The sequence below is a fragment of the Streptomyces sp. NPDC050145 genome, from assembly GCF_044460245.1.
Taxonomy (GTDB): Bacteria; Actinomycetota; Actinomycetes; order Streptomycetales; family Streptomycetaceae; genus Streptomyces.
Genome location: NZ_JBITJS010000015.1, coordinates 1 through 55519, shown reverse-complemented (window position 1 = coordinate 55519; position 55519 = coordinate 1). Strand labels below are relative to the sequence as shown.

Annotated in this window: 53 protein-coding genes (1 of these 53 cut by a window edge); 27 read left to right on the top strand and 26 right to left on the bottom strand. The window is 73.2% G+C overall.

The genetic code is table 11. The features are described from left to right. From ACIBTU_RS27975 to ACIBTU_RS27950, 6 genes are all read right to left on the bottom strand, one after another. Positions 1-602 carry the 5' portion of a glycosyltransferase gene (locus tag ACIBTU_RS27975; RefSeq protein ID WP_399129266.1) on the bottom strand. It extends 547 nt beyond the left edge of the window, so only the first 602 of its 1149 coding nucleotides appear in the window; its start codon is at positions 600-602; its stop codon lies beyond the left edge, outside the window. Then, positions 599-1396, bottom strand: a complete 798-nt coding sequence (locus ACIBTU_RS27970; RefSeq protein ID WP_399129265.1) for a polysaccharide deacetylase family protein — start codon at positions 1394-1396, stop codon at positions 599-601. The genes ACIBTU_RS27975 and ACIBTU_RS27970 overlap by 4 nt, the downstream gene beginning before the upstream one ends. After that, positions 1386-3032 (bottom strand): murein biosynthesis integral membrane protein MurJ, encoded by a 1647-nt coding sequence (gene murJ, locus ACIBTU_RS27965; RefSeq protein ID WP_399129264.1) that lies wholly within the window; start codon positions 3030-3032, stop codon positions 1386-1388. The genes ACIBTU_RS27970 and murJ overlap by 11 nt, the downstream gene beginning before the upstream one ends. Then, positions 3029-4378, bottom strand: a complete 1350-nt coding sequence (locus tag ACIBTU_RS27960) for an O-antigen ligase family protein (RefSeq protein WP_399129263.1) — start codon at positions 4376-4378, stop codon at positions 3029-3031. The genes murJ and ACIBTU_RS27960 overlap by 4 nt, the downstream gene beginning before the upstream one ends. A 4-nt stretch (positions 4379-4382) precedes the next feature. Further along, a complete protein-coding gene (locus ACIBTU_RS27955) occupies positions 4383-5846 on the bottom strand; it encodes an exopolysaccharide biosynthesis polyprenyl glycosylphosphotransferase (protein WP_399129261.1) in 1464 nt (487 codons plus the stop codon). A gap of 124 nt (positions 5847-5970) precedes the next feature. Continuing rightward, positions 5971-7173: a glycosyltransferase family 4 protein gene (locus ACIBTU_RS27950; protein WP_399129260.1), complete on the bottom strand. Its 1203-nt coding sequence runs from the start codon at positions 7171-7173 to the stop codon at positions 5971-5973. A gap of 338 nt (positions 7174-7511) precedes the next feature. Between ACIBTU_RS27950 and ACIBTU_RS27945 the strand changes: the two genes are divergently transcribed. From ACIBTU_RS27945 to ACIBTU_RS27905, 9 genes are all read left to right on the top strand, one after another. After that, positions 7512-7751, top strand: a complete 240-nt coding sequence (locus ACIBTU_RS27945; protein ID WP_188337585.1) for a chaplin — start codon at positions 7512-7514, stop codon at positions 7749-7751. A 202-nt stretch (positions 7752-7953) separates the two neighbouring features. Continuing rightward, the gene (locus ACIBTU_RS27940; RefSeq protein WP_399129258.1) at positions 7954-8655 is read left to right on the top strand and encodes a hypothetical protein; all 702 of its coding nucleotides are present in this window, start codon (positions 7954-7956) and stop codon (positions 8653-8655) included. Positions 8656-8786: 131 nt separating this feature from the next. Further along, complete coding sequence (locus tag ACIBTU_RS27935; protein ID WP_399129427.1) at positions 8787-9068, top strand: hypothetical protein; 282 nt, start codon at positions 8787-8789, stop codon at positions 9066-9068. Between the two features lie 102 nt (positions 9069-9170). After that, a complete protein-coding gene (locus ACIBTU_RS27930) occupies positions 9171-9410 on the top strand; it encodes a chaplin (RefSeq protein ID WP_399129257.1) in 240 nt (79 codons plus the stop codon). A 202-nt stretch (positions 9411-9612) separates the two neighbouring features. Beyond that, entirely contained in the window at positions 9613-10110 is a 498-nt protein-coding gene (locus tag ACIBTU_RS27925; protein ID WP_399129256.1) for a DUF5949 family protein, read from the top strand. Positions 10111-10139: 29 nt separating this feature from the next. Further along, on the top strand, positions 10140-10766 hold the full coding sequence (locus tag ACIBTU_RS27920; protein ID WP_399129425.1) for a vitamin K epoxide reductase family protein: 627 nt from the start codon (positions 10140-10142) through the stop codon (positions 10764-10766). A gap of 61 nt (positions 10767-10827) precedes the next feature. Beyond that, entirely contained in the window at positions 10828-11349 is a 522-nt protein-coding gene (locus ACIBTU_RS27915) for a hypothetical protein (protein WP_399129255.1), read from the top strand. 99 nt (positions 11350-11448) lie between these two features. Next, entirely contained in the window at positions 11449-11898 is a 450-nt protein-coding gene (locus ACIBTU_RS27910; protein ID WP_399129254.1) for a tyrosinase family oxidase copper chaperone, read from the top strand. A gap of 6 nt (positions 11899-11904) precedes the next feature. Beyond that, entirely contained in the window at positions 11905-12774 is an 870-nt protein-coding gene (locus ACIBTU_RS27905) for a tyrosinase family protein (RefSeq protein ID WP_399129253.1), read from the top strand. An 81-nt stretch (positions 12775-12855) separates the two neighbouring features. Here the strand turns inward: ACIBTU_RS27905 and ACIBTU_RS27900 are convergent, their stop codons facing one another. Beyond that, a complete protein-coding gene (locus ACIBTU_RS27900; RefSeq protein ID WP_399129252.1) occupies positions 12856-13173 on the bottom strand; it encodes a chaplin in 318 nt (105 codons plus the stop codon). A 245-nt stretch (positions 13174-13418) separates the two neighbouring features. On the opposite strand from ACIBTU_RS27900, the gene ACIBTU_RS27895 reads away from it, so the two are divergent. The 3 genes from ACIBTU_RS27895 to ACIBTU_RS27885 all read left to right on the top strand — a co-directional run bounded on the left by ACIBTU_RS27895 (position 13419) and on the right by ACIBTU_RS27885 (position 15213). After that, a complete protein-coding gene (locus ACIBTU_RS27895; RefSeq protein ID WP_399129251.1) occupies positions 13419-14618 on the top strand; it encodes an FAD-dependent monooxygenase in 1200 nt (399 codons plus the stop codon). Positions 14619-14677: 59 nt separating this feature from the next. Further along, positions 14678-14866, top strand: coding sequence for a hypothetical protein (locus tag ACIBTU_RS27890; protein ID WP_399129249.1), 189 nt, complete (start codon positions 14678-14680; stop codon positions 14864-14866). A gap of 95 nt (positions 14867-14961) precedes the next feature. Then, positions 14962-15213 carry a chaplin gene (locus ACIBTU_RS27885; protein WP_399129247.1) on the top strand — a complete coding sequence of 84 codons (252 nt, stop codon included), beginning with the start codon at positions 14962-14964 and terminating at the stop codon, positions 15211-15213. 75 nt (positions 15214-15288) lie between these two features. Here ACIBTU_RS27885 and ACIBTU_RS27880 read toward each other — a convergent pair whose 3' ends face one another. Genes ACIBTU_RS27880 through ACIBTU_RS27845 form a run of 8 tightly spaced genes read right to left on the bottom strand, consistent with a single transcriptional unit; the run spans position 15289 to position 25373 of the window. After that, positions 15289-15897 carry a TetR/AcrR family transcriptional regulator gene (locus tag ACIBTU_RS27880; protein WP_399129246.1) on the bottom strand — a complete coding sequence of 203 codons (609 nt, stop codon included), beginning with the start codon at positions 15895-15897 and terminating at the stop codon, positions 15289-15291. Further along, entirely contained in the window at positions 15885-16628 is a 744-nt protein-coding gene (locus tag ACIBTU_RS27875) for an enoyl-CoA hydratase family protein (protein WP_399129244.1), read from the bottom strand. Before ACIBTU_RS27875 ends, ACIBTU_RS27880 begins: the two co-directional genes overlap by 13 nt. 8 nt (positions 16629-16636) lie before the next feature. Then, on the bottom strand, positions 16637-18199 hold the full coding sequence (locus ACIBTU_RS27870; protein WP_399129424.1) for a 4-coumarate--CoA ligase family protein: 1563 nt from the start codon (positions 18197-18199) through the stop codon (positions 16637-16639). Positions 18200-18234: 35 nt separating this feature from the next. Continuing rightward, positions 18235-19398 (bottom strand): acyl-CoA dehydrogenase family protein, encoded by a 1164-nt coding sequence (locus tag ACIBTU_RS27865; protein ID WP_399129243.1) that lies wholly within the window; start codon positions 19396-19398, stop codon positions 18235-18237. Next, a complete protein-coding gene (locus tag ACIBTU_RS27860; RefSeq protein WP_399129242.1) occupies positions 19398-21266 on the bottom strand; it encodes an acetyl/propionyl/methylcrotonyl-CoA carboxylase subunit alpha in 1869 nt (622 codons plus the stop codon). Before ACIBTU_RS27860 ends, ACIBTU_RS27865 begins: the two co-directional genes overlap by 1 nt. A 5-nt stretch (positions 21267-21271) precedes the next feature. Beyond that, entirely contained in the window at positions 21272-22876 is a 1605-nt protein-coding gene (locus ACIBTU_RS27855) for an acyl-CoA carboxylase subunit beta (RefSeq protein WP_399129241.1), read from the bottom strand. Further along, positions 22873-24579, bottom strand: coding sequence for an acyclic terpene utilization AtuA family protein (locus tag ACIBTU_RS27850; protein WP_399129240.1), 1707 nt, complete (start codon positions 24577-24579; stop codon positions 22873-22875). Before ACIBTU_RS27850 ends, ACIBTU_RS27855 begins: the two co-directional genes overlap by 4 nt. After that, positions 24576-25373, bottom strand: coding sequence for a TIGR03084 family metal-binding protein (locus ACIBTU_RS27845; protein ID WP_399129238.1), 798 nt, complete (start codon positions 25371-25373; stop codon positions 24576-24578). Before ACIBTU_RS27845 ends, ACIBTU_RS27850 begins: the two co-directional genes overlap by 4 nt. A gap of 209 nt (positions 25374-25582) precedes the next feature. On the opposite strand from ACIBTU_RS27845, the gene ACIBTU_RS27840 reads away from it, so the two are divergent. Then, complete coding sequence (locus ACIBTU_RS27840; protein ID WP_399129237.1) at positions 25583-25840, top strand: hypothetical protein; 258 nt, start codon at positions 25583-25585, stop codon at positions 25838-25840. Beyond that, entirely contained in the window at positions 25837-26211 is a 375-nt protein-coding gene (locus ACIBTU_RS27835) for a hypothetical protein (protein WP_399129235.1), read from the top strand. Before ACIBTU_RS27840 ends, ACIBTU_RS27835 begins: the two co-directional genes overlap by 4 nt. A gap of 14 nt (positions 26212-26225) precedes the next feature. On the opposite strand, the gene ACIBTU_RS27830 is transcribed toward ACIBTU_RS27835, so the two are convergent. Beyond that, a complete protein-coding gene (locus ACIBTU_RS27830; RefSeq protein ID WP_399129234.1) occupies positions 26226-27185 on the bottom strand; it encodes an EamA family transporter in 960 nt (319 codons plus the stop codon). Between the two features lie 145 nt (positions 27186-27330). On the opposite strand from ACIBTU_RS27830, the gene ACIBTU_RS27825 reads away from it, so the two are divergent. Beyond that, positions 27331-28239, top strand: coding sequence for a LysR family transcriptional regulator (locus ACIBTU_RS27825; RefSeq protein WP_399129423.1), 909 nt, complete (start codon positions 27331-27333; stop codon positions 28237-28239). Between the two features lie 7 nt (positions 28240-28246). Here ACIBTU_RS27825 and ACIBTU_RS27820 read toward each other — a convergent pair whose 3' ends face one another. After that, positions 28247-31096, bottom strand: a complete 2850-nt coding sequence (locus ACIBTU_RS27820) for an FAD-binding and (Fe-S)-binding domain-containing protein (protein ID WP_399129233.1) — start codon at positions 31094-31096, stop codon at positions 28247-28249. Positions 31097-31241: 145 nt separating this feature from the next. Here ACIBTU_RS27820 and ACIBTU_RS27815 point away from each other — a divergent pair, with 145 nt between their 5' ends. From ACIBTU_RS27815 to serC, 7 genes are all read left to right on the top strand, one after another. After that, complete coding sequence (locus ACIBTU_RS27815) at positions 31242-32771, top strand: ATP-binding protein (protein ID WP_399129232.1); 1530 nt, start codon at positions 31242-31244, stop codon at positions 32769-32771. Further along, on the top strand, positions 32768-33199 hold the full coding sequence (locus ACIBTU_RS27810) for a roadblock/LC7 domain-containing protein (RefSeq protein ID WP_399129230.1): 432 nt from the start codon (positions 32768-32770) through the stop codon (positions 33197-33199). Before ACIBTU_RS27815 ends, ACIBTU_RS27810 begins: the two co-directional genes overlap by 4 nt. Continuing rightward, on the top strand, positions 33196-33555 hold the full coding sequence (locus tag ACIBTU_RS27805) for a DUF742 domain-containing protein (RefSeq protein WP_188337604.1): 360 nt from the start codon (positions 33196-33198) through the stop codon (positions 33553-33555). The genes ACIBTU_RS27810 and ACIBTU_RS27805 overlap by 4 nt, the downstream gene beginning before the upstream one ends. Continuing rightward, positions 33536-34189: a GTP-binding protein gene (locus ACIBTU_RS27800; protein WP_399129229.1), complete on the top strand. Its 654-nt coding sequence runs from the start codon at positions 33536-33538 to the stop codon at positions 34187-34189. Before ACIBTU_RS27805 ends, ACIBTU_RS27800 begins: the two co-directional genes overlap by 20 nt. Then, a complete protein-coding gene (locus ACIBTU_RS27795; RefSeq protein WP_399129228.1) occupies positions 34186-35424 on the top strand; it encodes a cytochrome P450 in 1239 nt (412 codons plus the stop codon). The genes ACIBTU_RS27800 and ACIBTU_RS27795 overlap by 4 nt, the downstream gene beginning before the upstream one ends. 33 nt (positions 35425-35457) lie before the next feature. Then, a complete protein-coding gene (locus ACIBTU_RS27790) occupies positions 35458-36699 on the top strand; it encodes a cytochrome P450 (protein ID WP_399129226.1) in 1242 nt (413 codons plus the stop codon). Between the two features lie 119 nt (positions 36700-36818). Continuing rightward, positions 36819-37937 carry a phosphoserine transaminase gene (gene serC, locus ACIBTU_RS27785; RefSeq protein ID WP_399129225.1) on the top strand — a complete coding sequence of 373 codons (1119 nt, stop codon included), beginning with the start codon at positions 36819-36821 and terminating at the stop codon, positions 37935-37937. A 97-nt stretch (positions 37938-38034) separates the two neighbouring features. Here the strand turns inward: serC and ACIBTU_RS27780 are convergent, their stop codons facing one another. After that, the gene (locus ACIBTU_RS27780; RefSeq protein ID WP_399129224.1) at positions 38035-39054 is read right to left on the bottom strand and encodes a WD40 repeat domain-containing protein; all 1020 of its coding nucleotides are present in this window, start codon (positions 39052-39054) and stop codon (positions 38035-38037) included. Between the two features lie 79 nt (positions 39055-39133). Between ACIBTU_RS27780 and ACIBTU_RS27775 the strand changes: the two genes are divergently transcribed. After that, positions 39134-39790 carry a GDSL-type esterase/lipase family protein gene (locus ACIBTU_RS27775; RefSeq protein ID WP_399129223.1) on the top strand — a complete coding sequence of 219 codons (657 nt, stop codon included), beginning with the start codon at positions 39134-39136 and terminating at the stop codon, positions 39788-39790. Between the two features lie 14 nt (positions 39791-39804). On the opposite strand, the gene ACIBTU_RS27770 is transcribed toward ACIBTU_RS27775, so the two are convergent. After that, positions 39805-41673 (bottom strand): protein kinase, encoded by a 1869-nt coding sequence (locus ACIBTU_RS27770; protein WP_399129222.1) that lies wholly within the window; start codon positions 41671-41673, stop codon positions 39805-39807. A 176-nt stretch (positions 41674-41849) separates the two neighbouring features. Between ACIBTU_RS27770 and ACIBTU_RS27765 the strand changes: the two genes are divergently transcribed. Continuing rightward, entirely contained in the window at positions 41850-42839 is a 990-nt protein-coding gene (locus ACIBTU_RS27765) for an aldo/keto reductase (protein WP_399129221.1), read from the top strand. 141 nt (positions 42840-42980) lie between these two features. Here ACIBTU_RS27765 and thpR read toward each other — a convergent pair whose 3' ends face one another. The 3 genes from thpR to ACIBTU_RS27750 form a co-directional block, all read right to left on the bottom strand. Then, positions 42981-43538 carry an RNA 2',3'-cyclic phosphodiesterase gene (thpR, locus tag ACIBTU_RS27760; RefSeq protein WP_399129219.1) on the bottom strand — a complete coding sequence of 186 codons (558 nt, stop codon included), beginning with the start codon at positions 43536-43538 and terminating at the stop codon, positions 42981-42983. Between the two features lie 201 nt (positions 43539-43739). Continuing rightward, complete coding sequence (locus ACIBTU_RS27755; RefSeq protein ID WP_399129217.1) at positions 43740-45131, bottom strand: MFS transporter; 1392 nt, start codon at positions 45129-45131, stop codon at positions 43740-43742. Positions 45132-45209: 78 nt separating this feature from the next. Continuing rightward, positions 45210-45647: a MarR family winged helix-turn-helix transcriptional regulator gene (locus ACIBTU_RS27750; RefSeq protein ID WP_399129216.1), complete on the bottom strand. Its 438-nt coding sequence runs from the start codon at positions 45645-45647 to the stop codon at positions 45210-45212. Positions 45648-45871: 224 nt separating this feature from the next. Between ACIBTU_RS27750 and ACIBTU_RS27745 the strand changes: the two genes are divergently transcribed. Continuing rightward, positions 45872-46054 (top strand): ribbon-helix-helix protein, CopG family, encoded by a 183-nt coding sequence (locus ACIBTU_RS27745; RefSeq protein WP_188337616.1) that lies wholly within the window; start codon positions 45872-45874, stop codon positions 46052-46054. On the opposite strand, the gene ACIBTU_RS27740 is transcribed toward ACIBTU_RS27745, so the two are convergent. Together ACIBTU_RS27740 and ACIBTU_RS27735 are read right to left on the bottom strand one after the other, a co-directional pair. Continuing rightward, entirely contained in the window at positions 46039-46650 is a 612-nt protein-coding gene (locus ACIBTU_RS27740; protein WP_399129214.1) for a hypothetical protein, read from the bottom strand. The genes ACIBTU_RS27745 and ACIBTU_RS27740 overlap by 16 nt on opposite strands. A gap of 101 nt (positions 46651-46751) precedes the next feature. Further along, the gene (locus ACIBTU_RS27735) at positions 46752-48197 is read right to left on the bottom strand and encodes an NCS2 family permease (protein WP_399129213.1); all 1446 of its coding nucleotides are present in this window, start codon (positions 48195-48197) and stop codon (positions 46752-46754) included. A gap of 238 nt (positions 48198-48435) precedes the next feature. On the opposite strand from ACIBTU_RS27735, the gene ACIBTU_RS27730 reads away from it, so the two are divergent. Both ACIBTU_RS27730 and ACIBTU_RS27725 read left to right on the top strand, forming a co-directional pair. Further along, entirely contained in the window at positions 48436-48711 is a 276-nt protein-coding gene (locus ACIBTU_RS27730) for a DUF2530 domain-containing protein (protein WP_188337619.1), read from the top strand. A 30-nt stretch (positions 48712-48741) separates the two neighbouring features. Beyond that, positions 48742-51141 carry an HAD-IC family P-type ATPase gene (locus ACIBTU_RS27725; RefSeq protein WP_399129212.1) on the top strand — a complete coding sequence of 800 codons (2400 nt, stop codon included), beginning with the start codon at positions 48742-48744 and terminating at the stop codon, positions 51139-51141. A 19-nt stretch (positions 51142-51160) separates the two neighbouring features. On the opposite strand, the gene ACIBTU_RS27720 is transcribed toward ACIBTU_RS27725, so the two are convergent. Both ACIBTU_RS27720 and ACIBTU_RS27715 read right to left on the bottom strand, forming a co-directional pair. Continuing rightward, a complete protein-coding gene (locus ACIBTU_RS27720) occupies positions 51161-52009 on the bottom strand; it encodes a DUF5707 domain-containing protein (RefSeq protein WP_399129211.1) in 849 nt (282 codons plus the stop codon). Between the two features lie 192 nt (positions 52010-52201). Continuing rightward, positions 52202-55336 (bottom strand): sacsin N-terminal ATP-binding-like domain-containing protein, encoded by a 3135-nt coding sequence (locus ACIBTU_RS27715; protein WP_399129209.1) that lies wholly within the window; start codon positions 55334-55336, stop codon positions 52202-52204. Positions 55337-55519 lie beyond the last annotated feature (183 nt).

Below are 55519 nucleotides of genomic sequence, written 5' to 3'. Positions count from 1 at the left end.
AGCCGGCCGACGCCGCCGATCACGAAGGCGTCCGGCGGGAGACCGTAGCGGGCGCGGGTCGTGGCGCGGGCCGCCGCGTCGAAGGCGAAGCGGTCCACGTCGACGCCGTTCGGGACGACGTGCACGCGGTGCGGGGCGACGCCCCAGCGGTGCAGCCGGCCGGCGACCGCCGGGGACACGGCGATGGTGGCGCGGCCGAGCCGCTCCCCCGCCAGGTAGAGGGCGCGCACCCCGGGCGTGAGGGGGCGGCCCTCGATCTGGGTGTCGCCGAGGGAGTGTTCGGTGGCGACGATGCCGGGGACTCCGGCGAGCCGGGCGGCGATGCGGCCGTAGAGGCAGGCCCGGTAGAGGTGGGTGTGGACGATGTCGTAGCGGCCGGTGCGCACGAGGCGGGTGAGGCGGGGCAGGGCGCCGAGGTCGCGGTTGCCGGCCATGCCGAGGTCGGCGACGCGGACGCCGTCGTGGCGCAGGCCTTCGGCGACCTGGCCGGGGTTGGTGAGCGTGACGACGTCGTGGGTGCCGGGCAGATGGCGCAGCAGGAGGCGCAGTTGCTGCTCGGCGCCGCCCGCGCCGAGCCCGGTGATGACGTGCAGGGCCCTCATCGGCCGGCCTCCCCGTGCAGGGCCTCGCCGGTGGGCCAGGGGCGGCGGCGGATGGGGTGGACGCAGCGCTTGAGTTCGAGCCGCCAGGGTGTGTCGCGTTCGCCGACGAAGACGCGGGGCAGGGCGAACTGGCCGGTGAGCGGGCCGGGCGAGATCGCGCAGGCGTAGCGGTAGCCGGCGGTGCGGACGGCGTCAGCGGTGGCCCGGTCGACGCTCCCGTACGGGTAGCAGAAGCCGTGCACGCGGCGGCCGGTGATCTCCTCGAGCCGCTCGCGGCTGCGCTCGATCTCGGCGCGGCGCTGCTCGGGGTCGACGCGGGTGAGGTCGACGTGGGTCAGGCCGTGCGAGCCGATCTCCATGCCGGCGGCGGCGACGGCCCGGATGCCCTGCGCGGAGAGCAGGGGTTTGCGGGGCCCGTCGGCGTCCCAGGCGTTGTCGCCGCCGAGCCGGCCGGGCAGGACGAAGACGGTGGCGGCGCAGTCGTAGTGGCGCAGCAGGGGCAGGGCGTTCTCGGCGAAGTCGCCGTAGCCGTCGTCGAAGGTGAGGCCGACGAGGCCGCGTCCGGTGCCGCGGCGGCGGGCGTCGAGGAGCTGGCCGACGGTGACGCCGCGCAGACCGCGCGAGCGCAGCCAGCGCAGTTGCTGCTTGAGGCGGGCGGGGGTGACGGTGACGTTGTAGGGGTCGTCGGCGCAGTCGTCCACCGAGTGGTACATCACCACCCAGGGCGAGCGTCCCGGCAGCAGGTCGCGCGGCCGGGACCGCGCCGATTGCCGGAGCACGGTGTCAGCGGGCATGGCGGAGCTTTCTGGTCGCGGTGCGGACGGCGGGCGCGAAGGCCCTCACGTGCAGGGCCCACAGGAGGAGGCAGAAGGCGGCGCAGCTCGCGAGGGAGCCGGCGGCGAGGGAGGCGACGGGGGCGGTGAAGCGGTCCGCGCTCAGCAGCCCGGCCCCGGTGGCGGCGACGGCGGCGAGCACCGTCTTGCCGAGCTCGCCCAGCACGAGGGGCAGGCGTACGGGGATGCTGCGGCGGTCCATCGCGGTGAGCAGCAGGGCGGCGGTGAAGGTGATGCCGAGGGCGTTGGCCGCGGCGATGCCGCCGATGCCCCAGGCGCCGACGGCCCAGGTGCCGGCGCCGGCGGTGAGGACCATGCCGGCGGCCATCGCGGCGACGGGGTACCAGGTGGCGCGGCCCGCGGAGAAGTAGGAGCGGACGAGCGCGCCGACCAGGCAGTGGCCGAGCAGGCCGAGCGAGTAGACGCGCATGACGGCGGCGGTCGTGGCGGTGTCCTGGGCGGTGAACGCGCCGCGCTGGAAGAGGACTTCGACGATCTGCGGGGCGCACGCGAAGACGACCGTGGTGCCGAGCAGCACGATGCAGGCGGCGAGCGCGAGGTCCCGCTCGACGCGGTCGCGGGCCCGTTCGGTGTCGCCGCGCGCGAGGGCCTTCGCGACGACGGGGAAGGTGACGGTGCACAGCATCAGCGACAGCACCATCGGCAACTGGGCGATCTTCTGGGCGTAGTTGAGGTGCGAGATGGCGCCCGAGGGCAGTTCGGAGGCGAGGAAGCGTTCGATGAAGACCTGCGCCTGGCGGCACAGCGCGAACAGGAGCACGGTCGCGACCAGCGAAAGGTCCATGGGCCGGGCCCCGGACTCCTTCGCGGGCCGTACGCCGGTGTCGGCCGCCACGGCGAGGCGGCGGCGCAGGGCGGGTGCCTGGACGAGGACCATCAGGCAGCCGCCGACCGCGACTCCGGCGGCGGCGGCCCGTACGCCCCAGCGGTCGGCGAGGACGAAGAGGGTGACGATGATGCCGGTGTTGTACGCGACGTAGATCGCGGCGGGCGCGAGATAGCTGCTGTGGGCGCGCAGCGCGGCGCTGCAGTAGCCGGTGAGCCCGAAGGTGAGGGCGCAGGTCGCGGTGAGGCGGGTGCAGTCGACGGCGAGCCGCGGGTAGGGCAGGCCGGGCGCGAGCAGCGCCACGATCTGCGGGGCGGCCGCGATCAGCAGCACGGACGCGGCGACGAAGGCGAGCGCGAGCCGGGGCAGCGAGCCCGCCACGAGGGCCCGTACGGGGTCGGGGGCGCCCGGCGCGGTGCGGGCACGGGCGGCGATCGCGGCACTGAAGGCGGGGACCAGCATGAAGGCGAGGCCGTCCTCGATGAGCAGGGTCGAGGCGACCTCGGGGACGGTCCAGGCGACGAGGAACGCGTCGGTCTCGCTGCCGGCGCCGAAGAGGTGGGCGAGGGCCTGGTCGCGGCCGAGCCCGAGGATCGACCCGGCGGCGGAGAGCACGGCGGTCAGGAGGGCGGCGCGGGCCAGGAACGAGTTCGAGGCCCGGTGCCCGTCGGGAGCGTCCCGGCCGGGCTGGGCCGGGACCTTCGCGAGGGTGTCGTCGCCGGCCGGGGTCATCGGCTCCACGGGATTCATGCGCGGGCCGCCGTCCCGCGGTCGGCGAGCGCCCACCAGGCGGACAGGCCGAACACGACCGCGGTCAGCACTGTGGAGGGGCCGCCGATGTCCGCGTACGCGAAGTCGATGAGCTGCCAGACGAGGAGCCCGCAGGCGACGAGGGCGCAGTCGAGGCCGCCCGGTCCGCGGCGGGCGGCGGGCAGGCGGTGCAGGCCGAGGGCGAGGAGGGCGGTCCAGCCGCCGACGATCGCGCACAGGCCGAGCAGGCCCTGCTCGCTGAGGACCAGCAGGTACATGTTGTGCGGGGAGAGCAGCGGCTGGCGGCGGTAGGACTGGCCGGCGCCCGCGACGTCGCTGCCGGAGGACAGGGCGAGGGAGGCGTGGCTGTCGCGGTACGCGGGGAAGTTCTTGAGCCCGACGCCGGTGACGGGGTGCTCCTGCCACATGTCGATCGCGGCGGCCCACATCGTGTACCGGTCGGTGACGGACTGGTCGGGGGCGGCGGAGACCTGGGTGATGCTGCTCAACCGTTCCTGGAGCATGTCCGTGCCGACGCCCAGGCCACCGACGAGGACGACGCCGAGGGCGAGGGCGGCGGTGAACAGGCGGGCGGCACGGCGCAGTCCGGTGAACGCGACCTGCACGGTGACGACGACGGCGGTGGCGATCCAGGCGCCGCGGCTGAAGGACAGGGCGAGCGGCACGACGAGCAGCCCCGCGCATCCGAGCGCCCCGAGCCGTTCGCGGGGGGCGCGGCCGCCGAGCGCGAGGGCGACCGAGCAGATGAGGCCGTAGGCGACGACGGTCGACATGCCCATCACGTCGGTGGCGCCGAAGGTGCCGACGGCCCGCACGTCCTCGCCCGCGTACGAGGCCCCGGTCCCGGTGAGGTACTGGTGCACGCCGATCCCGCCCTGCCACAGGGCGAGGGCGACCAGGCCCCACGCGACGCGCCGGAAGTCGTCGCGGTGGCGGATCGCGAGCAGCACGGCGGCGGGGACGAGGACGAGGATCTGGTAGTAACGCGCGGTCCCCAACAATGCGTTGTCCACCGAGCCCGCGCCGAGGGCGGCGATCGCGACGCCGACGACGGGCATGGCGAGCACGAGGAGGGCGGTACGGGTGAAGGGGCGCTGCCGGATGCGCACGGCCCGTACGGCGCAGAAAAGGACGAGGAGCCCGGAGACGGCGTCGGCGGGGGTGCCGCCGCTGCCCTCCTGGGCGCCGCCCGTGTCGAGCGGCAGGCCCAGCATGGCGATCAGGAGCAGCACCGGCAGGACGGGCCCGGCCCGGCGCACCGCCGCGAGGAGGGCGCGGACCGGGTCGGGCCGGGGCGCGGTGAGGGCGGCGGGCAGGACTGTCACCGGGTCAGCTCCCTGTGGGGCGGACGAACTCGGCGGCCGTGCGCAGCAGGATGGTGATGTCCCGCCACAGCGACCACTGGTCGATGTAGGCGTTGTCGAAGCGGCAGCGGTCCTCGATGGAGGTGTCTCCGCGCAGCCCGTTGATCTGGGCGAGTCCGGTGATGCCGGTCGGGACGCGGTGGCGTTCGCCGTAGCCGGGGTGGGTCTCGCCGAACTTCATGACGAAGTAGGGGCGTTCGGGCCGGGGGCCGACCAGGCTCATGTCGCCGCGGAAGACGTTCCACAGCTGGAGCAGCTCGTCGATGGAGGTGCGGCGCAGGAAGCGGCAGAAGCGGGACATGCGCCGGTCGTCGGCGACGCTCCAGCGGGTCGCGGACTCCAGCGCGTCGGCGGGCCGGATGGTGCGGAACTTCAGCAGGGTGAAGGGCCGCCCGTCCTTGCCGATCCGCTCCTGCCGGAACACGACGCCGGGCCCCTCGCACAGCCGCAGCCACAGCGCGCAGCCGAGCAGCAGGGGCGAGAGCAGGACGAGCAGCACGGCGGAGACGCTCACGTCGAGGGCGCGCTTGCCGGGATGCACGGGCAGGCAGGGCCCGGCGAGGGGGCGGCACCGGAAGCCGGCGAGGCCGTCCTCGCCCCGGGCGCGCAGCGGCACGTACGGGGTGGGGTCGGGGTCCAGTTCCCAGATCTCACAGCGCAGTTCGGACAGGCAGTGCAGGCGGGCGCGGTGTTCGGGGGCGCCGGAGCCGCCGAGGACGAGGGCGCGCCGTACGCCGTTCTGGATGACGGCGCGGCGTACGTCGCCGGGGGTGCTGAGCACCGGCAGTTCGGGCAGGTCGCCGTCCTCGCGCTCGGCGCCGTCGGCCGGGTCGCCAACGATGCCGACGGGCCGTACGCCGCTGCGGGGGTGGCGCTGGAGGGCGGCGGCGACGCGGCGGGCCTGCGCCTCGGACCCCACGAGGAGGGTGCTGACGGGGCGGCGGACGAGGGCGAGGCGGCGGCGCCGGTGCACGAGGGCCCGCCCGGCGAGGGCGAGGGCGACCTGGGCGGCGCAGCCGGTGGCGAGGGCGGTGAGCCCGAGCGGGATCCGCCCCGGCAGCGTGGCGAGCCCGGCGGCGAGCACGCACCAGGCGAGGACGCCGCGCCCGGCGACGGCGGGCAGGTCGTCGAGCATGTACGGCTCGGGTCTGTACCGGTACAGGCCCGCGCCGGCGTGCAGCACGAGGACGAGGACCACGAACGCGGCCAGGACCAGCGGCCCGCGCTGTGCCTCGGTGAGGGCGAGCGTGGCGAGCAGGGCCGCGATCTCGTCGGAGGCGACCAGGACCGCGCGGGAGGGCCGGTCGCGGGGGCGGCCGCCGTCATGGGCGAGCGCGGCGGCGCCGCCGGCGGCACGCGGAGCGACGACGGTGCCGGAGAAGCCTCCCAGCGGGCCGGCCGAGGGGGCGGCGGTGCGTTCCGGGGTCACGTCGCGATCGGCTCTCTCTGCTCGGTGGCCTCCCGCCCGGGGCCTGTCCGGAGTTCCCCGTCGTCCGCGCGGAGCGCGGGCGCAGCGGCGGTCGGTGCGTGCGATCGGTGTGCGGAGGAACGGGTCATGTGGCGGAGCCGCCTGTCCCGGCCTCCCGTGCGTCGAGCGGGCGTGCCGGACGTCGGGGCGCGGACGGGGAGCTCCGGACCGGCTCCAGGAGGTCGCGGTAGACGTCGGCGACGGCCGCCGCGGTGTGCCGGACGTCGTGGTGCTCGCGGACGTGGCGGTGGGCGCTCGCGCCGAGGGCGGCGAGCTTCCCGGGGTCGGCGAGCAGCCGGGCCAGGGCGCGGGCCAGGGCCTCGGGCCGCCCCGGTGGGACCAGGCAGCCGGCGGCCCGGCCCGGCGGGAGGCTCTCGCGGGCCCCGTCGACGTCGGTGAGCAGCACGGGGCTTCCGCAGGCCATGGCCTCGAGCGGGGCGAGCGCCATGCCTTCCCAGCGGGAGGGCAGGACGACAAGGTCCGCGGCCCGGTACCAGGCGGTGGGGTCGGCGACGGCGCCGGTGAAGGTGACGCCGGGCGGGGCGGCGGCGCGCAGCCGGGCGGTGTCGGGCCCGTCGCCGACGAGGACGAGGCGGGCCCCGGGCACCTGCCGGCCCACCTCGTGCCAGGCCTTGACCAGGACGTCCTGGCCTTTCTGCCGGCACAGCCGTCCCACGCAGACGACGAGCGGACCGTCGCCCTCGGGCAGGCCCTCGGGGGCGGGTTCGGTGCCGGTGCCGGGGTGGAAGAGGCCGAGGTCGACGCCGTTGGGCACGAGGCTGACGGGGCCGCGCACCCCGCGCCGGCGCCCGTGGTCGCGTTCGGCGCGGCTGACGCAGATCAGCCGGGTGGTCCAACGGGCCCCGAAGCGCTCCCAGTTCAGGGCGAGCCGCGCCGCGGGACCGCCGACGGCCTCGAAGGACCAGGCGTGCGGCTGGAAGACGGTGGGGACGCGGCCGCGCACGGCGAGCCGGGTGACCAGGCCCGCCTTGGCGCTGTGCGCGTGGATCAGTTCGGGTGCCGTACGGGTGACCAGCTCGCTGAGGCGGCGAACCTCGTCGCGCACGCCGCGGGCCGGGGAGCGCACGGCCGCCCAGTCGAGGACCTCGCACCCCGCGGCGTCGAGGAGCGCGGGCAGGGCGCCGGCGGGCGGGCAGGCAACCGCCACCCGCATCCCCGCGGCCCGCTGCAGACGTACGAGATCGGCGACCACACGGGCCACACCGCCGTCGACCGGCTGCGTCACGTGGAGGACACGCGGCGGCAGGGATGCGGGCGTCACATGCATCGCCTCTTCCTTGTCCGCGGACGATCAGGAATGACTGAAAGACCGACACCGCGACACCGGGTGAGAAATCAGAAATTCATACTTGTCCGTCGACCCGGTGCCGCATTCCACCCTTTAGGGGTCGCCAACAGTAACGTCAGGAAAGCGACTTTCACTTGATACACGAGGTGTGTTGGAGTTGTGAAATTCCCGCTCCGCGAGCGTCGGATTCACGTGCGGGTGTTCAAACGACGCACGGTCATTCACCCGTTCGGAGCCGCAACTCTTGGCGCGCCCGTCCGTTGCACCACGCGTCAGGCGCCAGCCCTGACCGAGCAGAACGATCAAGGAGCAGTTTCATGTCGCGTACCGCGAAGGCAGTCGTCTTCTCCGCAGTGGCCGCCGCCGCGATGGCCGGCAGCGCCGGTGTCGCCTCCGCCGACGCCGGGGCGCACGGTGCCGCCGTCGGTTCCCCCGGCGTGCTCTCCGGCAACCTCGTGCAGGTCCCGGTCCACGTGCCGGTCAACGTCTGCGGCAACACCGTCGACGTCATCGGTCTGCTGAACCCGACCTTCGGCAACACCTGCGTCAACAACTGACGCCTCGGCACGACTCTTCCGCAGCCGCCCCCTTCCCTCGCCGGGAGGGGGCGGCTGTTTCCGTTCCCGAACCACTTCCGGGGTCACTTCCGGAGTCACTTCCGAGGCGCCGTTACCCGTTTGGCGGCGGGGCGCTTGCGGCGCGCCGCGCGGGATTCCACGGTGAAGGCTGCATCACCGAAAACCCTCGGAAGGTTCCATCATGTCCGCTTTTCCCGTACGGCCGCTCGCCGGCTCCCTCCTCTGCGCCACTCTCCTGATAGGCGCGGCGGCCCCCGCCATCGCCGCGGGCTCCGCCCATGAGCCGACCAGCCGCACGGACGTGTCGTCCGCCCCGGTCCCGGGCGCCGACGCCCTGATCGCCCAGACCAAGACCCTGCACGACGTCGGCGGCGTCCTGACGCCGGTCACCGACCTCCTCGACGCCGTCCTCAAGGCGGACGGCGGCAAGCTGTCCCCCGAGGACGTCACCAAGCACACCGACGCGGTGAAGTCCGCGATCGACGCGGCGAAGGCCGCGGCCCCCGCGGTGCCGAACGCCCCGGCCGCCGGCGCCCCGCGCGCCGCCCAGGCCCCGCTCGACGTGAAGGGCGACGCCCTCACCGCGCTCCAGTCCGCCGTGGACGCCCTGCTGAAGGCGGCCGCCGCGGGTGACGCCGCGACCGTCGCCACCCAGGCCCCGGTCGTCCTCACCAACCTCGTCAACGTGGTCGCGGCCACGCTGCTGAGCGGCGGGCTGCCCGCGCCGAACCTGCCGGGCCTGCCCGCGCTGCCGCAGCTGCCGACGTCGAGCCTGCCCTCGACGTCCACGCTGCCGTCGACGTCCACGCTCCCCTCGACGTCCACGCTCCCGTCGACGTCGACCCTGCCGACGTCCTCGCTGCCCGCGACTCCGCTCACGTAGCGGCGGTCGGCCCCGGAGGGCCCGCCGGACGGTTCATCCGTCCGGCGGGCCCTCCGTCGTGCGTTTCCGCAGCCGGGACCGCTCGTTGGACAGGCCGCACTCCCCCCACCCCCGTGACGAAAGTGACGATGATGAAGGTTCTGAAGGCCGCCGCCGTTGTCGCCGGCTCCCTGACGCTGGCCGGCGCCGCCGCCCCCGCCTTTGCCGCCGACGCCGCCCCCGCGATGCCGCCCATGAGCCTCAACGGCGCCCTGAACGAGATCACGAGTCAGCCGACGCTGGACGTGCAGCCGGTGAACACCAACCTGCTGGACCCGAAGCGCCAGGACAACGCGATCGCCACGGTCACCGGCGCCGCCCAGGGCCTCAACGCCCCCGGCGGCCTCCTGGGCGGCGTGCCGGTCGGCAAGTAGCTCCCTGGATTCATCCCCTTTACGGGGGTGTGTCCTTGCCGGGATTCCGGCGATCTCCCCCCATACGATCCAGATCCTCTCCCTGTCACGAAAGGTTCTCCCATGAGCACTTCGAAGAAGGCCGCCTTCGTTCTCGCCGCCGCCGGTATCGCCGCGGGTGCCGCGTCCGGTGCCGCGTTCGCCGACTCGGGCGCCCAGGGCGTCGCCGCCCACTCCCCGGGCGTCCTGTCGGGCAACCTGGTCCAGGTCCCCGTCCACGTCCCGGTCAACGTCTGCGGCAACACGGTCAACGGCATCGCGGGCCTCAACCCGGCGTTCGGCAACACCTGCGTCAACAACTGAGCTCGCCGTTCCGCCTCGAAGGCCGGCCCCGGGAACGCTCCCGGCGCCGGCCTTCGGCATTTCCCGTTCCACGTTCGGCGCAATTTCCCCGAACTCACTTGTACGCACTCCTGTTTGACGCCTTATCGAAAGAGTGGGAGGCGTTCGGCCGATGGGGTGACGCGCGCCGGGGAAACCCGAATGCGATGGCTAGGCTTCTTCGGTGACTTCGACGTCGAGTATTGAGACCACTTTCCGGCCCGGCGATCTGGGCACCCTGGCCGTCATCGCCTGGAGCGGTGAACACGACGACGGGCAGGGCGACATGCCTTTCCTGCTGGCGTACTCGCTGGGCGACTCCCCGGCCGGACCGGCCGGTTCGGAGGCCGCCGTGCGCGCGCTGCTCGGCAACAACGGGCTGAGCGTCGCCACCGAGGTCCACGACGGCGCCCGGCACCCGAGCTTCCCCGTGTCGCTGCTCGTCGAGGCGGGCCAGGCCGTCGTCACCATGCCGTGGCTGAACGCCCAGTGCCCCGTGCCGCCGGAGTGGCTCGCGGCCGCCGAGACCCGCGGCAGCGCCTACTTCCTGTTCACCGCGCGCCCCTGGTCCGCCGCGCCCGGACAGCCCGTGGACGAGGAGGAGTTGCGGCGGTTCGCCGGAGCCGAGGAGACCCTCACCGCGGCCGCCCACTGCCTGCTGCCGATCCGCCGGCTGCGGTGAGCACCGGACTGCACCGGTCGACGGCGCGGATCGGCCCCCAGGCGGGCCCCTCCGCTCCGGCCGGCGCCGAAGCGCCCGCGGGCCGCGCCGCGAGCAGGCCGCTCGCCGTACTGCTCGCCCTCACCGGCGTCGCGGGCCTGCTGGCGTCCTGGGTCATCACCCTCGACGAGTTCGAGCTGCTGAAGGACCCGGACTTCACCCCGGGATGCAGCCTCAACCCGGTGATCGCCTGCGGCAGCGTCATGAAGAGCGCCCAGGCCTCGGTGTTCGGCTTCCCGAACCCGATGCTGGGGCTCGTCACGTACGGGATCGTCGTCTGCGCCGGACTGAGCCTGCTCACCGGTGCGCGGATGCCCCGCTGGTACTGGCTGACCTTCGACGCGGGCTGTGCGTTCGGCGTCGGGTTCGTCACCTGGCTGCAGTTCCAGTCGCTCTACCGGATCAACGCGCTGTGCCTGTGGTGCTGCCTCGCCTGGGTCGCCACCATCCTCATGTTCTGGGCGGTGACCTCGTTCAACGTGCGCAACGGCTTCCTGCCGGCGCCGCGCGGCGCACGGGTCCTCGCCGAGGAGTTCGGCTGGGTCATGCCCGTGCTGCACCTGGGCGCGATCGGGATGCTGATCCTGACGCGCTGGTGGAGCTTCTGGACGGGCTGAGTCCACTCGGCCGGACAGTCGGGGGACTCGCAGGGGGGATTCTCAAGGAGGTCAAAAAGACATGAGCTTCACCCGCTTGACCGTGCGCGGAACGCTGGCCGTGTTCGCGGGCTGTGTGGCCGCCGCCGCGGGAGGCGCGGCCCCGGCCGCGGCCGCGAGCGCGCCCTCGGTGCCCGTCGAGGTACCGCTGGCCGGTGTCGAGGACGCGCTGCACGTGGACGCCCCGCACCTGAGCACCGCCGCTCCGCTGCCCATCCCCGGCACGCCCGAGGGCCCGACCTACGACGAGCAGCACCTGCTCCCGCAGGGTGTCGTGCCGCGGCTCCCGCTCGGCACCGAACTGCCCGCCACCGCCGCCGAACTGCCGGTGCCGCAGCTTCTGCCGACGGACACGGTGAAGGAGGTCGGGCTGCACTCCGAGGCGTCCCCGGTGCACGCCGAGTCGCCCGGCGCCTCGGTGAACCCGCCGCTGACCGGGCCGCGCGCCGAGCGCCTCGGACTGCCGGACCTGTCCGCCCCGCAGCTGGGTCTCAGCGTCCCTGACCTGCGGGCCCAGCCGGGCGCCGACCTCGGCCTCGGCTAGGCACCGCGCCCGCCACCGGTGGGCCGGACGCCGCTCGCCGGCCGGCCCACCCGCCCCGTTCCGCGCGGCGAGCCCCGGACCCGTAGAAGAGAGGCGGCCGTGAATCCCGCTGCGCCCCTGACCGATGCGCCCCCGACCGAGACCGTCACCGCGCCACCGGGTGGCGAGCCAGGGCCGCGCCGGCGGCTGCTCACCCGACGCAGTGCCGGGCTGATCCTGCTCGGCGGCGGCGCGACGGCTGCGGGGCTCTGGCAGATGGGCCGGGCGGGCACGGACGCCGACGGGTCCGCGCGCGCGGCCGACGCGTTCGACGAGAGCTACCGGGGCCGCCGCATCCAGGGGGCCCCGGCGCCGGGCGGCGGCGCCTTCGAGGTGAGCGTCGACGGGCGGCCGCTGCATCTGATGCGGCGCGCCGACGGCTCGTACCTGAGCATGGTCGACCACTACACCTCGCACCCGACGGCCCGGGACGCGGCGCGCGGCGCCGTCGACGAGCTGGACGGCCAGACCCTGCGGGCGCACCCCATGTCCGCCGAACCGAAGGTGTGAGGGCCCGTGGTGTACACACGGCAGAACCAGCGGTCCCTGACGAGGGCGCAGAAGCGCCGCTTCGTGGACGCGGTGCTGACCCTCAAACGCAGGGGCCGCTACGACGACTTCGTGGCGATGCACATCGACTTCTACCAGGGCGACGGTGACGGCGGGCTGCGGGTCGCGCACATGACGCCGTCGTTCTTCCCCTGGCACCGCAAGTTCCTGCTGGAGTTCGAGCGGGCGCTGCAGCGGATCGACCCGGGGGTCGCGGTGCCGTACTGGGACTGGACGGCGGACCGTTCGCCGGCCTCGTCGCTGTGGGGCGAGGACTTCCTCGGCGGGAACGGGCGGCGCTCCGACCGGCGGGTGACGACCGGCCCGTTCGCGCGGAGCACCGGGCACTGGACGGTCCGGGAGGCCGTGACCGAAGGCGACTTCCTGATGCGGGACTTCGGGCGGCCGCAGGCGCCGGTGACGCTGCCGAGCGCGGCGCAGCTGGCCTCCGCGATGGACGAGACGCGCTACGACGCGGATCCGTGGAACTCGGTGGCGTCGTCCGGCTTCCGCAACAAGCTGGAGGGCTGGCCGGTGCGGCGCGGCTCCGGCACCTGGTTCAACCACAACCTGGTGCACCGCTGGGTGGGCGGGCACATGCTCGGCGCCGGTTCGGTCAACGACCCGGTGTTCTGGCTGCACCACTCGTTCGTCGACCTGTGCTGGTCGCGCTGGCGGAAGAGGCACCCGGACACCGACCCGTACCTGCCGCGGCGGGCGCTGCCGATCACCGACCGGCAGCACGGCCGGGTGCTCGCGGCGAACGACGTGATGCCGCCGTGGAACACCCCGGTGCGGGACATGCTCGACCACGGCGGGCTGTACCGCTATGCGTGACGGGGAGAACGAGGAGACATGACAGAGCCCCCGGCTCCACCGTGCCGGGGGCTCTCGTCCGCTGGACGCGGCCGGGGTGCGTCAGCCGCCGTAGCCGGCGTCGTCGTAGTCCGAGCCGCCGTAGCCGCCGCCGTTGCCGCCGTCGTCCATGCCGCCACCGCTGTTGTTGACGCAGGTGTTGCCGAACGCCGGGTTCAGCAGACCGATGACGTTCACCGTGTTGCCGCAGGCGTTGATCGGGACGTGGACGGGGACCTGGACCAGGTTGCCCGACAGAACGCCCGGGGAACCGACGGCAGCGCCCTGCGCGCCGGCGTCGGCCGCGGCCAGTCCGGCGCCGCTGAGCACCACAGCACCCGTGCCGAGAGCGACAGCGGCTGCCTTCGCGATGCGAGACATCACGTACTCCTTCTGCTTGCCCGTGCGGCCGCGTGGTCGCAGCCGTCGCCTCTTAAACGGCGGAGCGGCGGGCTCGTAACGGCTGATACTTGGATACTTCCGTAAAAGGGTAGGAATCATGACCCTTCTGGAGTCACCTTGTGCGCCCCCGGTGGGAGAAATGCACGATAACTCCACGAACGCCCCGTCGTTCCTGAAGTAATGACGCGACGTCAGGCATCGGGCGACGAGGAGAGCGAACGCGCATGAAGGTGATCTGTGTCGGCGGAGGGCCCGCGTCCCTGTATCTGGCCGTGCTCCTGAAGCGCCAGGACCCGGGCCACGAGATCCAGGTGTACGAGAAGAACCCGGCCGGTGCCACCTACGGCTGGGGCGTCACCTACTGGCCCGAGATGCTCGACACCCTCATGACGCACGACGAGCCGTCCGCACAGGGCGTCGACCGGCACTCGCTGCGCTGGCGCGACGGCGTCGCGCACGTCCGCGACCGGGTCACCGTGCACGAGGGCGACGAGGGCCGCGCGATCGGCCGGCACCGGCTGCTCGCCCTGCTCTCCGACCGGGCGGCGGACCTCGGCGTCGAGGTGACGTACGGGCGCGCGGTCGCGCCGGACGACGAACTGCTGCGCGGCGCCGATCTCGTCGTGGCCGGCGACGGCGCCCGCAGCGCGCTGCGCGCCCACCACGCCGAGCGGTTCGGCACCCGCGTCACCACCGGCACCAACCGCTTCGTCTGGCTCGGCACCACCAAGGTGTTCCGCTCCTTCACCTTCGCGTTCACGGAGACGGAGCACGGCTGGGTATGGGCCTACGCGTACGGGTTCGACGGCGAGCACAGCACCTGCATCGTCGAGTGCGCGCCCGCCACCTGGGCCGGGCTCGGGCTCGACACGATGGAGCGGGAGGAGGCGCTGCGGCTCCTGGAGAAGCTGTTCTCCGGGCCGCTGGACGGGCACCGGCTGATCGGCCGCACCGACGCCGACGGCCCTTCCCAGTGGCAGTGCTTCCCCACGGTCACCAACGAGACCTGGTCGCACGGCAACCTCGTCCTCATCGGCGACGCCGCCCACACCACCCACTACTCGATCGGCGCGGGCACGACCCTCGCGATGCAGGACGCCATCGCGCTCGCCGCCGAACTGCGCGGCGGGCGCCCGCTCGGCCCGGCCCTCGCCGCGTACGAGCGCACCCGCAGGCGGGAGCTGCTGCCGCTGCAGAGCGCGGCCCGCTACAGCGCCGGCTGGTACGAGAACCTCACCCGGTACATCGACCTGGAGCCGCACCAGATGTTCGCCCTGCTCGGGCAGCGTCACTCGCCGCTCCTGCCCTACGTCCCGCCGCAGCTGTACTACCGCCTCGACCGGGCGATCGACCGGGCGCAGCCCCTGCGCGAACTGAAGCGGCGGCTCGGGCACGGGCTCGCGCGGATGCTGCAGAGCCGCTGAGCAGATTGCAGCGGCATAACGCACGGTGCCCCGAGCCCGCGGGCTTCGTTGAACAGTCCATGGAGCAGCACACCATGGAGCAGCAGCACAAGAGCGAGCCCTCCGAGACGCCGATCTACGAGACGGTCGTGCGCCTGTGGAGCTCCCGCGGCAAGACCCTGCCGCGGCAGGCCGCGCCCGCCCGGCCGTCCCGGGGCTGGGTGCGCGTCGAGCCGTCGGCCGGCGGGTCCGCGGCGCGCGGGTACTGAGCCGCGACACGCCCCCGCACGGAGCAATCAGTGGGAGACGGCGACCGTCATTGGTCAGATATACGGGTCATATCCCCCACCTACAGGGAGAAACGATGCGTCTTCGCGCATTCGCCGCAGCCGCGGCACTGGCCGGCGTCGCCGTGCTGGGTTCCGCGTCCATGGCCTCCGCGCACGACGGTCCTGACGGCGCCACCGCCGTCGGCGTCGCCAAGGACAGCCCGGGCGTCCTGTCCGGCAACGTGGTGCAGGTCCCGATCGACCTCGACGCGAACGTCTGCGGCAACTCGATCAACGTGATCGGCCTGCTCAACCCCGCCGCCGGCAACGTCTGTGTGAACGACTGACGACACCGTCGCAGGTGTGCGCCCGCCCCTACCGGTAGGGGCGGGCGCACCCGCGTTCTCTCGGTGCGGAGCGGGTCAGCCGAGCGCCTCGTCGACCATGCGGGTCCACTGGGCGACGACCCGCTCGCGCCGCGCCCCGTCGTCCTTGAGCAGGGTCGCGAGGCCGAGGCCCCGGGCCATGTCGAGCAGGCCCTGCACGGTCTCCCGCACCCCGGGCCGTGACTCGTCGGCGCCGAGCAGCTCCACCGCCATACGGTGCGCCTCGCGGCCGACCCGGCCCTCCAGCTCGGCGACCCGGCCGCCCAGCTGCGGCTCGTTCGACGCGGCGACCCACAGGTGCAGGGCCGCGCGGAACAGCGGGCCCGTGTACAGGTCGACCAGCGCCGCGACGGCCTCGGCGCGGCCCGCCGGGGTGATCGCGCGCAGCGCCGTCGAGCGCTCCTCGGCCACGTACTCGACGGCCGCCGTGAACAGGTCCTCGCGGGTCGGGAAGTGGTGCTGGGCCGCGCCGCGGGAGACACCGGCGTGCTCGGCGACCACGGAGACGGTCGAACCGGACCAGCCGCGCTCGGCGAGGCAGGCCACGGCGGACTCCAGAAGCCGCTGGCGGGTGGCCCGCGAGCGGTCCTGCTTCGGGGGCGTCGCAGCGCGTGAGGTCGCTGCGCGCGAGGTCACCACACCCATGCGGGGTCCCGTCGTTCGAGGAAGGCCGTCATCCCCTCCCGGGCCTGTTCGGAGGCGAAAAGGCGGGCGGACAGATCCTGCAGGGTCCGCGTGTCCCGGTCGAAGACTTCCAGGACCTTAACCGTGAGCAGCGCCTTCGTCTCGGCCAGGGCCTGCGGCTCGGCCCGGCGCAGTCCGTCGAGGACGGGGGCGAGCGCCGTGTCGGCGTCGTCGCCGGACGCCGTGACGAGCCCGATCCGGGCGGCCTCCGCCGCGTCGAACTTCTCGCCGGTCAGGTAGTAGCGGGCGACCGCGCGCGGGTCGAGGCGGGGCAGCAGCGGCAGGGAGATCACGGCGGGGGCGACCCCGATGCGGACCTCGGTGAAGGCGAAGGTCGACGCGGTGGCCGCCACGGAGATGTCGCAGGCGCCGAGCAGGCCGAGGCCGCCCGCGCGGACGTGCCCGGCGACCCGGGCGACGACGGGTCTCGGCAGCTCGACGATGCCCCGGAGCAGGCCGACGAGGGCGTCCGGGTGCGGCGGGTCGCGCAGGTCGGCGCCCGCGCTGAAGGTGTTGCCGGTGTGGGTGAGGACGACGGCGCGTACGTCGGGGTCCTTGGCGGTGTCGGCGAGGCGCGCGGTGAGTTCGGCGACCAGGGTGTGGGACAGGGCGTTCCGGTTGCCCGGTGCGTCGAGGGTGAGGGTGGTGACGCCTCGGTCGTGGGCGGCGCGGATCAGGGGTTCCTCGGGCATGGCGGCGGTCAGCTCTCCCTCAGCAGGCGGCGCAGGATCTTCCCGGAGGCCGCGCGGGGCACGGCGTCGGTGAAGGCGACGCGGCGGATCTTCTTGTACGGGGCGACGTGCCCGGCGACGAAGGCGAGCACGTCGTCCTCGGTGAGGGCCGGGTCGGCGCGGACGACGAACGCCTTCGGGATCTCGTTGCCGTCCGCGTCCGTGGCGCCGACGACGGCCGCGTCGGCGATGCCGTCGTGGGTGAGCAGCAGGGCCTCCAGCTCGGCGGGGGCGACCTGGAAGCCCTTGTACTTGATGAGCTCCTTGACGCGGTCGACGACGAACAGCCAGCCGTCCTCGTCGACGCGGCCGACGTCCCCGGTGTGCACCCAGCCGTCCGTGTCGATCATGTCGGCGGTGGCGTCGGGCCGTCCGAGGTAGCCCTTCATGACCTGCGGGCCCCGGATGAGGATCTCGCCGGAGTCGCCGGGCGGTACGTCCTTGTCCGGGTCGTCGAGGGACACGATCCGCATCTCGGTGGAGGCGATGAGCTTGCCGACGGTGCCCGGGGGCGGGTTCTCGGCGGCGAGCGGGACGACGTGGGTGCCGGGCGAGAGCTCCGTCATGCCGTAGGCCTGGCCGACGGGCGGCAGGCCGAGTCGGCGGGAGCAGGCCTCCGCGAGGTCGGCGTCCAGCGGGGCGGCGGCGCTGATCAGGTACTTCAGGGAGGAGAGGTCGTAGCCCTCGACGGCCGGGTGCTTGGCGAGGGCGAGCACGATCGGCGGGGCCACGTACAGGGCGGTGATGCGGTGCTTCTCGATCGCGGCGAGGAAGGTGTCCAGTTCGAAGCGGGGCAGGACGACGACGGTGGCGCCCTGCCGCAGCGGGGCGTTCATCAGCGCGGTCAGGCCGTAGATGTGGAAAAAGGGCAGGACGGCGAGGACGCGGTCCTCGGGGCCTGCCGGGACGAGGGGTTCGAGCTGGGCCAGGTTGGTGGCGATGTTGCGGTGGGTGAGCATGACGCCCTTGGGGACGCCGGTGGTGCCGGAGGAGTACGGGAGCGCGGCCACGTCCTCGGCCGGGTCGACCGGCACGTGGGGTTCCGGGGCGTCGGTGCCGAGCATGTCGAGCAGGGAGCGCAGGCCCGAGTCGCCGGACGGGTCGCAGACGAAGATCTCCCGGATCCCGCCGGCCAGTTCGGCGGCGGCGCGGGCCGCGGCGGCGAGCGGGGTCACCGAGACGATCCAGCGGGCGCCCGAGTCCTTCAGCTGCTTCGCGAACTCCTCCGGGGTGGCCAGTGGGTGCACCGTGGTGACGGCGGCCCCGGCGCGGGTCGCGGCGTAGAAGGCGACCGGGTAGGCGATCGTGTTGGGGCTGTGCAGGGCGAGGACGTCGCCGGGGCGGACGCCCGCCTCGGCGAGGCCCGCCGCGATCCGGCGGTGGTACAGGTCGACCTGCGCGTACGTCAGGGTCGTGCCGGCCACCCCGTCGACGAGGGCGGGGGCGTCACCGCGCGCGGCGGCGCCCCCGAGCACGGCGTCGTGGATGGGTTCGTCGACGTGCTCGACGTCCGCGTACTCGCTGAAGAACACCATGCCAACTCCTCGTGAGCGGGAACCGGTCGGGATCAGTACGACTTGGGCAGGCCCAGGGTCTGGTGGGACACGAAGTTGAGGATCATCTCCCGGCTGACCGGTGCGATCCGGGCCACGCGGGAGCCGGTGATGAGGGAGGCGAGGCCGAACTCGCGGGTCAGGCCGTTGCCGCCGAGGGTGTGCACGGACTGGTCGACGGCGCGCACGCAGGCCTCGGCGGCCGCGTACTTGGCCATGTTGGCGGCCTCCCCCGCGCCCATGTCGTCGCCCGCGTCGTACAGGTGCGCCGCCTTCTGCATCATCAGACGGGCCAGCTCCAGTTCGATGTGGACCTGGGCGAGCGGGTGGGCGATCGCCTGGTGGGAGCCGATGGGGGCCTTCCACACCGTGCGGTCGCGGGCGTACTCGACGGCACGGCCGACCGCGTAGCGGCCCATGCCGATCGCGAACGCGGCGGTCATGATGCGCTCCGGGTTGAGCCCGGCGAACAGCTGGAGCAGTCCTGCGTCCTCGTCACCCACGAGAGCGTCGGCGGGCAGCCGCACCTCGTCAAGGGTCAGTTCGAACTGCTTCTCCGGAGCCTGCAGTTCCATGTCGATCTGGCGGCGCCCGAAGCCGGGGGTCTCGCGCGGCACGATGAAGAGGCAGGGCTTGAGCTTGCCGGTGCGGGCGTCGGAGGTGCGGCCCACGACGAGGGTGGCGTCGGCGATGTCGACGCCGGACACGAACACCTTGCGGCCGTTCAGGACCCAGGTGCCGTCGTCGTCCTTGCGGGCGGTGGTGGTGATGCGGTGCGAGTTCGACCCGGCGTCGGGCTCCGTGATGCCGAACGCCATGGTGCGGCTGCCGTCGGCGAGGCCGGGCAGCCAGGCCCGCTTCTGCTCCTCGGTGCCGAAGCGGGAGATCACGGTGCCGCAGATGGCGGGCGACACGACCATCATCAGGAGCGGGGAACCGGCGGCGCCCAACTCCTCCAGGACGATGGACAGTTCGTAGATGCCGCCGCCTCCCCCGCCGTACGCCTCGGGCAGGTTCACACCGAGGTAGCCGAGCTTGGCGGCCTCGGCCCACAGCTCCTCCGGGTGGCCGTCGGCTCCGGTGACGCGGGTCATGTAGTCGCGGCCGTACCGCTTGCCGAGTGCGGCGACGGCGGCGCGCAGGTCCTGGTGCTCCTGGCTTTCGAGGATCGTGCTCATCAGGGCGTTTCCTCCACTACGAGGGCCACTTCGGCCAACAGGGATCCCACCTCGACCTGGCGGCCGACGGCGGTGTGCAGGGCGGTGAGCGTGCCGGTGGCGGGGGCGCAGATGCGGTGCTCCATCTTCATCGCCTCCAGCCAGATCAGGGGCTGCCCCTCGGTGACGGCGCCGCCCTCGGCGAGGCCGTCGGCGAGCCGGACCACGGTGCCGGGCATCGGGGCGAGCAGGGAGCCGGGGGCGCGCTGCTCGCTCGGGTCGGTGAAGCGGGGCAGGGCGGTGAGGGCGGTGCCGTTCACGTACACGCGGTCGCCGTACGCGGCGACAGTGAACGGGCGCCGGACGCCGCCCACTTCGAGGATGACGCGGTCCGGCGCGGCGGAGACGACCTGGACGCCGTCGGCCTCGAAGCCGCCCGCGCGGGTGTGCCGGTAGCGGACCTCGTGCTCGGTGCCCGCGGGTTCGGTGCGGTAGGCGCGGGTCTGGGGCTGCGAGGGGACGTTGCGGAAGCCGCCGAAGCGGGAGCGGACGCGGGTCGCGGCGGCGAGGGCGGCGGCGAGCGGCGCGTACGGGTCCTCTTCGGGGGCGGTCAGCTCGTCGAGGTGGCGCTCGTAGAAGCCGGTGTCCATGCGGGCGGCGGTGAACTCGGGGTGCCGCAGGGACCGTACGAGCAGTTCGCGGTTGGTGACGGGGCCGTGCACCTCGGCCCGCTCCAGGGCGCCGGCCAGGGCGCGGACGGCGGCGGCGCGGGTGGGGGCGTGGGCGACGACCTTGGCGAGCATGGCGTCGTAGTGCACGCCGATCGTGTCTCCGTCGGTGTACCCGGTGTCGAGGCGGACGGTGCCGGGCACCGCGAGGCGGTGCAGCGTGCCGGTCTGCGGGGCGAAGGCGGCTGCCGGGTCCTCGGCGTAGAGGCGGGCCTCGACGGCGTGGCCGCGCGGGGCCGGGGGTTCGGGCTCCAGGGCCTCGCCCTCGGCGATCCGCAGTTGCAGGGCGACGAGGTCGAGGCCGAACACGGCCTCGGTGACGGGGTGTTCGACCTGGAGCCGGGTGTTCATCTCCAGGAAGTGCGCGGCCCCGTCGGCGACGAGGAACTCGACGGTTCCGGCACCGACGTAGTCGACGGCCCGTACGGCCCGCTCGGCCAAGACCCTGATCTCTTCGAGGAGTTCGGGGCTCAGGCCCGGCGCCGGGGCTTCCTCGATCACCTTCTGGTGGCGGCGCTGGAGGGAGCAGTCGCGGGTGCCGAGCGTCCAGACGGTGCCGTGCGTGTCGGCGAGGACCTGCACCTCTACATGCCGGCCGCCCTCGACATACGGCTCGACGAACACCTCGCCGTCACCGAACGCCGACAGCGCCTCGGCGCGGGCCGCCGCCAACTCCACATCAAGGTCGGCCAATTGACGTACGACGCGCATGCCGCGCCCGCCGCCGCCCGCGGCCGCCTTGACCAGGACCGGGAGGTCGGCCTCGGTGACCTCGCCCAGCGGCTCGATGTCCATGAGCTGCTTGGCGCGCGTCTTGGACGCCATGGCCTCGATCGCGGCGGGCGGCGGGCCGATCCAGACGAGCCCGGCGTCCATGACCGCGCGGGCGAAGTCCGGGTTCTCGGAGAGGAAGCCGTAGCCCGGGTGCACGGCGTCGGCGCCCGCGTCGAGCGCGGCCTTCACGACGAGCTCGGCGCGCAGGTAGGTGTCGGCGGGGGTGGCCCCGGGGAGCCGGACGGCGAGGTCGGCCTCGCGCACGTGGAGGGCGTCCGCGTCCGGGTCCGAGTGCACGGCGACGGTACGGATGCCCAGGTCACGGCAGGTACGGAAGACACGGCAGGCGATCTCGCCGCGGTTGGCCACAAGAACACTGGTGATCACGGAGGTCACATCCTGAAGACGCCGAAGCCGCCGCGGGCGCCCTCGTACGGTGCGGTGTGGATCGCGGACAGGCAGATGCCGAGGACGGTGCGGGTGTCGCGCGGGTCGATGACGCCGTCGTCGTAGAGCCGCCCGGACAGGAACATCGGCAGGGACTCGGACTCGATCTGCTGCTCGACCATGGCGCGCAGCGCGGCGTCCGCGTCGTCGTCGTACGGCTGTCCCTTCGCGGCGGCGGACTGGCGGGCCACGATCGACAGGACGCCGGCGAGCTGCTGCGGGCCCATGACGGCGGACTTGGCGCTGGGCCAGGCGAAGAGGAAGCGGGGGTCGTAGGCACGTCCGCACATCCCGTAGTGCCCGGCGCCGTAGGAGGCGCCCATGAGGACGGACAGGTGCGGGACGCGGGAGTTGGAGACCGCGTTGATCATCATCGCGCCGTGCTTGATGATGCCGCCCTGCTCGTACTCCTTGCCGACCATGTAGCCGGTGGTGTTGTGGAGGAACAGGAGCGGGATGTCGCGCTGGTTGGCGAGCTGGATGAACTGGGCGGCCTTCTGCGACTCCTCGCTGAAGAGCACACCCTGCGCGTTGGCGAGGATGCCGACGGGATAGCCGTGCAGGCGGGCCCAGCCGGTGACGAGACTGGCCCCGTACAGCGGCTTGAACTCGTCGAAGTCGGAGGCGTCGACGATCCGGGCGATGACCTCGCGCGGGTCGAAGGGCACCTTCAGGTCCTCCGGGACGATCCCGAGCAGCTCCTCGGGGTCGTGCTTCGGCGGCACGACGTCCACAGGCTGGGGATCGGCGTGCGCCTTGCGGTGGTCGAGGCGGGCGACGACGCGGCGGCACTGACGGATCGCGTCCTGCTCGTCGAGCGCGAAGTAGTCGGCGAGACCGGAGGTGCGGGCGTGCATCTCGGCGCCGCCGAGCGACTCGTCGTCGCTCTCCTCACCGGTCGCCATCTTCACGAGCGGGGGTCCGCCGAGGAAGACCTTCGCCTTCTCCTTGACCATGATCACGTGGTCGGACATGCCGGGGACGTACGCGCCGCCCGCCGTGGAGTTGCCGAAGACGACGGCGACGGTGGGGATGCCGGCGGCGGACAGCCGGGTGATGTCCCGGAAGATGGCGCCGCCGGGGATGAAGATCTCCTTCTGGGACGGCAGATCGGCGCCGCCGGACTCGACGAGGGAGATGCAGGGCAGCCGGTTGGCGTACGCGATCTCGTTGGCGCGCAGGGCCTTCTTCAGGGACCAGGGGTTGCTGGCGCCGCCGCGCACGGTCGGGTCGTTCGCCGTGATCAGGCACTCGACGCCCTCGACGACGCCGATGCCGGTGACGAGGGAGGCGCCCACCGTGTAGTCGCTGCCCCAGGCGGCGAGCGGCGACAGCTCCAGGAACGGGGTGTCGGGGTCGAGGAGCAGCTCGATGCGTTCGCGGGCGAGGAGCTTGCCGCGCCCCCGGTGCCGGGCGACGTACTTGTCGCCGCCGCCCCGGACGGCCTTGTCGTGCTCGGCGTCGAGCGCGGCGAGCTTGTCGAGCAGGGCGGTGCGGTGGGCGGCGTAGTCGTCGGACCGGGTGTCCAGGGCACTGGCCAGGACGGTCACAGGAGGGCCTCCGGGAGGTCGAGGTGGCGGGAGCGCAGCCATTCGCCGAGGCCCTTGGCCTGCGGGTCGAAGCGGGCCTGGGCGGCGACGCCTTCGCCGAGGAGGCCCTCGACGGTGAAGTTCAGGGCGCGCAGGTTCGGCAGCAGGTGCCGGGTGACGGTCAGTTCGGCGGTCTCCGGGAGGAGTTCCTGGAGCCGTTCGACGGTGAGGATGTGCGCGAGCCAGGGCCAGGCCGCCTCGGTGACGGCCCATACGCCGATGTTGGCGTCGCCGCCCTTGTCGCCGCTGCGGGCGCCGGCGATCCGGCCGAGAGGGGCGCGGCGGGTGGGGCCCGGGGGCGGCGGTGCGGGGAGCGCGGGCTGCGCGACCGGGGCGAGGGGCAGGGTCGGGCCCTCGTACGCGGACACGTCGCGCCGGGTGCCGTCGGGCAGGACGGCGACGTGCGGGACCTCGGCCCGGTCGACGTACGCGGCCTCGAACACGCCGTACGGGGCGCCCCGGCCGGGCGGCGCGGTGACGTGGAACCCGGGGTAGGAGCCGAGGGCGAGCTCGACGGCGGCGCCGCTGAGGGCGCGGCCGACGGCGTCCTGGTCCTGGTCGCGCACGACGAGCCGGAGCAGGGCGCTCGCGGTCTCCTCGGTGGGGGCGTCGGGGTGGTCGGTGCGGGCCAGCTCCCAACGGACGTGTTCCGGACGGGACTTGGCGGCATCGAAGGCGGCGTCCATCTGGGACCGGACGAGCTCGGCCTTGCGGTCGATGTCGAGTCCGGTGAGGACGAACACGACCTCGTTGCGGAAGCCGCCGAGCCGGTTGAGGCCCGTCTTGAGGGTCGGGGGCGGGGCCTCGCCGCGCACGCCGTGGATCCGGACCCGGTCGGGGCCCTGCTGTTCGAGCCGCACGGTGTCGAGGCGGACGGTGACGTCGGGGCCCGCGTACCGGGCGCCGCCGGTCTCGTAGAGGAGCTGGGCGGTGACCGTGCCGACGTCGACGAGGCCGCCGGTGCCGGGGTGTTTGGTGATGACGGCGGACCCGTCCTCGTGGATCTCGGCGAGCGGGAAGCCGGGGCGCAGGAACCGGTCGGCGGCGTGCTCGGTGAACTGGGAGTAGTTCCCGCCGGTGGCCTGCGTCCCGCACTCCAGGACGTGCCCGGCGACGACGGCTCCCGCGTGCCGGTCGTACGCGTCCGGCGCCCAGCCGAAGTGCCAGGCGGCGGGCCCGGCGACGAGCGCGGCGTCGGTGACGCGGCCGGTGACCACGATCTCGGCGCCGGCCTCCAGGCAGGCGGCGATGCCGGCGCCGCCGAGGTAGGCGTTGGCGGTGAGGGCGCCGGGGAAACGGCCGGTGCCGAGGATGTCGTCGCCCTCGACGTGGCCGACCTGTACGGGGATCCCGAGCCGCGCGCCCAACTCCCGGATCTGCTCGGCGAGTCCGGCGGGGTTCAGCCCGCCGGCGTTGGTGACGATCCGGATCCCGCGCTCCCGGGCGAGCCCGAGGCACTCCTCCAGCTGGCGCAGGAAGGTGCGGGCGTATCCGCGCGCCGGGTCCTTGAGGCGGTCGCGGCCGAGGATCAGCATGGTCAGCTCGGCGAGATAGTCGCCGGTGAGCACGTCGAGCGGGGCCTCGCCGCCGGTCAGCATCTCCTTCATGGCGTCGAACCGGTCGCCGTAGAAGCCGGAGGCGTTGCCGATGCGCAGGGGCCTCATCGGGTGCCGCCCTTGGCCGGGCGTCCCTTCCCGGGCGGACCGGCGAAGGCCTGGGCGATGTCGAGCCAGCGGTCGGCGTCGGGTCCCTCGGCGCGGACGCCGAGGTCGGCGCGGTGGGCGCGCTGGGTGACGAGCAGGCAGAAGTCGAGCGCGGAGCCGGTGACGCGCTGGGCGGCGTCCTCGGGCCCGTACGTCCACGGGGCCCCGCTCGGCAGGGTCAGCTCGATCCGGAACTCCGCGTCCGGCACGGGCAGTCCGTGCGCCCCGAACGCGAAGGGGAGGGCGCGCACGCCGATGCGGGCGATGTGGCGCAGGCGGTCGGTGGGGGTGCGGGTGACGCCGAGCGCGTCGGCGACGTCCTGGGCGTGCGCCCAGGTCTCCATGAGCCGGCCCGTGGCCATCGACGCGGCGGACATCGGCGGCCCGTACCAGGGGAACTTGGCCCGGCTCCCGGCCGCTTCCCTCAGCGCCTTCTGGAGCCGCGCCCGCCCGTCCCGCCACTCGGCGAGCAGCTCGGCCGGCGGCCGGGCCGCCCCGGCCTCGGCGCCTTCGTCGACGAACGTGTCGGGTGCGGCGAGCGCCTTCTCCACCAGCCCGGCGAACGCGTCCGAGTCCTCGACGGCGAGCAGCGCGGAGTGGTCGGTCCAGGCGAGATGGGCGATCTGATGGGCGACCGTCCACCGCGGCGCGGGGGTCGCCAGCGCCCACCGCTCCTCCTCGAGCCCGGCGACGAGCCGGTCCAGCTCCTCGCTCTCGTCCCGCAGGTCATCGATCACGGACGGCTCTTCGGACACGGTGCGCTCCCTCGGGCAGGGCGGTCTGCGGTGTGTGCGGGGCGGTGCGTGGGGCTGCTCGGAGCATGGCAGCGCCGGGAGAAACAATCAAGCGTGCTTGCATGAAAAATCGCCGGGCGCGACTGCGCTCGCCTCGGAAGGGTTTCACCCGAACGGGGCATCGGCCGGTACGGGTACGTACCCGTACCCTTAAGGGAGGAGGTTCCACCATGACTGACGCAAACGTCCGTATCCCCATCGAGGCCCGCGACCGGCTCGCCCAGATAGCAGCCGAGGAGGGGATGTCACTGCGCGGCTACCTCGCCCACCTGGCCGAGACCCTCCTCACGCCGGACGAGCGGGCGCAGCGCGCCGCCCGGGCCCGGACGGTTCTTCACGAGTGGAACGGCTACGACCCCACCGAGACGGAGGCGGCCGCTGCCGACGCGGAGCTCGACCGGCGACTCTCGGAAGCAGGCGCGCCATGACCGATGCCCTGCACATTGTTCTCGACGACTCGGCTCTGGTGGCAGCCGGCCAGGGGAACATCCTGGCGTCTCGCCTGATCCACCGCGCCCACGCGACTGCGGGCTACCACCTCTACGCACCGGCGTGCGCCCTGATCGAGGCCGACCGAGCACGTCGCGGCACCGCAGAGCACATCGCGGCACTGCCCGGCATCACCCTGTTGGAGGTCGACCTGGCCACGGCGTTGGCCATCGCACAGGAGGACACCTGGGCCAGGGCTCACTGCCGATACGCCGCACAGCCGGGGCCGGAGCGGCCCGACGGCGCATTCATCGCCACGGTCGTACCCCGACAGTGGGACGGTCAGCGGACCATCGACCTGACCCCCTGACGCGGCGCGACAGGTCAGTCCCGCGGCACCGGCAGTTTCCTCGCGCCGGTCACCTGGGTGCGGACCGCGCCCATGCTGGCCGCGATCACCAGGGCGATGGCGAGGGCCTCCAGCCAGGTCAGGGCCTGGCTGAGGATCAGGAAGCCCGCCAGGGCGGCGATGGCCGGTTCGAGGCTCATCATCACGGCGAAGGTGGAGGCGGGCAGGCGGCGCAGCGCCATCAGTTCGAGGGTGTACGGGAGGACCGAGGAGAGGATGGCGACCGCCGAGCCCAGGGCCACGGTCTTCGGGTCCAGCAGGCGGCCGCCCGCGGTCGCGATGCCGAGCGGGAGGCAGAGGACCGCGGCGACCGCCATGGCCAGGGCGAGGCCGTCCGCCTGCGGGAAGCGGCGGCCGGTGCGGGCGCTGAAGACGATGTAGAGGGCCCAGCACACGCCGGCCGCGACGGCGAAGGCGACGCCGACGGGGTCGAGGCCGCCGAGGCCGTCGCCCGCTCCGCCGAGCAGGAAGACGCCGCACAGGGCGAGCCCGGCCCACAGGAAGTTGATCGCCCGGCGCGAGGCCAGCACGGAGAGGGTGAGCGGGCCGAGCACCTCGAAGGTGACGGCCAGGCCCAGCGGGATGCGGGACGCGGACTGGTAGAAGAGCAGGTTCATGCCGCACATCGCGACGCCGAACGCGAGGACCGTGCCCCAGTCCGCGCGCGAGTGCCCGCGCAGCCGCGGCCGGCACACCACCAGCAGCACGATCGCCGCCACGATCAGGCGCAGCGTGACCACGCCGACCGCACCGGCGCGCGGCATCAGCGTCACCGCGAGCGCGCCGCCGAACTGGACGGACACACAGCCGGCCAGGACGAGGCCCACCGGGCCGAGTGCCGCCGCGCGCCGCGAGCCGGAGGGCGCGCCTTCCGTCCCGGTGCTGTCGGCCGCGTGGGCCGTTCGCGGCTGACTGTCCGTGCGCGAGCCGTTCACAAGGCCTCGTGCCTCCCCACTGACTACCTGCTACTGATCTACCTGTACCGAGCGAGTTCAATATTGTGGACTTTACCGTCCAGGAGAATGCACTGCATCCTCGTTCCCGTCCTCCACGCTAGAGCCGCCGGGCATGGCGCGTGAAATGCCTCATGTGCTCCCGTTATGCTCCACAGGCATGAGCCGGGACCACACCGTCGAACTGCGGCATCTGCGCTGCTTCCTCGCCGTCGCCGAGGAGGCCAACGTCACGCGCGCCGCCGCCCGCCTCGGCCTCACCCAGCCCGCCGTCTCCCGCACCCTCGCCGGGCTGGAGTCCTCGCTCGGCGTGCGGCTCGTGGACCGGTCGACGCACCATCTCGCGCTGACCCCGGAGGGCCACGCGTTCCGCGAGAAGGCGATCGTCGCCGTCGCCGCGTTCGAGGACGCGCTCGCCGCCGCCCGCACCCCCTCGCGCCCGCTCCGCCTCGGGCACGCCTGGTCCGCGGCCGGCGCCTACACGACCCCCCTGCTGCGCCGCTGGCGGCAGGAGCACCCGGACGTGCCGCTGGAGCTGCTGCGCATCGACGACCGGACGGCCGGGCTCACCCGCGGCGCCGTCGACGTCGCCCTGCTGCGCGGCCCCGTCGAGACCCCCGGCCTGGTGACCGAGCTGCTGCACGAGGAGGAACGCGTCGCGGCCGTACCCTCCGACAGCCCGCTCGCCCGGCGCCCCGCGCTCCGGCTCGCCGACCTCCGCGACCAGGTCATCGCCCTGAACACGGTGTCCGGCACGACCGCCCTCGAACTGTGGCCGCCCGCCGTGCGCCCCACCGCCGCGCTGACCGTCGCCAACACCGACGACTGGCTCGCCGCGATCGCCTCCGACCAGGCCGTCGGCGTCACCTCGACCGCGACCGTACGGATGCACCCGCACCCCGGCGTCGTCTACGTCCCGCTCACCGACGCCCCGCCGCTCCCGGTCCATCTGGCCCGCCGCCCCGGCCCCGGCCACCCGTCCGCCCCCGACCTCCTCACCCTGGCCCACGAGGTCACGCGGGCGGGGGAGCTCTAAGGGAGCTCTAAGGGGAGTCCAGGTGTTCCGCCAGCACCTCCGCCAGGTGGCGGCCCCGCACACCGCCCAGCTGTTCCAGTTGCGTGCGGCAGGAGTAGCCGTCGGCGAGGAGGACCGTGCCGGGCGGCGCCGCGCGTACCGCCGGGAGCAGGGACTCCTCGGCGCAGGTCGCGGAGACGTCGTAGTGGCCGTCCTCGAAGCCGAAGTTCCCGGCGAGGCCGCAGCAGCCGCCGCTCAGCTCCCCGGTCAGGCCCGCCTTCTCGCGCAGCCGCCGGTCGGCCGCGTCGCCGAGCACCGCGTGCTGGTGGCAGTGGGTCTGGCCGGCGACGGGGCGGTCGACGCGGGGCGGCGCCCAGTCGGGGGCGAGGCGTTCCAGGGCCTCGGCGAAGGTCAGCACGCGGTCCGCGAGCAGTCGGGCCCGCGGGTCGTCGGGGAGCAGTTCGGGCAGGTCGGAGCGGAGGGCCGCCGCGCAGGACGGCTCCAGGACGATCACCGGGAGGCCCGCGTCGAGCGCCGGGCGCAGGGTGTCGAGGGTGCGCTTCAGTACGGCCTTCGCCCGGTCGAGCTGGCCCGTCGACACGTACGTGAGCCCGCAGCAGGCGCGGCCCTTCGCGCGGGGCGCCGGCAGCGGGGTGATCCCGGCCGCCGTCAGGACCCGGACCGCCGCGTGCCCGGCCTGCGGCGTCAGGTGCTCGGTGAACGTGTCCGGCCACAGCACCGCCCGCCGCTCCGTCCCGGCCGGGGGCCGCCCCGGCCGCCAGTCCGCGCTGAAGGTCCGCCGGGCGACGCGCGGGATGTCCCGCCGGGCCGCGATCCCGCTCAGCTTCTTCGCCAGGGACGCCAACACCCGTACGGAGGAGAGGGAGTTGACGATTCCTGCCGTGCGGGTGCGTTCCACCAGGCGCAGCCAGCGCGGCAGCCACCCCAGCGCGTAGTGCGCGGCGGGGCGGCGCCGGCCCGCGTAGTGGTGGTGCAGGAACTCCGCCTTGTACGTGGCCATGTCGACGCCGACCGGGCAGTCGGAGCGGCAGCCCTTGCAGGACAGGCACAGGTCGAGCGCGTCCCGGACCTCTTCCGAGCGCCAGCCGTCGGTGACGACCTCCCCGGCGAGCATCTCGTGCAGCAGCCGGGCCCGGCCCCGCGTCGAGTGCTCCTCCTCGCCGGTCGCCCGGAACGACGGGCACATCACACCGCCCGAACCCGCCTGCTCCGTACGGCATTTGGCGACGCCGACGCAGCGCCGGACGGCCGCCGAGAAGTCGCCGCCGTCCTGCGGGTAGCCGAAGGCGACGTCGACCGGCTTGCGCGGCAGCACCGCGAACCGGAGGTTCTCGTCGAGGGGGGCGGGGCGGACGAGGATGCCGGGGTTCAGCAGGTCCGCCGGGTCCCAGGCGGTCTTCACCTGCTCGAAGAGGCCGACGAGCCGGTCCCCGTACATCTTCGGGAGCAGTTCGGCGCGGGCCTGGCCGTCGCCGTGCTCGCCGGACAGGGAGCCGCCGTGCGTGACGACGAGCGCGGCGAGGTCCTCGGAGAAGCGCCGGAAGCGGCGCACGCCGGCCTCCGACAGCAGGTCGAAGTCGATACGGACATGGATGCAGCCGTCGCCGAAGTGGCCGTACGGGGTGCCGCGCAGGCCGTGCTCGGTGAGCAGCCCCCTGAAGTCCCGTAGATACGCGCCCAGTCGGGCGGGCGGCACCGCGCAGTCCTCCCAGCCGGGCCACGCCTCGCTGCCGTCGGACATCCGGGTCGCGGTGCCGGACGCGTCCTCGCGGATCCGCCACAGCGCGCGCTGCCCGGCCGGGTCGGCGACCACGAGCGCGTCCACGACGTCGGCCGCCCGCACGATCCGCCCGGCGGCGTCCCGTGCCTCGGCCGGGGTCGCGCCCCCGGTCTCCACGAACAGCCAGGCGCCGCCCTTCGGCAGCGCGGAGCGGTCCGGCACGAGGTCGGCGGCCATGCCCTCCACGGTCAGCGGCCCTCCCCCAAGCTCTCGGCTTCGCTCGAGCAGGGGGGACCCCCATGGCAGCAGGCCCGCCGCCGCCTCGGCCGCCGCGCTCTCGTCCGCGTACGCCAGCACGGCGAGGGCCGTCGCGCGCGGCTTCTCGACGAGTTTCACGGTCGCCTCGGTGACGAGCCCGAGGGTGCCCTCGGTGCCGCAGAAGAAGCGGGCCAGGTCGGTGCCGTGCTCGGGGAGCAGCGCGTCCAGGGCGTAGCCGGAGATGCGGCGCGGCAGTCCCGCGTAGGGGGCGAATCCGGTGCGGATCGTGGCCAGTTCGCGCTGGACGAGCGCGTGCAGGGCGTCCGGCGCGCCCTTCCAGCCCTGTCCGAGCCGGTACGCCGTGCCGTCGGACGCGAGCACGTCGAGGCCCGCCACGCTGTCGGCGGTCGTGCCCCAGGCCACGGAGTGCGAGCCGCACGAGTTGTTGCCGATCATGCCGCCGAGGGTGCAGCGGCTGTGGGTGGACGGGTCGGGGCCGAAGCGCAGGCCGTGCGGGGCGGCGGCGGTCTGGAGCCGGTCGAGCACGACTCCCGGCTGCACCCGGGCCGTTCGGGCCTCGGGGTCGAGGCCCACGATCCCGTTCATGTACCGGGTGAAGTCGACGACGAGGCCGGTGCCGGTCGCCTGGCCCGCGATGGAGGTGCCGCCGCCGCGGCCCACGACCGGGACCGCGCGGCGCCGGCACACCTCCAGGGCCGCGGCCACGTCCTCGCCGTCTCTCGGGGCGAACACCCCGAGCGGCACCCGGCGGTAGTTGGACGCGTCCATCGTGTTCAGGGCCCGTGCGGTGGCGGAGAAGTCGACCCCGCCGCGCACGGCCGCCCGCAGTTCCCGTTCCAGCCCGTCCAGATCGTCCATGCCCTCCAGGATGCAGCCCCGAAGTGCCCCCGGCACGGCAGGACTGCGCCCACTTTTTCACCATACGGACATACACGTTCCCAAACCGATCACCAACTCTCCTATAGTGACCGGAAATTGACCCCCTCCCCCGAGGACCCGACCGATGACCGCGCCCAACCGGCCGCCCGCACGCCCGGCCGCGCTCACCCTGCTGGCCGCCCTCCTCGTCACCGGAGCGCTCGGCACGGGGGCGGTCGCCCTCGCGCCGGACTCCGTGCGCACCCCGCTCGCCTGGGGCGTCGCCGTCGCCGCGCTCGCGTTCTCCGCCCTGGCCGGATACGCCGCGCACGCCCGCCACAGCGCCGACGCGCTGCGCCGCCGCGTCACGGAACTGCGCCACGCCGCCGACCGGAGCGCCGCCGAACAGGCCCGCCTCATCGCCGAACAGGCCCGCACCGCCGCCGAGCTGACGCAGGCCCGGGCCACCCGTGCCGCGGCCGCGGACGAACTCGCCGGGCAGCTGCGCGCCGCCCGCGCCGAACGGGCCGCCGCGCTCGCCGCCTGCGCCAACGCGGCCGGACGCATGCAGGCCCTCGCCACCGGCATGCTCGCCGACCTGCGCGAGATGGAGCACCGGCACACCGACGAGGACGTCCTCGCCGACCTGCTCCACCTCGACCACCGCACCGCCCAGGCCGGCCGGCTCGCCGACTCGGTCGCCGTCCTCACCGGCGCCCGCTCGGGACGGCGCTGGGCCCGCCCCATCGCCATGGAGTCGATCCTGCGCGGCGCGATGGGCCGCATCGGCGGCTACCAGCGCGTGCGGGTGCACGCCAACACCGCCACCGCCGTCGCGGGCCACGCCGCCGAAGGCGTCATGCACGCCCTCGCCGAACTCCTCGACAACGCCGCCAACTTCTCGCCGCCCACCGCCGAGGTGCACGTCTACGTCGAGGAGGTCCCGGCCGGCGTCATCGTCTCCGTCGAGGACTCCGGGCTCGTCATGGGACCGGTGCAGCTGCGCCGCGCCGAGCACGCCGTCACCGGCGAGGCGACCGGGTCGACGGGCCTCGGCGGCCTGTCCGGCACCCGGCTCGGACTCGCCGTCGTGGGCCGGCTGGCCCGCAAGCACGGGCTGACCGTGTCGTTCCGGCCGTCCGCGCGGGGCGGCACGGGGGTGCTGCTGCTCATTCCGCAGGAGCTGCTGTCCCGGACGCCGGAGCCGGAGCCGACGCCGACGCTGGAACTCCAGATGCCTTCGCCCGCCGCGCCGACCGTCGCTCCCGAGCCTGTGGAACACGAGGCCCTGGAACACGAAGGCCTTGCGCACGCGCCCGCCGTCGAGGACGCCCTGCCCGTACGGGGCCAGCGCGAGGCGGCGCCGACGACGGGCGCTGCCACTGAACCGGCTCAGGCTCCGGCACCGGCTCCGGGTGACAGCGGGCTGCCCAAGCGGGCCCGCGGCCGGACCCTCGCCGCCGCCGAGCGCGCCCAGGCCCGCGCCACCGAGGCCGCCGCACCGGACGCGCGTACCGGAACCACCGGAGCCACCGGGGCCCCCGGCGCCGAGCCCGAGTCCCCCGTCTCCGCCGCCGCCCGCTTCAGCAGCTTCCGGCAGGCGGTCCGCGCCACCGCGCCCCGCACCGAAGACCCCGTAGAACACCAGCAGGAAGAAGAGGACACCCCCCGATGAGCGGGACCACCACCGGCACCGGACTGACCTGGCTGCTCGAAGGCCTCCTCAAGCGCACCCCCGGCACCCGGCACGCCCTGGTCCTGTCGCGCGACGGCCTCAAGCTGTGCCACACCCCCGAGCTCTCCACCGACCAGGCGGACCAGCTCGCCGCGATCGCCGCCGGGATCCAGTCCCTGGCCCACGGCGCGTCCGCCGAGTTCGGCGACGGGACCGGCGGGGTGCGCTCCTCGATGACCGAGTTCCACGGCGGCACCCTGTTCATCGTCGGGGCCGGCGAGGGCGCCCACCTCGCGGCGATCGCCGACGAGGACGCCGACGCGGGCCTCGTCGGGCACACCATGTCCGAGCTCGTCGAGCAGCTCGGCGAGCACCTGCGCGCCGAGGCCCGGCAGCCGGACGCCCCGGCCGCGCCCCCGGCGTCATGAGCCGCCCCGGCCGGGACGACGCCCCCGACCGCCTCTACACCCTCACCGGAGGCCGCAGCCGGCCCGCGACCGACGTGCCCTTCGACCTCGTGTCGCTGGTCGTCACCGAGTCGGACCCGGCGCCCGGCATGCCGTCCGAGCACGCCACGATCCTGCGGATGTGCGCCCGCCCGACCGCGGTGGTGGAGGTGGCCGCCGAGCTCGGTCTGCCCGTCAGCATCGTGCGCGTCCTGCTCTCCGACCTCCTGGTGCAGGGCCGCATCAGCGTCCGTCACCCGCGGATCGCCGCGTCCCCCCACCGTCTTCCCGATCCCGACATCCTGGAGCAGGTGCTCGTTGGACTCCGCAACCTCTGAACCGCCGAGCGGCCGCCGGGAGCCGGCGGCCGGCGCCGACAACGGCCTCAAGGTCGTCATCGTCGGCGGCTTCGGCGTCGGCAAGACCACCCTGGTCCGCTCCGTGAGCGAGATCCGTCCCCTCAACACCGAGGAGACGATGACGGAGGCCGGGCAGGGCGTCGACGACCTCGCCGACCTCGACGGCGTCCGTACGAAGACGTCGACGACCGTCGCCTTCGACTTCGGGCGCATCACGCTCGACGAGCACAATGTCCTCTACCTGTTCGGCGCCCCCGGCCAGGAACGCTTCTGGTTCCTGTGGGACCGCCTGTTCTCCGGCACCCTCGGCGCGGTCGTCCTCGTCGACTCGCGGCGCATCGAGGACTCCTGGTACGCGATCGACCGCCTGGAGCACCACCGCACGCCGTTCATCGTCGCCCACAACGACTTCGGCGGCCCCCACCACACCCTGGAGCAACTGCGCGAGGCCCTCGACCTCGACCCCGAGGTGCCGCTCGTCCGCTGCGACGCGCGCACCCGCGCCTCCAGCAAGGACGTCCTGATCACGCTCCTCGAACACCTCAGGACGCTCTACGCCCCGCACGCCACTCAAGCCCGTCAGCCGCACGTGCCTCAGGAGACCGCCCCGTGACAAGCCCCGGCTGCCCCGCGTCCGAGCACGGCACCGCGCCCGTACCCCTGTCCGGCCCGCGCTTCGCGACCGAACCCGCCACGCTCTACCGGGAGATGCGCCGCGACCACGGCTCCGTCGCCCCCGTCGTCCTCGACGGCGACATCCCGGCCTGGCTCGTCCTCGGCTACCGCGAACTGCACCAGGTGACGGGCGACCCGACCCTGTTCAGCCGCGACTCCGACCTGTGGAACCAGTGGGACAACATCCCCGCCGACTGGCCGCTGCTGCCGATGATCGGCCGCAAGCAGCCGTCGATCCTCTACACGGTCGGCGAACGGCACCGCCGGCGCGCCGAGATGATCAGCCACGCCCTCGAGGCCATCGACCCCTTCGAACTCAAGGCGCACGCCGAGCAGTTCGCCGACGAGCTGATCGACGGCTTCTGCGGCAAGGGCGAGTGCGACATCGTCGCCGACTACGCGATGCTGCTGCCCGTCCGCGTCCTCGCCCGCATCTACGGCTTCTCCGACGCGCAGGGCCCCGGCCTGGTCACCGCGATGAACGACATGATCGACGGCCGGGAACGCGCCCTCGCCGGCCAGCAGCACCTCGCGCAGTCCATGGTCGGGCTGCTCGCCGCCAAGCACACGGCGCCGGGCGAGGACGTCTCCTCGTACATGCTCCAGGACCCCTCCGGCTTCACCGACGAGGAGGTCGCCCAGGACCTCATGGTGATGATGGCCGCCGGACACCAGCCCACCGCCGACTGGATCGGCAACTCGCTGCGCCTCATGCTCACCGACGACCGGTTCGCCGCGTCCCTGTTCGGCGGGCGGCACAGCGTCGCCGAGGCGATGAACGAGGTCCTGTGGGAGGACACCCCGACGCAGAACGTCGCCGGGCGCTGGGCCACCCGCGACACCCGGCTCGGCGACCGCCACATCCGCTCCGGCGACCTGCTCCTGCTCGGGCTCGCCGCGGCCAACGCCGACCCGCAGGTGCGCACCGACGCCTCCGTCCTCACCGGCGGCAACAGCGCCCACTTCGCGTTCGGGCACGGCGAGCACCGCTGCCCGTTCCCCGCGCAGGAGGTCGCCGAGGTCATCGCCCGGACCGCCATCGAGGTCGTCCTCGACCGGCTGCCCGACATCGACCTCGCGACGACGGCCGACGCGCTCACCCGGCGGCCCTCGCCGTGGCTGCGCGGCCTCACCGACCTCCCGGTCCGCTTCACGCCGACACCCGCGCTCTGACGTCACTCACCACTTGGACTCTGGAGACCGACCATGACGACTTCCGCTTCCGCGTGCCCGCACGCGTCCGCCGGCCGCATCGCCCTCGACCCGTTCGTCACCGACCTCGACGGGGAGAGCGCGAAGCTGCGCGCGGCGGGCCCCCTGGTGGAGGTGGAACTGCCCGGCGGCGTCCCCGTCTGGGCGGTCACGCACCACGCCGAGGCCCGCCAACTCCTCACCGACAAGCGCCTGGTGAAGGACATCGAGGTGTGGGGCGCCTGGAAGCGCGGCGAGATCCCCGCCGACTGGCCGCTGATCGGCCTCGCCAACCCGGGCCGCTCGATGCTCACCGTCGACGGCGAGGACCACCGCCGGATGCGCGCCCTGGTCGCCCAGGCGCTGACCGTCCGCCGGGTCGAGCGGATGCGCGAGCGGATCGAGGAGCTGACGGCCGGCCTGCTCGACCAGCTCCCCACCGAGGGCACCGTCGACCTGAAGGCCGACTTCGCCTACCCGCTGCCCATGTACGTCATCAGCGACCTGATGGGCATCGACGAGGCCGACCACCCGCGCCTGAAGGTCCTGTTCGACAAGTTCTTCTCCACGCAGACCCCGCCGGAGGAGGTCGTCGCGACGCTCATGGAGCTCGCCGCGATGATGGGCGCCGTCGTCGCGGCCCGCCGCGCCGAGCCCGGCGACGACCTGACCAGCGCCCTGATCCAGGCCTCCGAGAACGGTGACCACCTCACCGACGCGGAGATCGTCTCCACGCTCCAGCTGATGGTCGCCGCCGGCCACGAGACGACGATCTCCCTCATCGTCAACGCGGTCGTGAACCTGTCCAGGCACCCCGAGCAGCTGGCCCTCGTCCTCGACGGCAAGGCCACCTGGGAGCAGGTCGTCGAGGAGACCCTGCGCCACTCGACCCCGACCTCGCACGTCCTGATCCGGTTCGCCGCCGAGGACGTCGAGGTGGGCGAGAGGACGATCCGCGAGGGCGACGCCCTGATCGTGTCCTACGGCGCCATCGGCCGCGACGAGCAGGCGCACGGCCCGACCGCCGGCGACTTCGACATCACCCGCACCTCGCCGACCCGGCACATCTCCTTCGGCCACGGACCGCACGTCTGCCCCGGCGCCGCCCTGTCCCGGCTGGAGGCCGGCGTCGCCCTGCCCGCGCTGTACGCCCGCTTCCCGGGCCTGCGGCTCGCGGTCGAGCCGGGCGAGCTGCGCAACAAGCCGGTCGTCACCCAGAACGACCTGTTCGAGCTGCCGGTCGTGCTCGGCGGCTGACCGCACGCCGGAACTTCGCGGGGCCGGGACCGGGTGGGCGGTCCGCCACCCGGTCCCGGCCCATCTCACCGGACGGACAACGCGCAGGTCGGCCGGAACCACCCGCTACTCTCCCTTTCGTGGCTGAGATCCAGATTCCCGCTGACATCAAGCCCGCCGACGGACGTTTCGGCGCGGGCCCCTCCAAGGTGCGGACGGAGGCGCTGGACGCTCTGGCCGCGACCGGCACGTCCCTGCTCGGTACCTCCCACCGCCAGGCCCCGGTCAAGAACCTGGTCGGCCGCGTCCGCGAGGGCGTGAAGGACCTGTTCTCCCTCCCCGAGGGCTACGAGGTGATCCTCGGCAACGGCGGCTCCACCGCGTTCTGGGACGTGGCGACCCACGGCCTGATCGAGAACAAGTCCCAGCACCTGAACTTCGGCGAGTTCTCGTCCAAGTTCGCCAAGGCCGCCAAGCTGGCCCCGTGGCTGGCCGAGCCGACCGTCATCGCCTCCGAGCCGGGCACGCACCCCGAGCCGCAGGCCGAGGCCGGCGTCGACGTGTACGGCCTCACCCACAACGAGACCTCCACCGGTGTCGCCGCCCCGATCAAGCGCGTGGCCGGTGCCGACGAGGGCGCCCTCGTCCTGGTCGACGCCACGTCCGGTGCGGGCGGCCTGCCCGTCGACATCACCGAGTCGGACGTCTACTACTTCGCCCCGCAGAAGTCCTTCGCCTCCGACGGCGGCCTGTGGGTGGCGGCGTTCTCCCCGGCCGCGATCGAGCGCGCCGAGCGCATCCACGCGTCCGGCCGCCACATCCCGGAGTTCTTCTCGCTGCCCACGGCGATCGACAACTCCCGCAAGAACCAGACGTACAACACGCCCGCGCTCGCCACGCTCTTCCTGCTCGGCGAGCAGCTGGAGTGGATGAACAGCCAGGGCGGCCTGTCGTTCACGACGGCCCGCACGAAGGACTCCTCGGACCGCCTGTACAGCTGGGCCGAGGAGTCGAAGTACGCGTCGCCGTTCGTCACCGACGCGGCCAAGCGTTCGCAGGTCATCGGCACGATCGACTTCGACGAGTCGGTCGACGCGGCGGCCGTCGCGAAGGTGCTCCGCGCCAACGGGATCGTCGACACCGAGCCCTACCGCAAGCTCGGCCGCAACCAGCTCCGCATCGCCATGTTCCCGGCGATCGACCCGGCGGACGTCTCGGCTCTGACGGCCTGCATCGACTACGTCATCGGCCAGCTCTGACCCTTACGGGCTCCAGCTCTCCCCCCGGGGGACTGCACACCGGCACCGGCCGGCGTGCGGTCCCCCGCGCCCTTTCCGGGACCGGGTCGAAACGGACTCAGCCGCGCTTCGACTTCCGGGTCAGGCGCCCTATGCCGACCGCCACGATCAGGAGCACCGCCGCGCCCACCGCGCCGGCCTTGCCCGTGATGCCGGCGTCGCTGCTGCCACCGCTCTCGTCCGAGCCCGTCCCGGGAGTCCCCGTACCGTCGCCCGATCCGGCGCCCTCCACCTCGACCGGCCGCACCGAACTGCCCTTGCCCTCGCTGCCGTACAGGAGCGTGCGGCCGTCCGGCGTGTACGTCACCGACTCGCCCTGCGGCTGCATCGGGACGCTCAACTGCCCCTCCCGCTCGGGCCTGCCGTCGTTCCACGCGTACGAGACGCCGCCGAAGTACCCCCGCACCGCCAACTGCTTCCCGTCCGGGGAGAACGCCGCGTCCGTGGCCCAGAGGTCGATGTCGGCGACGCGGCGGAAGGTGTTCGTACCGGAGGTGCTGAGCTGCGCGGGACCCTCGTACAGCCCGCCGCCGTCCTCGCCCTTCTCCACGATGTAGACCCGGCCGGTCTTCGGATGGACCATCAGCGACTCGGCGTTGCGCGCCCCGTCCGCGTACTTCACGACGTACTGCGTGGCCCGCACGGTCTGGTCGCGCAGCTCCTTCGGCTCGGGCAGCTTGTAGATCCAGACGTGGTCCCAGGAGCCGTTCAGGTTGTCGCCGATGTCGCCGACGTAGAGGTCGCCGTCGGGGCCGATCGAGATCGCCTCGACGTCACGGGGCGAGCCGATCCCGGTGAGGGTGAGCGTCGCGACCGTCTTCCCCGTCCGCCCGTCGATCGCGTACAGGTACGCGCCGTCGTCGCTGTCGTTGTGGGTCCAGTACACGCCGGGGTGGGCCCGGGACGCGGCGAGCCCGCTGGACTCCGTGATCCGCGGGTCCTGGATCGTGAACCCGTCCGAGCCGGGCGACCGCCCGTCCGCCCCGGCCGGCATCACGGCCGCCCCCGTCACCAGAACGGCGGCGGCCAGCACCGCACCGATCCGCCCCGTCCGCGACCCCGCCTTGTCCGCACGCATGCCCCCAGCTTGCCAGGCGTGTCCGGTCTCACACGCACCTGACCGGCGTGATCTCCGCGGCATCGACCATGATGAGCGGATGCTCAGGTTCATGTTTGTCGGTGACTCCATGACCATCGGGAGCGCCGGTGAACACACCTGGCGCCTGCGCATGTGGCAGCACCTGCGCGCCACCGGCACCGACTGCGCCGTCGTCGGCCCCCGCACCGCCCTGTACGGCGGCACCCACGACTACGCCGACCCCGGCTTCCCGCAGCGGCACCTCGCCGGCTGGGGCGAGGGCTGGCAGCACATGGCGCCCGTCATCGGCGACGCCGTTACCGCCGCGGGCGCCGACACCCTGCTCATCTCCCTCGGCCTGATAGACCTCGGCTTCTACACCGACGCCGAGCAGACCGCCGAGAACGTACGCCGCTTCGTCGCCGCCGCCCGCGCCGCGAACCCCGCCGTCCGCATGGTCATGCTGCCGGTCATCCCGAACGTACGGGCCGAGACCGACGCCCCCTTCGCCGCGCAGGTCGCACACTTCAACACCCTGCTCGCGAAGGCGGTCGCGGACCTCTCCGAACCCCGCTCCCCGCTGCTGCTCGCCTCGGTCCCGGAGTCGTACGACATCCACCGCGACACCTACGACGGCACGCATCCGAACGCCTCCGGCGAGCACAAGCTCGCCGGCGCGTTCGCGGACGCGCTGCACCAGGCCTGGGACATCGGCGGCCCCTACCCGCACTCTTAGTACGGTCGGTACGGCTAGTACGGCACCGTCGCGCACGTCGTCTTCGCCCAGGCCGACGGGCCGTAGCTGTTCGCCGCACGGATCTTGATGCAGATCTCGTCGCCGGAGAACGGGCCGGTGATCGTGTAGCTGGTGCCGGACGTCGAGTACGTCGTGTTCACGTTCTTCTCCGTGAACTGGCTGCCCTTGTTGACGTAGTTGATCTCGTAGCGGGTGGCCCGGGAGACCGCCGGCCAACTGGCCTTGATGGGCATCGAGCAGGCGCCGACACAGGAGTTCGTGTAGTCGAGCCGGTAGCTCGTCATCGCGGGCGGCGGCGACCCGGCGGACGTACCGCCACCCGACCCCGAACCCGAACCCGAGCCTCCGCCGGACGACCCGGAGCCCGAGGAGCCGCCGGAGGTGTCCGTGCCGCTCCCGGAGTCGGCCGCGCCGCCCGACGCGGTGCCGCCGTCCTTGTCCTGCGCCTGTTCCCCGTCGGCGCCGTCCGGGGCGGCCGTCTCGCCCTTGTCGTCCTTCTTCTTGCCCTCGTCCGCCCCGTCGTCCTTCTTCTTGCCCTTGGGCTTCGCCGACCTGGACGGGGACGCGGACACCGAGGCCGACGGGGACCCGCTCACCGTCGCGCTCGCGCTGCTCGACGGGCGCCGGGCCTGCGCGTCCCCGTCGTCGCGCACGTACGGGAGCAGCGCCATCGTGCCGCCGCCGACCGTGAGGACGACCGCGACGGGCAGCACCACGAACACCTTCCGACGCCGCTTCGGCTGCCCCTCACCTTCCTTCGCCGACTTCTTCGCCGATCTCTTTGTCGAGTTCCCCGCGCCGCCGCCCACCGTCACCGGCCCGAGCGCCGCCTCCGCGCCCGCCCGCAGCCCGACCGTCGCCCGGTCCACCGGCTCCTCGCGCAGCGGCACCGCCTCCGCGTCGAGCAGCCGCGCCGACTGCTGCGCGAGCCGCGCCACGACCTCGGCGGGCAGCCAGGCGGCCCCGCCGGCCGCCGCCGGACGCACCCGCTCCGGGTCCGCGAGCAGCTCGTCGACGCCGGGCCGCTCCTCGACCCCCTTGGCGAGACAGCGCAGGATGAGCGCGCGCAGCGCCGCGTCGTCGATCCCGGAGAGGTCCGGCTCGTCCTCCACGATCTGGAACATCACCGCGTGCCCGCTGCTGGCGCCGTGCCCGAACGGCAGCCGCCCCGTCGCCGCGTACGTGAGCACGCAGCCCAGCGTGAACACGTCGCTCTTGACCCCGGCGCTGCGCCCGCGCACCTGCTCGGGCGACATGAAACCGGGCGACCCGACGACCATCCCCGTACTGGTGAGCAGCGACTCGACGGACGCCTCGAGCGCCCGCGCGATGCCGAAGTCGATGACCTTGGTGCCGTCGACGGTCAGCATCACGTTCGACGGCTTCAGGTCGCGGTGCACGATGCCCGCGTCATGGATGTCCTTCAGGGCGTGCAGCAGCCCGTCGGCGAGCGCGTGCACGGAGTCCACGGGCAGCGGCCCGTGCCGGCGCACCACCTGTTCCAGCGAGAGGCCCGGCACGTACCCGGTGGCGACCCACGGCGGCTCGTCGTCGGGCCCCGCGTCGAGCACGGGTGCGGTGAACCGTTCGCCGACCTTGCGCGCCGCCTCGATCTCCCGCCGGAACCGGGCCCGGAAGCGCGCGTCCGACACGTGCTCCTCGTGCACGACCTTGACGGCCACGGTGCGCCCGCTGTCCGACCGCGCGAGGAACACCCGGCCCATGCCGCCCGCCCCGAGCCGCCCGAGCAGCAGATACGGGCCGATGCGCGCCGGGTCGAACACCGTGAGCGGCTTCACGCCCCCGTCGAGCTCCTCATCACGCCCGCCGCCGCCGTCATCGCCCTGATTGGTCCCGCTCATGCCGATCTGGCTCCCCCGCCTTTTGCCGCCCGGTCACGGGCGTAACGCCGTTGAGGATAAAGGTCGTTGGTGACCGGGTGAAAGCGAGGACGCGTGGGGCGAACGCGCGGTTCTGGTGAAGGGCGCGGGCGCAGACGCTTGCCTAGAGCGCACTCCACGGTCTTGGCTGGTTCGACATGAAGTACACGCAGCTCGGACGCACGGGACTCAAGGTCAGCCGGCTCGTCCTCGGCACCATGAACTTCGGTCCGCAGACCGACGAGCCGGACAGCCACGCCATCATGGACGCGGCGCTGGCCAGCGGTATCAACTACTTCGACACGGCGAACGTCTATGGGTGGGGCGAGAACAAGGGCCGCACCGAGGAGATCATCGGGACCTGGTTCGCCAACGGGGGCGGGCGGCGGGACAAGACCGTGCTCGCCACCAAGGTGTACGGGAACATGTCGGGCGACGGTGACGTCTGGCCCAACCACGACCGGCTCTCCGCGGTGAACATCCGCCGGGCCGTCGAGGCGAGCCTGCGGCGCCTGCAGACGGACCACATCGACATCTACCAGTTCCACCACATCGACCGCCGCACTCCGTTCGAGGAGATCTGGCAGGCGGTCGAGGTCCTGATCCAGCAGGGCAAGATCCTGTACGCCGGGTCGTCGAACTTCCCCGGCTACAAGATCGCGCAGGCCAACGAGACCGCCGCCCGCCGGGGCACGATGGGCCTGGTCAGCGAGCAGTGCCTGTACAACCTGGCCGAGCGGCGCGCCGAGATGGAGGTCATCCCGGCCGCGCGGGAGTACGGCCTCGGTGTCATCCCGTGGTCGCCGCTGCACGGCGGGCTGCTCGGCGGCGTCCTGAAGAAGGAGGCGGAGGGCAGCCGGCGCCGGGACGGGCGCAGCGCGAGCGCGCTGGAGAGCACGTCGATGCGCGAGAAGGTGCAGGCCTACGAGGATCTGCTGGACAAGCACGGTCTGGAGCCGGGCGAGACGGCGCTGGCCTGGCTGCTGACCCGTCCCGGGGTCACCGGGCCGATCGTCGGTCCGCGGACGACGGAGCAGCTGGAGTCGGCGCTGCGGGCGGTCGAGCTGGAGCTGGGCGAGGAGCTGCTCACGTCCCTCGACGAGATCTTCCCGGGCCCGGGGCCGTCCCCGGAGGCCTTCGCCTGGTAGTCCGGGGATCGGGGAAATCGAGGAAGGGGCGGCCGCGCGGGCTCACCTGCCGGCGGCCGCCGCGACCACCACGACGACGAACATCAGCACGAGCACACCGGCCATGATCCGGTTTCGGGTCTTCGGGTCCACGCGTCGAGCCTAACGCGGCGCGGCGAGTGGCCACGCGGCGACCTTCTCGTACCGGGGGCGCTCGCCCGGTACCCCGGACGTGGGCAGGTTGCTGCGGACGAGGGCCAGCTCGGACACCGTCCAGGCGGGCCCCTCGAACGGGTCGAGCGCCTCGGCGTACGGGCCGAAGTCGAAGGCGTGGCGGCTGCGGGCCAGGGTCAGGTGGGGGCGGTAGCGCCGGTGCTCGCCGGGCAGTCCGGCCCGGCGCCCCGCGGCTTCGGCGCGCTCGGCGAGCCGCCCGAGGGTGCTCGTGTCGCCGCTCACCCCCGCCCACAGGGCCCGCCCGCCGAACTGGCCGCCCCCGCGCAGGGCCAGCGCGAACTCCGGAGTACGAGCGGCGGCCCGCCCCAGCCGCTCCTCCAGCTCCGGCACGCTCTCCTCGGGTACCTCCCCGTAGAACGCGAGCGTGAGGTGCCACCCGTCCCGCCCGGTCCACCGCAGCCCGTCGGCATCCGGCAACCGATCGACGACGTCCCCCAACGGGCCAAGTGCGGATTCCGGCGGCAACACAGCGGCGAAGAGTCTCACGCGTCACAGTCTGGCGGATACGACGGCGCCGGGGGCGCGGGGCTGTGTCCGTTCAGCGACTCCGTCGCGGGGCGCGACAAGCGGGCCCCTGGGGGCGCACGGAGTGTGCCCTTCAGGGGCGCGGGGAACTGCGCGAGAAGCCCCACCGGGCGGCACCCGGCGACGAGATCCTCAGCCCCCGCGGCGGCGCCCCGGACCGGGTCAGGCCGCCGCCAGCTCGCGCGGGACGAACTGAAGGTGCCGCTCCCCGCGCCGGAGGTCGACCTTGAGGCGGAGGTTCGCGGCACGGGCGAGCATGAGCCCGACCCCGGCGGCCGCCACCGCGCAGATCACACCGCCGAGCATGAAGCTGACCCGCACCCCGTACTGGTCGGCGAGCCAGCCGAAGAGCGGCCCGCCAAGCGGGGTGCCACCGGTGAACACCATCATGAACAGGGACATCACCCGGCCCCGCATCTCCGGCTCCGTACCCATCTGGACCGTGGAGTTCGCGGTCACGTTGACGGTGAGGCCGAGGATGCCGAGGAGGACGATCAGCGGGGCGAAGGTCCAGACGCCGGGCGCCCACGCGGCGAGAACCTCCAGCGTGCCGAAGCCGATCGCGGCGCCGGCGAGGACCCGCAGGCGGGTGGAGCGGCGCCGGGCGGCGAGCAGCGCGCCGGCGAGGGAGCCGAGCGCCATGAGGGTGTTGAAGACTCCGTACATGCCGACGCCGCCGTGGAAGACGTCGTCGGCGTAGGCGCTGAGCCAGATCGGGAAGTTGAACCCGAAGGTGCCGACGAATCCGACGAGCACGATCGGCCAGATCAGCTCGGGGTGCCGGGAGACGTAGCGCAGGCCTTCCTTGAGCTGGCCCTTGCCGCGCGGCGCGAGCTTGGTCTCGTGCAGCTCGCTGGTGCGCATCAGCAGGAGGCCGGTGAGCGGGGCGAGGAAGGACAGGCCGTTGGCGAGGAAGGCCCAGCCGGGTCCGACGGCGGCGGTCAGGACGGAGGCGACGGCGGGGCCGATGAGCCGGGCCGACTGGAAGTTGGCGGAGTTCAGCGAGACGGCGTTGCGCACCTGGTCGGGGCCGACCATCTCGGAGACGAAGGACTGCCGGGTCGGGTTGTCGACGACGGTCACGAGTCCGGTGAAGAACGCGGCGACGTACACGTGCCAGACCTGCACCTGGCCGGACAGAGTCAGCGCGGCCAGGAAAAGGCCCGACAGGCTCATCGCGCCCTGGGTGAAGAAGAGCAGGCTGCGCTTGTTGAAGCGGTCGGCGATGACGCCGCCGTACAGGCCGAAGAGCAGCATCGGGAGGAACTGCATGGCCGTGGTGACACCGACGGCGGCGGAGGATCCCGTGAGGGAGAGCACCAGCCAGTCCTGGGTGATGCGGGCCATCCAGGTACCGGTGTTGGAGACGACGGCTCCGGTCGCGAACAGGCGGTAATTACGCACCTTGAGGCTCGCGAACATGGAGGTCTTGCGGGGGCCATCAGGGGTGCGCCTGCGCAGCAGGCTCCGCCAGGGGCGGCGGTCGGGTGACGGGCGGGCGGAGTCGTGGGCGGCTGGTGCGGGGGCGGAGTCTGCTCCGGGTCCCGTACTCAAAGTGGGTTCGCCTCCTCGGCGTCGTGGTGCTGAGCGCTACTCAGCTGTGGTCGTTCAACGTGCGGAATGCGAGTGGCGTCACAGGTGGGCGAGCTTCTCGAGGACGGGGGCGGCTTCGCGGAGCTTGGCCCAGTCCTCGTCGTCGAGTCCGGCGGCGAGGTCGGCCAGCCAGGCGTTCCGCTTGCGGCGGCTCTCCTTGAGCATGGTGTCGGCCTGCTCGGTGGAGGTGACGACCTTCTGGCGCCGGTCCTCGGGGTGCGGCTCCAGCCTGACCAGTCCCTTGGCCTCCAGGAGCGCGACGATGCGGGTCATCGACGGCGGCTGCACATGTTCCTTGCGGGCGAGTTCGCCGGGTGTGGCGGAGCCGCATCCGGCGAGGGTGCCGAGCACCGACATCTCGGTGGGGCTCAGCGACTCGTCGACCCGCTGGTGCTTGAGCCGACGGGACAGGCGCATCACGGCGGAGCGCAGGGAGTTCACGGCGGCTACGTCGTCGCCATGGGAGAGGTCCGGCATGTATTTAGCGTAACTCATTACTATGCCTAACGACCACCGGAATCACGCCACGCACCCGTGATCCACACCACGAGGCAGCCACCGGGACGGCCACCCGGCGGGCCCCCGGACGGGCCACCGCCGGGCCGCCGATCTGACGGGGCGAAACCTTACGTCACTCAAACGAGTGAGCCGCTTCCGGAAAGTGACACGCCCGGGCGGACGGCGCGGCAACCCTGTTCGTCATGGGATCGACAGTGCTCAGCCTGCGGATAGACGGTGAGCTCCTCGACCGGCTCAAGGGACACGCCGCGAAGAGAGGGATGAGCGTCCAGGACTACGTGGTCCGGACGCTGACGCGCGACGACTTCGACGAACGCTTCAAGACGGCCGTCGAGGAGACGGAACGGTTCTACGGGGCGGCCTGAGGCTCCGGAGAACCGTTCCGGCTCCGTACGGCCCTGGATCCGGCCCGGTTCCTCGCGATGTTCCGCGTCTTCCGGTGCCGGGCCGACTCGGCGAGCAGGGCGAGCACGGCCGGTGACATCGCCTCCTCGGCGAGGACGCGCTGCACCCAGTTCGTGACGCCCGCCAGCTCGTCCGCTGCCGGCACGTGACCGTCCCGGACGGACAGGCGGACCAGCCAGTCGTGGACGCGGCCACGGACGAAGGCGCCGTGCCCCTCCGCCCCGAGGCGGTCGGTCTCCGGCAGCACTCCGGCCGCCCACCGCCGGAACTCGGCGGGACCGGCCGCGTCCGGCGCGACCGCGTCGACGAGGGCGACCACCGCCGTCTTGGCGGCCATCCCGTCGAGCTCGCGCACGAGGATCGCCACGAGCGCGCGATCACGGTCGCGGTTCCCCGAGGCGGCGATCGCCGCGACGACGCGCTGGTACGCGGCCGAGCGGGCGTGCCAGCCCGCGCCGGAGCCGTCGACGTCCACGTCCAGGTCCAGGTCGTCCAGGTCCAGGTCCCGGATTCCGGCCTCCGCCAGGAGAGCGGCCACATCGGTGCGCAAGGTCATCGCCTCAGCCTCCTCCGGCGCACACCGACGGTCCAGCCAAAGAAGACCGCGGCCCCGCCCGGAAGATCCGGGCGGGGCCGCAGCGGGAGTCACAAGGCGCGTCAGGTCAGACCCAGCGCCGGCATCAGGTAGTAGAAGCCGAAGACCGCCGAGACCGCGTACATCGCGACGGGCACCTCCTTGGCGCGGCCCGCGACGACGCGGAGCACCGTGAAGGTGATGAAGCCCATGCCGATGCCGTTCGTGATCGAGTACGTGAACGGCATCATCAGCATCGTCACGAAGGCCGCGATGGCGACCGTCCAGTCGTCCCAGTCGATGGCCCGGATGCTGCCGGCCATGATCATGAAGCCGACGGCGAGCAGCGCCGGGGTGGCGGCCTGTGACGGGACCATCGTGGCGACGGGCGTGAGGAACAGCGCGGTGGCGAAGAGACCGCCGGTGACGACGTTCGCGAGGCCCGTGCGGGCGCCCTCGCCGACACCGGCGGTGGACTCCACGAAGCAGGTGGTGGCGGAGGAGGACGAGGCGCCGCCGGCGGCGACGGCGATGCCGTCGATGAACAGGACCTTGTTCATGCCCGGCATCTGACCCTTCTCGTCGGTCAGGTGCGCCTCGTCGCTGATGCCCATGATCGTGCCCATGGCGTCGAAGAAGCAGGACAGCAGCACGGTGAAGACGAAGAGGATGCCCGTGAGGACACCGACCTTGTCGAAGCCGCCGGTCAGGCTGACCTGGCCGACGAGGCCGAAGTCCGGGGTGGAGATCGGGTTGCCCGGCCACTCCGGGGTGGTCAGACCCCAGGACGGCACGTCGGCGACCGCGTTGATGATCATCGCGACGACGGTCATGGCGACGATGGAGATCAGGATGGCGCCCGGCACCTTGCGGACCAGGAGCGCCAGCGTCAGCAGCGTGCCGAGCACGAAGACGAGGACCGGCCAGCCCATGAGGTGACCGCCGACGCCGAGCTGGATCGGGACGGTGGTGTGGGCGACGTCCGGGATGCGCGAGACGAAGCCGGAGTCGACGAGACCGATCAGCATGATGAACAGGCCGATGCCGATCGCGATGCCCTTGCGCAGGCTGAGTGGCACAGCGTTCATCACGCGCTCGCGCAGACCCGTGGCGACCAGCGCCATGACGACGAAGCCCGCGAAGACGACCATGCCCATCGCGTCCGGCCACGACATGCGCGGCGCGAGCTGGAGGGCGACGACCGTGTTGACGCCGAGGCCGGCGGCGAGCGCGATCGGCACGTTGCCGATGACGCCCATGAGCAGGGTGGTGAACGCGGCGGTCAGCGCGGTCGCGGTGACCAGCTGGGCGTTGTCGAGCTGGTGCCCGTACATGTCCTTCGCGCTGCCCAGGATGATCGGGTTCAGCACGATGATGTAGGCCATCGCGAAGAAGGTGGCGAAACCACCACGGACCTCACGGACGACCGTCGAACCGCGCTCGGTGATCTTGAAGTAGCGGTCGAGACCGCTCTTCGGGGCCGGCGGCGGCTCGACGGCATCGACCTTGGGGGTGGCCGAAGTGGACATGGTTTTCCTCAGCGCTTTCAGTGGTGCGGGGGTGCCTGTTTGCCGTCATGTGCGGTGCGGCGCTGGTGTTTCCTACGAATATAAGGAGCCAGAGTCAGACCGTTTCAGTATGAACATATGAACGGGAATGCGCTATCTCCGCGCGTAGACCCTTGGCGTGACAGGGTTCCGGCCGGTCCTGTACGGGTCCTGCACGGGGTCCGTGCGGGCGCCGGGGCGGGCCTCGTAAGCTGTGCGCATGGCGAAGTGGACCCCGCAGCACGAGGCACCGGAACCCCTTGAGGGGCCCGTGGTCGCCACCATCACCGGCGGCACGATCCTCTGGTTCGTCCTCTTCCTCGTCCAGCTGCCGTTCTACGGCTGGTTCGACGACCGCGGCCACACCTGGTGGATCTGGACCTGCCTCGCCGGCGCGGGCCTCGGCCTCATCGGCATCTGGTACGTCCGGGGCCGCGACGCCGCCCTCAAGCGCGCTGCGGCGCAGAGCGCGGAAGGTGCCCCGCTCGACGGGTGAGTGCCCGGTTTCGCCCGTACCGTCGAACCCATGACCCATATCGACGCGGGCGCCGAACTCGATCCGGTGCATCCGATACCCGTCCCCGCGCGAGCGACGGGCCTCACCGCCGCCGAGGTCGCGGAGCGGACCGCCCGCGGCGAGGTCAACGACGTACCGGTGCGCAGCTCCCGCTCGCTCACCGAGATCGTCCGCGCCAACGTCTTCACCCGCTTCAACGCGATCATCGGCGTCCTGTGGATCATCATGCTGGCCGTCGCCCCGATCCAGGACAGCCTGTTCGGCTTCGTGATCATCGCCAACACCGGGATCGGCATCATCCAGGAGTGGCGGGCCAAGAAGACCCTGGACTCCCTCGCGGTGATCGGCGAGGCGAAACCCACGGTGCGGCGCGACGGGGCCGCCGTCGCCGTCTCCACCTCCGAGATCGTGCTCGGGGACCTCATCGAGATCGGGCCCGGCGACAAGATCGTCGTCGACGGCAGCTGCGCCGAGGCCGACGGCCTGGAGATCGACGAGTCGCTGCTCACCGGTGAGGCCGACCCGGTCGTCAAGAAGCCCGGCGACGAGGTCATGTCCGGGTCGTTCGTCGTCGCGGGCGGCGGCGCGTTCACCGCCACGAAGGTCGGCCGCGAGGCCTACGCGGCCCAGCTCGCCGAGGAGGCCAGCCGCTTCACCCTCGTCCACTCCGAGCTGCGCACCGGCATCTCCACCATCCTCAGGTACGTCCAGTGGATGATGATCCCCACCGCGATCGGCCTGGTCATCAGCCAGCTCGTGGTCAAGGAGCACGGCTTCAAGGACTCGATCGCCCGCACCGTCGGCGGCATCGTCCCGATGGTGCCCGAGGGGCTCGTGCTGCTGACCTCCGTGGCCTTCGCGATCGGCGTCATCCGGCTCGGCCGAAAACAGTGCCTGGTGCAGGAGCTGCCCGCCATCGAGGGGCTCGCCCGCGTCGACACGGTCTGCCTCGACAAGACCGGCACCCTCACCGAGGGCGGCATGGACGTCGCCGACCTGCGCCTGCTCGGCGGCGCCGACGATACGTACGTACGCAAGGCGCTCGGCGCGCTCGGCGAGTCCGACCCGCGGCCCAACGCTTCCCTCCAGGCCATCGTCGACGCCTACCCGGACAGCGTGGACTGGCGCTGCACGGAGGCGCTGCCGTTCTCCTCGGCCCGCAAGTACAGCGGCGCCTCCTTCAGCGAGGGCGACGGCACGGTCAGCACCTGGCTGCTCGGCGCCCCCGACGTGCTGCTGCCCCCGGCCGACCCCGCCCTGGACGAGACCGACGAGCTGAACCGGCAGGGCCTGCGGGTGCTGCTGCTCGCCAAGGTGACCCGCGACCTGGAGGACCCCGGCGTCCACGAGGGCGCCGAGCCCGCCGCCCTCGTCGTCCTGGAACAGCGGCTGCGCCCGGACGCCGCCGACACCCTGCGCTACTTCGCCGAGCAGAACGTCAAGGCGAAGGTCATCTCCGGGGACAACGCGGTGTCGGTCGGCGCCGTGGCCGGAAAGCTCGGTCTGCCCGGCGCCGAGGACACCGTCGACGCGAGGACCCTGCCCGCCGATCAGAGCGAGATGGCCGACGCCCTCGACGCCGGCACCGTCTTCGGCCGGGTCACCCCGCAGCAGAAGCGGGACATGGTCGCGGCCCTCCAGTCCCACGACCACACCGTCGCGATGACCGGCGACGGCGTGAACGACGTACTGGCCCTGAAGGACGCCGACATCGGCGTCTCGATGGGCTCGGGCTCCGAGGCGACCCGCGCGGTCGCCCAGATCGTTCTGCTCGACAACAGCTTCGCGACGCTGCCGTCGGTGGTCGCCGAGGGCCGCCGCGTCATCGGCAACATCACGCGCGTGGCGACCCTGTTCCTGGTCAAGACGGTCTACTCGGTGCTGCTCGCGCTGCTCGTGGTCTGCTTCCAGGTCGAGTACCCGTTCCTGCCCCGGCACCTGACGCTGCTGTCGACGCTGACCATCGGCGTCCCCGCGTTCTTCCTGGCGCTCGCGCCCAACAAGGAGCGGGCGAAACCGCACTTCGTGCGGCGCGTGATGCGGTACGCGATCCCGGGCGGCGTCCTCGCGGGCCTCGCCACGTTCGTGATGTACATGGTCGCCCGGCACTACTACACGGGCTCGGGCGCGCTCGGCGCGGAGACCAGCTCGGCGACGCTGACGCTGTTCCTGATCTCGATGTGGGTGCTCGCCATCATCGCCCGCCCCTACACGTGGTGGCGGGTCGCCCTGGTCGCGGCCATGGGCGGCGCGTTCCTGCTCGTCCTGGTCGTGCCGTGGCTGCAGGACTTCTTCGCGCTGAAGCTGGTCGGCTCGGTGATGCCGTGGACGGCGGTGGGGGTGGCGGCGGTGGCGGCGGCCGCCCTGGAGTTCCTGTGGAAATGGGTCGACCGCCGCTTCCCCGCCTGATTACCGCGGGGTCCTGCTCCTACTGAACGTCGACGAAGTCGCTGGTGGACGTCACGGCCGGGGTCGTGGACGTGCCCGCGAACTTGTAGCGGAAGTAGCCGTCGGCCGACGCGGTGACGGTCGTCTTCAGGGTGCCCGTCGAGGACGAGGTGATCGTCTTGACGTTGGTGTACGTGCTCGCGGTCTTGGCGCGGTACTGCAGGGTCACCGACTGGCCGGTGTAACCGGCGTACTTGCTGGTGTCCCAGTTGGCGCGGGACAGCAGGCCGGTCACCGTGATGGTGGCGCCCTTCTTGACCGGCTCCGGCGACGCGTTGGTGGTGAGCTTCGAGTACCGCTTCATGCCGAACGACTTGGCGTTCTCGCGGACCGTGTAGTCGGCGTCCTTGCCCGAGGCGATCGCCCAGACCTTCCAGGAACCGGCCGCGTAGTTGGCGAGGTCCACCGTCGGGTCGATGGAGAAGGTCAGCGTGCAGGTCGCCGTGGTGGCGCTGACCGTCGTGCAGGTGGTGGCGCCCGGGTCCTGCGTCGGCGCGGCACCGGCGTCCGAGTTGTCCAGGTCCGTGCCGTGGTACAGGACGGCGTAACCGGAGGTGTTGTCGATACCCGAGTTGTCCGTGGCCGTGAAGGTGACCTTGACCGGGACCAGGTTGCTGATGCCGGCGACGACGTCCTTGCCGCCGTTGACGACCACGTTCGAGATGGCGGTGTCGCCGTACTGCTCGTCAGCACCGGCCGAGGTGCCCGCCTCGGCGGCGGCGGCCGCGGCCTGCGGGCCGTCCGCCGCCTGCGCGACGGGCACCGTGAACGCGGTGAGGGCCAGGGCGCCGGAAACCGAGAGGGCGGCGGCGGTGGCACGAATGCGCATGTGTTCCCCATGGTGGAGAAGGGGTCCTGCGGATGGCTTCCCGCGGGACCCAAGTGATCTAGGGGTCTGTTGACCCGCAGGTGAGACCTGCGCCGGGTGGGGCGGGTTGTACGGCTTCCGCGAATTTTGCGATCACCATACAAATCCGGCCCGAGCCCTTGACCTGCCGGAAGGCCCCGCCCCGGGCCGGGGTCAGTCGAACCAGCGGTCCCGGGCCAGTTCCTCCGTGCGCGACGGATCCTCCAGGAGGGCCGCCACCTCGAAACGGCGCGGCCACTGACCCGCCGCCCAGGCGAGCCCCGCCGCCACGCCCTCCAGGGTGGCCGCGTGCACGGTGCCGTCCGGGGTGCGCCGCCAGTCGGCCTCCTGCCCGGCGACGTACAGCTCCTCGTGCTCGACGTACGTCCGCGGGGTCGCGGCCCCGAGCAGGGTGCGCACGGAGTCGGGTACGGGGTGCTCGACGCCCTCGGAGCCGGTCAGTTCACCGTCGACGGCCTCGCTCAGGCGGCGCACCTGGAACAGCTCGGCGAGCTGCGCGGCCCGGGCCGGGGCCACCGGCAGCAGGGGGCGGCCGTCGGCGAGCGGGATCAGGTCGGGGGCGTCGGCGACCAGCGCCTCGGCCGCGTCGACGACCACCACCTCGCCGTCCCGCACCGCCCGCAGGTCGTCCGGCAGGGTGACCTGCTCGGGGTCGAGACCGGCGAGCAGCCCGTACAGCGTGTGCAGTTGGGCCCCGGCCACCGGCAGGTCCGGGTCGGCGAGCCGGTCGAGGAGTTCGGCGGCGCCGCCCGGTTCGTCGAGCAGCGCGGCGGCGGAGGTGCGCACGCCGAGGGCGCGCAGCACCTGCTCGTCCTCGAACCCGGAGGCGTCGGCCTCCTCGTAGAGCCCGGCGAGCAGCGGGTCCCCGCCCGCGGCGCGCAGTCCGGCGGGGCGGCGGCCGTCGAGGACAGGGTGGCCGCGCAGCCACCACGCCGTGTACGGGCGGACGAGTTCGTGGGTGCCGTCGGGCAGCAGGACGCGGACGGGCTGGGTGAGCGCGTCGCGCAGCGGCGGCCGCGAAAGGAGCGCGAGCGCCTGCGGCCAGCGGTCCTCGTCGACCAGGTCCAGATCGCGTACGGCGACGAGTTCGGTGGCGACGGGCGGCACCGGCGAGTCGGGCAGCCGGTCGAGGGCGTCCTCGCACCACACGTCGACGGCGTCGAGCAGACCGGCGTCGTCCGGCTCGGGGAAGTCGCCCTCGCGCGGGTCGAGTTCGTCGGGGTCGAGGACGACGTCGGTGGCGCGGACCAGGGCGAACGTGGCGAGCACCCCGCAGGCGGCGAGCGGCTGTTCGCCCCAGCGCTCGGCCAGCTCGTCGTCCACGTACGGGAGTTCGCCCTCGCGCAGCACGTCGGCGATCGGGCTGCCGGGGAGCAGCAGTTCGGCGGCGGGGGCGAGTTCGCCGTCCTCGTCGGTCAGGGCGAGGGCGCCGAGCCAGGGTTCGTCGCCGACGTCGAGACCGGCGTCGCGCACGAGGGTGAGGACGACGTCGGCGAGCTCCTCCGCGCCGAGCGCCCCCTCGTCGTCCCAGGCGGGCTCGTCGTCGAGGGACGCGGCGACCGCGGCCCGCACCTGAGGCGTGGTCAGGACGGCGCGGGGCGTGGCCGGGAGCGCGCCGAGCTTCTCCAGGAGGGGGTGGGCGGCGTCGGCGTGCGCGACCTTGAGGCCGAGCCGGGCCAGCGCCTCGCCGGGCAGGGCGGCGGCGTCGGCGGCGGGGAGCAGCACCTGGCGCGGGCCGATCGTGGTGCGGCCGCCGGCCAGCGGCACGGGCAGCCCGCTGAGCCGGTCCGGGTCGACGCCGGCCAGCGACTCGTAGAGGCTGTGCCACCAGCCGGGGTCCTTCTCGAGTCCGGCCAGCCGGTCGATCGCCTCGGTCAGCGGGACGCGGGCGACGCCGAGCGTGCGCAGCTCGACGCGGCGCTCGAGGCCGGCGGGCAGCAGGCTGGGCAGCACCTCGGCGAGGACCCGCACGGTGTCGGCGCCGGCGCCCTCGACGACCTCCGCGTCGCGGGGCCGCAGCGCGGCGGGCCGGTCGTCCTCCTCGGACGCGGGCGGCAGCGCGGGCGGCAGGAACGCGACGCGGGGCAGCCGCTCCAGGAGGGCGGCGCGCAGGGCACCGTCCAGTTCGCTGCGGCCGAGCGGACCGGGCACGAGGTCGAGCACGCCGGGGCCGACGGGCTGCCACTCCCCCAGGAGTTCGGCGTACGCGTCGGCGGAGCGCTGGGTGAGGAAGTCGGTCAGCGGGCCGGGCGCGACGTGCCGCCGGGCCGTGTCCAGCGGGAACGAGGCGATGAGCAGCGCGGGCACGCCGAGGGCCTCGTCGCTGGGGGTCGGCGCGTGCAGCACGGGGGCGCTGCGCGGCTTGTCCGGGGCGCCGTCGGCGTCCACCGGGACGGCCCAGGTGACGTTCCAGTGCGGGCGCAGCCGCTCTTCGACGGGCCGGTCGGCGAGCAGCTCGGCGCCGAGGGCGCCGCTGCGCGTCACGGTCCGCCAGCGCAACTCGGCCGGGGCACGCCCGTCGTCCTCGATCACGACGTACGGGCCGTCGGCGCGGCGGCGCAGGGTGCGGGTCCCGGCGTCGGTGGTCACGGTGACCTCGGCGAGGCCCGGCAGGGCGAGCAGCAGCGTGTCGTCTACGGCGTCGAGCAGCCGCGCCGCGAGCGCCTCGGCGGCCTGGTCGCGCAGCGGCAGCACGACGACCGTGTCGTACGGCTCCGGGGCCTGACCCTCGGCCGCGAACGGCAGCCGGAGCAGGGGCACGTGGCCGTCGCGGCGGCGCAGCTCGTCGCCGAGGGCGGGGCTGTGCCGGGCGGTCTCCTGCGCGGCGATCCGCGCCTCGGCGAGCGACCAGCGCACACCACCGGTCCGGCCGAGCACGGCCGGCTCGTCCGTCACGGCGAGCACGGCGGCGAACCCGACGCCGAAGCGGCCGACGGTGCTCTCGGCACCGGCCCGCTTCGCGGAGGCCCGCAGTGTGGACAGGGACTCGACGCCGGCCGCGTCCATCGGGGCGCCGGTGTTCGCGGCGACGAGGACGCCGTCCTTGAGGGTGAGCGCGAACCGGCCCGGCGTTCCCGCGCGGGCGGCGGCGTCGGCGGCGTTCTGGGCGAGCTCCACGACGAGGCGGTCGCGGTAGCCGCCGAGAGCGAGGTCCTCCTCGGCGTTGGCGTCCTCCCGGAACCGGGCGCCGCTCGCCACCCAGGCGTCGAGCACGCCGCGGCGCAGGCGGGCGGTGCCGAAGGGATCGATGCCCTCGGGCGCGGGCCGGGCGATCTTGCTGGCGCTCACGGTGTCTCCTCTGGCCGCGCTTACCGGTCGGCCCGCACCGTATCGCGGCACATGTGAGGGGTCTTGCCGGTACATCGCCGGGTGCGCCCCGGTGGGGGCTGGTCGCGCAGTTCCCCGCGCCCCTGAAATGCAGACCCTTCGGGTCGCATTTCCCCGATGAGGCGCAGCCTCATCAGGGGCGCG

Coding starts and splice junctions, on each gene's coding strand:
- ACIBTU_RS27970 (WP_399129265.1), bottom strand. CDS start 1,396: ATGCCCGCTGACACCGTGCTCCGGCAATCGGCGCGGTCCCGGCCGCGC.
- murJ (WP_399129264.1), bottom strand. CDS start 3,032: ATGAATCCCGTGGAGCCGATGACCCCGGCCGGCGACGACACCCTCGCG.
- ACIBTU_RS27950 (WP_399129260.1), bottom strand. CDS start 7,173: ATGCATGTGACGCCCGCATCCCTGCCGCCGCGTGTCCTCCACGTGACG.
- ACIBTU_RS27945 (WP_188337585.1), top strand. CDS start 7,512: ATGTCGCGTACCGCGAAGGCAGTCGTCTTCTCCGCAGTGGCCGCCGCC.
- ACIBTU_RS27940 (WP_399129258.1), top strand. CDS start 7,954: ATGTCCGCTTTTCCCGTACGGCCGCTCGCCGGCTCCCTCCTCTGCGCC.
- ACIBTU_RS27935 (WP_399129427.1), top strand. CDS start 8,787: ATGAAGGTTCTGAAGGCCGCCGCCGTTGTCGCCGGCTCCCTGACGCTG.
- ACIBTU_RS27930 (WP_399129257.1), top strand. CDS start 9,171: ATGAGCACTTCGAAGAAGGCCGCCTTCGTTCTCGCCGCCGCCGGTATC.
- ACIBTU_RS27915 (WP_399129255.1), top strand. CDS start 10,828: ATGAGCTTCACCCGCTTGACCGTGCGCGGAACGCTGGCCGTGTTCGCG.
- ACIBTU_RS27900 (WP_399129252.1), bottom strand. CDS start 13,173: ATGTCTCGCATCGCGAAGGCAGCCGCTGTCGCTCTCGGCACGGGTGCT.
- ACIBTU_RS27895 (WP_399129251.1), top strand. CDS start 13,419: ATGAAGGTGATCTGTGTCGGCGGAGGGCCCGCGTCCCTGTATCTGGCC.
- ACIBTU_RS27890 (WP_399129249.1), top strand. CDS start 14,678: ATGGAGCAGCACACCATGGAGCAGCAGCACAAGAGCGAGCCCTCCGAG.
- ACIBTU_RS27885 (WP_399129247.1), top strand. CDS start 14,962: ATGCGTCTTCGCGCATTCGCCGCAGCCGCGGCACTGGCCGGCGTCGCC.
- ACIBTU_RS27880 (WP_399129246.1), bottom strand. CDS start 15,897: ATGGGTGTGGTGACCTCGCGCGCAGCGACCTCACGCGCTGCGACGCCC.
- ACIBTU_RS27875 (WP_399129244.1), bottom strand. CDS start 16,628: ATGCCCGAGGAACCCCTGATCCGCGCCGCCCACGACCGAGGCGTCACC.
- ACIBTU_RS27865 (WP_399129243.1), bottom strand. CDS start 19,398: ATGAGCACGATCCTCGAAAGCCAGGAGCACCAGGACCTGCGCGCCGCC.
- ACIBTU_RS27850 (WP_399129240.1), bottom strand. CDS start 24,579: ATGAGGCCCCTGCGCATCGGCAACGCCTCCGGCTTCTACGGCGACCGG.
- ACIBTU_RS27840 (WP_399129237.1), top strand. CDS start 25,583: ATGACTGACGCAAACGTCCGTATCCCCATCGAGGCCCGCGACCGGCTC.
- ACIBTU_RS27835 (WP_399129235.1), top strand. CDS start 25,837: ATGACCGATGCCCTGCACATTGTTCTCGACGACTCGGCTCTGGTGGCA.
- ACIBTU_RS27825 (WP_399129423.1), top strand. CDS start 27,331: ATGCCTCATGTGCTCCCGTTATGCTCCACAGGCATGAGCCGGGACCAC.
- ACIBTU_RS27820 (WP_399129233.1), bottom strand. CDS start 31,096: ATGGACGATCTGGACGGGCTGGAACGGGAACTGCGGGCGGCCGTGCGC.
- ACIBTU_RS27815 (WP_399129232.1), top strand. CDS start 31,242: ATGACCGCGCCCAACCGGCCGCCCGCACGCCCGGCCGCGCTCACCCTG.
- ACIBTU_RS27810 (WP_399129230.1), top strand. CDS start 32,768: ATGAGCGGGACCACCACCGGCACCGGACTGACCTGGCTGCTCGAAGGC.
- ACIBTU_RS27805 (WP_188337604.1), top strand. CDS start 33,196: ATGAGCCGCCCCGGCCGGGACGACGCCCCCGACCGCCTCTACACCCTC.
- ACIBTU_RS27790 (WP_399129226.1), top strand. CDS start 35,458: ATGACGACTTCCGCTTCCGCGTGCCCGCACGCGTCCGCCGGCCGCATC.
- ACIBTU_RS27780 (WP_399129224.1), bottom strand. CDS start 39,054: ATGCGTGCGGACAAGGCGGGGTCGCGGACGGGGCGGATCGGTGCGGTG.
- ACIBTU_RS27775 (WP_399129223.1), top strand. CDS start 39,134: ATGCTCAGGTTCATGTTTGTCGGTGACTCCATGACCATCGGGAGCGCC.
- ACIBTU_RS27770 (WP_399129222.1), bottom strand. CDS start 41,673: ATGAGCGGGACCAATCAGGGCGATGACGGCGGCGGCGGGCGTGATGAG.
- ACIBTU_RS27765 (WP_399129221.1), top strand. CDS start 41,850: ATGAAGTACACGCAGCTCGGACGCACGGGACTCAAGGTCAGCCGGCTC.
- ACIBTU_RS27750 (WP_399129216.1), bottom strand. CDS start 45,647: ATGCCGGACCTCTCCCATGGCGACGACGTAGCCGCCGTGAACTCCCTG.
- ACIBTU_RS27745 (WP_188337616.1), top strand. CDS start 45,872: ATGGGATCGACAGTGCTCAGCCTGCGGATAGACGGTGAGCTCCTCGAC.
- ACIBTU_RS27740 (WP_399129214.1), bottom strand. CDS start 46,650: ATGACCTTGCGCACCGATGTGGCCGCTCTCCTGGCGGAGGCCGGAATC.
- ACIBTU_RS27735 (WP_399129213.1), bottom strand. CDS start 48,197: ATGTCCACTTCGGCCACCCCCAAGGTCGATGCCGTCGAGCCGCCGCCG.
- ACIBTU_RS27730 (WP_188337619.1), top strand. CDS start 48,436: ATGGCGAAGTGGACCCCGCAGCACGAGGCACCGGAACCCCTTGAGGGG.
- ACIBTU_RS27725 (WP_399129212.1), top strand. CDS start 48,742: ATGACCCATATCGACGCGGGCGCCGAACTCGATCCGGTGCATCCGATA.
- ACIBTU_RS27720 (WP_399129211.1), bottom strand. CDS start 52,009: ATGCGCATTCGTGCCACCGCCGCCGCCCTCTCGGTTTCCGGCGCCCTG.